Origin of the sequence: Seohaeicola sp. 4SK31, from assembly GCF_028802875.1 — a bacterium.
Classification (GTDB): Bacteria; Pseudomonadota; Alphaproteobacteria; order Rhodobacterales; family Rhodobacteraceae; genus Seohaeicola.
The window spans coordinates 167,338-221,506 of the sequence record NZ_JARAMP010000003.1; the positions used below are offsets into that span (position 1 = coordinate 167,338).

The 54,169-nt window shown below is 63.5% G+C and carries 57 protein-coding genes and 1 riboswitch (2 of these 58 running past the window's edge); of the genes, 32 read left to right on the forward strand and 25 right to left on the reverse strand.

Translation table 11 applies throughout. The features are described 5' to 3' along the window. Together clpA and gloB are read right to left on the reverse strand one after the other, a co-directional pair. Positions 1–240: the start of an ATP-dependent Clp protease ATP-binding subunit ClpA gene (gene clpA / locus PVW27_RS03955; RefSeq protein ID WP_274555280.1), read on the reverse strand. The gene continues 2,091 nt to the left of window position 1, outside the view; 240 of the gene's 2,331 nt are visible here — the first part of the coding sequence; the start codon lies at positions 238–240; the stop codon falls past the left edge of the window. A gap of 161 nt (positions 241–401) precedes the next feature. Then, a complete protein-coding gene (gene gloB, locus PVW27_RS03960) occupies positions 402–1,169 on the reverse strand; it encodes a hydroxyacylglutathione hydrolase (RefSeq protein ID WP_274555281.1) in 768 nt (255 codons plus the stop codon). A gap of 63 nt (positions 1,170–1,232) precedes the next feature. Between gloB and PVW27_RS03965 the strand changes: the two genes are divergently transcribed. The 7 genes from PVW27_RS03965 to PVW27_RS03995 all read left to right on the forward strand — a co-directional run bounded on the left by PVW27_RS03965 (position 1,233) and on the right by PVW27_RS03995 (position 7,708). After that, a complete protein-coding gene (locus tag PVW27_RS03965) occupies positions 1,233–1,985 on the forward strand; it encodes a class I SAM-dependent methyltransferase (protein ID WP_274555283.1) in 753 nt (250 codons plus the stop codon). 350 nt (positions 1,986–2,335) lie between these two features. Beyond that, entirely contained in the window at positions 2,336–2,896 is a 561-nt protein-coding gene (locus tag PVW27_RS03970; RefSeq protein WP_274555286.1) for a F0F1 ATP synthase subunit delta, read from the forward strand. Next, on the forward strand, positions 2,897–4,435 hold the full coding sequence (gene atpA, locus PVW27_RS03975) for a F0F1 ATP synthase subunit alpha (protein ID WP_274555287.1): 1,539 nt from the start codon (positions 2,897–2,899) through the stop codon (positions 4,433–4,435). 12 nt (positions 4,436–4,447) lie between these two features. Continuing rightward, positions 4,448–5,323, forward strand: a complete 876-nt coding sequence (locus PVW27_RS03980) for a F0F1 ATP synthase subunit gamma (protein WP_274555289.1) — start codon at positions 4,448–4,450, stop codon at positions 5,321–5,323. Between the two features lie 17 nt (positions 5,324–5,340). Further along, positions 5,341–6,765 carry a F0F1 ATP synthase subunit beta gene (atpD, locus tag PVW27_RS03985; protein WP_274555290.1) on the forward strand — a complete coding sequence of 475 codons (1,425 nt, stop codon included), beginning with the start codon at positions 5,341–5,343 and terminating at the stop codon, positions 6,763–6,765. 12 nt (positions 6,766–6,777) lie between these two features. After that, the gene (locus tag PVW27_RS03990) at positions 6,778–7,176 is read left to right on the forward strand and encodes a F0F1 ATP synthase subunit epsilon (RefSeq protein ID WP_274555292.1); all 399 of its coding nucleotides are present in this window, start codon (positions 6,778–6,780) and stop codon (positions 7,174–7,176) included. 181 nt (positions 7,177–7,357) lie between these two features. Beyond that, on the forward strand, positions 7,358–7,708 hold the full coding sequence (locus PVW27_RS03995; protein ID WP_274555293.1) for an H-type lectin domain-containing protein: 351 nt from the start codon (positions 7,358–7,360) through the stop codon (positions 7,706–7,708). Between the two features lie 15 nt (positions 7,709–7,723). On the opposite strand, the gene PVW27_RS04000 is transcribed toward PVW27_RS03995, so the two are convergent. Further along, a complete protein-coding gene (locus PVW27_RS04000) occupies positions 7,724–8,740 on the reverse strand; it encodes a ribose-phosphate pyrophosphokinase (protein WP_274555295.1) in 1,017 nt (338 codons plus the stop codon). Between the two features lie 119 nt (positions 8,741–8,859). Here PVW27_RS04000 and PVW27_RS04005 point away from each other — a divergent pair, with 119 nt between their 5' ends. Then, the gene (locus PVW27_RS04005) at positions 8,860–9,459 is read left to right on the forward strand and encodes a 2-hydroxychromene-2-carboxylate isomerase (RefSeq protein ID WP_274555297.1); all 600 of its coding nucleotides are present in this window, start codon (positions 8,860–8,862) and stop codon (positions 9,457–9,459) included. A gap of 1 nt (position 9,460) precedes the next feature. Beyond that, positions 9,461–10,288 carry an alpha/beta fold hydrolase gene (locus tag PVW27_RS04010; RefSeq protein ID WP_274555299.1) on the forward strand — a complete coding sequence of 276 codons (828 nt, stop codon included), beginning with the start codon at positions 9,461–9,463 and terminating at the stop codon, positions 10,286–10,288. Between the two features lie 55 nt (positions 10,289–10,343). Here PVW27_RS04010 and PVW27_RS04015 read toward each other — a convergent pair whose 3' ends face one another. The 6 genes from PVW27_RS04015 to PVW27_RS04040 form a co-directional block, all read right to left on the reverse strand. Further along, positions 10,344–11,390, reverse strand: coding sequence for a threonine aldolase family protein (locus PVW27_RS04015; RefSeq protein ID WP_274555301.1), 1,047 nt, complete (start codon positions 11,388–11,390; stop codon positions 10,344–10,346). Further along, positions 11,390–11,860 carry a YcgN family cysteine cluster protein gene (locus PVW27_RS04020; RefSeq protein WP_274555302.1) on the reverse strand — a complete coding sequence of 157 codons (471 nt, stop codon included), beginning with the start codon at positions 11,858–11,860 and terminating at the stop codon, positions 11,390–11,392. The genes PVW27_RS04015 and PVW27_RS04020 overlap by 1 nt, the downstream gene beginning before the upstream one ends. After that, on the reverse strand, positions 11,857–12,795 hold the full coding sequence (locus tag PVW27_RS04025; RefSeq protein ID WP_274555304.1) for a bifunctional riboflavin kinase/FAD synthetase: 939 nt from the start codon (positions 12,793–12,795) through the stop codon (positions 11,857–11,859). The genes PVW27_RS04020 and PVW27_RS04025 overlap by 4 nt, the downstream gene beginning before the upstream one ends. A gap of 58 nt (positions 12,796–12,853) precedes the next feature. Then, on the reverse strand, positions 12,854–13,297 hold the full coding sequence (locus PVW27_RS04030) for a MaoC family dehydratase (protein WP_274555307.1): 444 nt from the start codon (positions 13,295–13,297) through the stop codon (positions 12,854–12,856). 170 nt (positions 13,298–13,467) lie between these two features. Continuing rightward, a complete protein-coding gene (locus tag PVW27_RS04035; protein ID WP_274555308.1) occupies positions 13,468–14,340 on the reverse strand; it encodes a TIGR01459 family HAD-type hydrolase in 873 nt (290 codons plus the stop codon). Between the two features lie 120 nt (positions 14,341–14,460). After that, on the reverse strand, positions 14,461–15,381 hold the full coding sequence (locus PVW27_RS04040; protein ID WP_274555310.1) for a manganese-dependent inorganic pyrophosphatase: 921 nt from the start codon (positions 15,379–15,381) through the stop codon (positions 14,461–14,463). Between the two features lie 156 nt (positions 15,382–15,537). Here PVW27_RS04040 and PVW27_RS04045 point away from each other — a divergent pair, with 156 nt between their 5' ends. The 3 genes from PVW27_RS04045 to groL all read left to right on the forward strand — a co-directional run bounded on the left by PVW27_RS04045 (position 15,538) and on the right by groL (position 18,308). Further along, the gene (locus PVW27_RS04045; RefSeq protein WP_274555312.1) at positions 15,538–16,182 is read left to right on the forward strand and encodes a DUF2161 domain-containing phosphodiesterase; all 645 of its coding nucleotides are present in this window, start codon (positions 15,538–15,540) and stop codon (positions 16,180–16,182) included. 149 nt (positions 16,183–16,331) lie between these two features. Beyond that, positions 16,332–16,619 carry a co-chaperone GroES gene (locus PVW27_RS04050; RefSeq protein WP_274555314.1) on the forward strand — a complete coding sequence of 96 codons (288 nt, stop codon included), beginning with the start codon at positions 16,332–16,334 and terminating at the stop codon, positions 16,617–16,619. A gap of 39 nt (positions 16,620–16,658) precedes the next feature. Then, positions 16,659–18,308, forward strand: a complete 1,650-nt coding sequence (groL, locus tag PVW27_RS04055) for a chaperonin GroEL (protein ID WP_274555316.1) — start codon at positions 16,659–16,661, stop codon at positions 18,306–18,308. Between the two features lie 187 nt (positions 18,309–18,495). Here groL and PVW27_RS04060 read toward each other — a convergent pair whose 3' ends face one another. Together PVW27_RS04060 and PVW27_RS04065 are read right to left on the reverse strand one after the other, a co-directional pair. Then, positions 18,496–18,996 (reverse strand): REP-associated tyrosine transposase, encoded by a 501-nt coding sequence (locus PVW27_RS04060; RefSeq protein WP_274555318.1) that lies wholly within the window; start codon positions 18,994–18,996, stop codon positions 18,496–18,498. A 197-nt stretch (positions 18,997–19,193) separates the two neighbouring features. After that, on the reverse strand, positions 19,194–20,210 hold the full coding sequence (locus tag PVW27_RS04065; protein ID WP_274555320.1) for an alpha/beta hydrolase: 1,017 nt from the start codon (positions 20,208–20,210) through the stop codon (positions 19,194–19,196). A 152-nt stretch (positions 20,211–20,362) separates the two neighbouring features. Here PVW27_RS04065 and PVW27_RS04070 point away from each other — a divergent pair, with 152 nt between their 5' ends. Then, positions 20,363–21,217: a DMT family transporter gene (locus PVW27_RS04070; RefSeq protein ID WP_274555322.1), complete on the forward strand. Its 855-nt coding sequence runs from the start codon at positions 20,363–20,365 to the stop codon at positions 21,215–21,217. A 383-nt stretch (positions 21,218–21,600) separates the two neighbouring features. Here the strand turns inward: PVW27_RS04070 and PVW27_RS04075 are convergent, their stop codons facing one another. Beyond that, positions 21,601–22,044: an NUDIX domain-containing protein gene (locus tag PVW27_RS04075; RefSeq protein ID WP_274555324.1), complete on the reverse strand. Its 444-nt coding sequence runs from the start codon at positions 22,042–22,044 to the stop codon at positions 21,601–21,603. Between the two features lie 57 nt (positions 22,045–22,101). On the opposite strand from PVW27_RS04075, the gene PVW27_RS04080 reads away from it, so the two are divergent. Continuing rightward, positions 22,102–22,875: an alpha/beta hydrolase gene (locus tag PVW27_RS04080; protein WP_274555325.1), complete on the forward strand. Its 774-nt coding sequence runs from the start codon at positions 22,102–22,104 to the stop codon at positions 22,873–22,875. After that, positions 22,872–24,017: an alpha-D-ribose 1-methylphosphonate 5-triphosphate diphosphatase gene (locus PVW27_RS04085; protein WP_274555327.1), complete on the forward strand. Its 1,146-nt coding sequence runs from the start codon at positions 22,872–22,874 to the stop codon at positions 24,015–24,017. Before PVW27_RS04080 ends, PVW27_RS04085 begins: the two co-directional genes overlap by 4 nt. Positions 24,018–24,139: 122 nt before the next feature. Here PVW27_RS04085 and PVW27_RS04090 read toward each other — a convergent pair whose 3' ends face one another. Beyond that, positions 24,140–25,069 carry an MBL fold metallo-hydrolase gene (locus tag PVW27_RS04090; protein ID WP_274555329.1) on the reverse strand — a complete coding sequence of 310 codons (930 nt, stop codon included), beginning with the start codon at positions 25,067–25,069 and terminating at the stop codon, positions 24,140–24,142. Between the two features lie 172 nt (positions 25,070–25,241). Between PVW27_RS04090 and gltX the strand changes: the two genes are divergently transcribed. Beyond that, entirely contained in the window at positions 25,242–26,567 is a 1,326-nt protein-coding gene (gene gltX / locus PVW27_RS04095) for a glutamate--tRNA ligase (RefSeq protein ID WP_274555331.1), read from the forward strand. Positions 26,568–26,649: 82 nt separating this feature from the next. Here the strand turns inward: gltX and PVW27_RS04100 are convergent, their stop codons facing one another. Further along, positions 26,650–27,231 (reverse strand): gamma-glutamylcyclotransferase family protein, encoded by a 582-nt coding sequence (locus PVW27_RS04100; RefSeq protein ID WP_274555333.1) that lies wholly within the window; start codon positions 27,229–27,231, stop codon positions 26,650–26,652. A 94-nt stretch (positions 27,232–27,325) separates the two neighbouring features. Between PVW27_RS04100 and PVW27_RS04105 the strand changes: the two genes are divergently transcribed. The 4 genes from PVW27_RS04105 to gcvP all read left to right on the forward strand — a co-directional run bounded on the left by PVW27_RS04105 (position 27,326) and on the right by gcvP (position 32,537). After that, positions 27,326–27,772 carry an RrF2 family transcriptional regulator gene (locus PVW27_RS04105; RefSeq protein WP_274555335.1) on the forward strand — a complete coding sequence of 149 codons (447 nt, stop codon included), beginning with the start codon at positions 27,326–27,328 and terminating at the stop codon, positions 27,770–27,772. Positions 27,773–27,841: 69 nt separating this feature from the next. Beyond that, positions 27,842–27,926: riboswitch (glycine riboswitch) on the forward strand. Positions 27,927–28,080: 154 nt separating this feature from the next. Next, entirely contained in the window at positions 28,081–29,205 is a 1,125-nt protein-coding gene (gene gcvT, locus PVW27_RS04110) for a glycine cleavage system aminomethyltransferase GcvT (RefSeq protein ID WP_274555337.1), read from the forward strand. A gap of 30 nt (positions 29,206–29,235) precedes the next feature. Further along, entirely contained in the window at positions 29,236–29,595 is a 360-nt protein-coding gene (gene gcvH / locus PVW27_RS04115; RefSeq protein ID WP_274555339.1) for a glycine cleavage system protein GcvH, read from the forward strand. A 92-nt stretch (positions 29,596–29,687) separates the two neighbouring features. Next, positions 29,688–32,537, forward strand: coding sequence for an aminomethyl-transferring glycine dehydrogenase (gene gcvP, locus PVW27_RS04120; RefSeq protein WP_274555341.1), 2,850 nt, complete (start codon positions 29,688–29,690; stop codon positions 32,535–32,537). Positions 32,538–32,682: 145 nt separating this feature from the next. Here the strand turns inward: gcvP and PVW27_RS04125 are convergent, their stop codons facing one another. Both PVW27_RS04125 and PVW27_RS04130 read right to left on the reverse strand, forming a co-directional pair. Then, positions 32,683–35,211 (reverse strand): ABC transporter permease, encoded by a 2,529-nt coding sequence (locus PVW27_RS04125; RefSeq protein ID WP_274555343.1) that lies wholly within the window; start codon positions 35,209–35,211, stop codon positions 32,683–32,685. Further along, entirely contained in the window at positions 35,208–35,909 is a 702-nt protein-coding gene (locus PVW27_RS04130; protein WP_274555345.1) for an ABC transporter ATP-binding protein, read from the reverse strand. The genes PVW27_RS04125 and PVW27_RS04130 overlap by 4 nt, the downstream gene beginning before the upstream one ends. On the opposite strand from PVW27_RS04130, the gene PVW27_RS04135 reads away from it, so the two are divergent. Beyond that, entirely contained in the window at positions 35,908–36,636 is a 729-nt protein-coding gene (locus PVW27_RS04135; protein WP_432762093.1) for an arylesterase, read from the forward strand. The genes PVW27_RS04130 and PVW27_RS04135 overlap by 2 nt on opposite strands. A 57-nt stretch (positions 36,637–36,693) precedes the next feature. Here the strand turns inward: PVW27_RS04135 and PVW27_RS04140 are convergent, their stop codons facing one another. Further along, positions 36,694–36,900: a cold-shock protein gene (locus PVW27_RS04140; protein ID WP_068290543.1), complete on the reverse strand. Its 207-nt coding sequence runs from the start codon at positions 36,898–36,900 to the stop codon at positions 36,694–36,696. A 277-nt stretch (positions 36,901–37,177) separates the two neighbouring features. Here PVW27_RS04140 and trxC point away from each other — a divergent pair, with 277 nt between their 5' ends. Then, on the forward strand, positions 37,178–37,609 hold the full coding sequence (gene trxC / locus PVW27_RS04145; RefSeq protein ID WP_274555354.1) for a thioredoxin TrxC: 432 nt from the start codon (positions 37,178–37,180) through the stop codon (positions 37,607–37,609). Between the two features lie 83 nt (positions 37,610–37,692). On the opposite strand, the gene PVW27_RS04150 is transcribed toward trxC, so the two are convergent. After that, a complete protein-coding gene (locus PVW27_RS04150) occupies positions 37,693–37,899 on the reverse strand; it encodes a cold-shock protein (RefSeq protein ID WP_230800357.1) in 207 nt (68 codons plus the stop codon). Between the two features lie 284 nt (positions 37,900–38,183). Here PVW27_RS04150 and PVW27_RS04155 point away from each other — a divergent pair, with 284 nt between their 5' ends. Together PVW27_RS04155 and PVW27_RS04160 are read left to right on the forward strand one after the other, a co-directional pair. Next, the gene (locus PVW27_RS04155; RefSeq protein WP_274555363.1) at positions 38,184–38,444 is read left to right on the forward strand and encodes a hypothetical protein; all 261 of its coding nucleotides are present in this window, start codon (positions 38,184–38,186) and stop codon (positions 38,442–38,444) included. 106 nt (positions 38,445–38,550) lie between these two features. Beyond that, complete coding sequence (locus tag PVW27_RS04160) at positions 38,551–38,754, forward strand: YgaP family membrane protein (protein WP_274555364.1); 204 nt, start codon at positions 38,551–38,553, stop codon at positions 38,752–38,754. A 70-nt stretch (positions 38,755–38,824) separates the two neighbouring features. On the opposite strand, the gene PVW27_RS04165 is transcribed toward PVW27_RS04160, so the two are convergent. Beyond that, positions 38,825–39,391 carry a L,D-transpeptidase gene (locus tag PVW27_RS04165; RefSeq protein ID WP_274555365.1) on the reverse strand — a complete coding sequence of 189 codons (567 nt, stop codon included), beginning with the start codon at positions 39,389–39,391 and terminating at the stop codon, positions 38,825–38,827. Positions 39,392–39,522: 131 nt separating this feature from the next. Then, positions 39,523–41,178, reverse strand: a complete 1,656-nt coding sequence (ettA, locus tag PVW27_RS04170; protein ID WP_274555367.1) for an energy-dependent translational throttle protein EttA — start codon at positions 41,176–41,178, stop codon at positions 39,523–39,525. A gap of 158 nt (positions 41,179–41,336) precedes the next feature. On the opposite strand from ettA, the gene PVW27_RS04175 reads away from it, so the two are divergent. Then, positions 41,337–41,942 carry a nicotinate-nucleotide adenylyltransferase gene (locus PVW27_RS04175; RefSeq protein ID WP_274555369.1) on the forward strand — a complete coding sequence of 202 codons (606 nt, stop codon included), beginning with the start codon at positions 41,337–41,339 and terminating at the stop codon, positions 41,940–41,942. A gap of 66 nt (positions 41,943–42,008) precedes the next feature. Further along, a complete protein-coding gene (gene dacB / locus PVW27_RS04180) occupies positions 42,009–43,499 on the forward strand; it encodes a D-alanyl-D-alanine carboxypeptidase/D-alanyl-D-alanine endopeptidase (RefSeq protein WP_274555371.1) in 1,491 nt (496 codons plus the stop codon). A 58-nt stretch (positions 43,500–43,557) separates the two neighbouring features. On the opposite strand, the gene PVW27_RS04185 is transcribed toward dacB, so the two are convergent. Together PVW27_RS04185 and PVW27_RS04190 are read right to left on the reverse strand one after the other, a co-directional pair. Then, entirely contained in the window at positions 43,558–44,193 is a 636-nt protein-coding gene (locus tag PVW27_RS04185; RefSeq protein ID WP_274555373.1) for a hypothetical protein, read from the reverse strand. Positions 44,194–44,566: 373 nt separating this feature from the next. Further along, positions 44,567–44,992 carry a tellurite resistance TerB family protein gene (locus PVW27_RS04190; RefSeq protein WP_274555375.1) on the reverse strand — a complete coding sequence of 142 codons (426 nt, stop codon included), beginning with the start codon at positions 44,990–44,992 and terminating at the stop codon, positions 44,567–44,569. A 134-nt stretch (positions 44,993–45,126) separates the two neighbouring features. Between PVW27_RS04190 and PVW27_RS04195 the strand changes: the two genes are divergently transcribed. From PVW27_RS04195 to PVW27_RS04205, 3 genes are all read left to right on the forward strand, one after another. Beyond that, entirely contained in the window at positions 45,127–46,701 is a 1,575-nt protein-coding gene (locus PVW27_RS04195; protein WP_274555377.1) for a lysine--tRNA ligase, read from the forward strand. A gap of 61 nt (positions 46,702–46,762) precedes the next feature. Next, positions 46,763–47,176 carry a DUF4864 domain-containing protein gene (locus PVW27_RS04200; protein WP_274555379.1) on the forward strand — a complete coding sequence of 138 codons (414 nt, stop codon included), beginning with the start codon at positions 46,763–46,765 and terminating at the stop codon, positions 47,174–47,176. A 108-nt stretch (positions 47,177–47,284) separates the two neighbouring features. Continuing rightward, entirely contained in the window at positions 47,285–49,573 is a 2,289-nt protein-coding gene (locus PVW27_RS04205; RefSeq protein WP_274555381.1) for a glycosyl hydrolase family 28-related protein, read from the forward strand. A gap of 4 nt (positions 49,574–49,577) precedes the next feature. Here the strand turns inward: PVW27_RS04205 and PVW27_RS04210 are convergent, their stop codons facing one another. Both PVW27_RS04210 and PVW27_RS04215 read right to left on the reverse strand, forming a co-directional pair. Further along, a complete protein-coding gene (locus PVW27_RS04210; RefSeq protein WP_274555383.1) occupies positions 49,578–50,072 on the reverse strand; it encodes a HugZ family pyridoxamine 5'-phosphate oxidase in 495 nt (164 codons plus the stop codon). A 48-nt stretch (positions 50,073–50,120) separates the two neighbouring features. Next, positions 50,121–50,843 (reverse strand): hypothetical protein, encoded by a 723-nt coding sequence (locus PVW27_RS04215; protein WP_274555385.1) that lies wholly within the window; start codon positions 50,841–50,843, stop codon positions 50,121–50,123. A 136-nt stretch (positions 50,844–50,979) separates the two neighbouring features. Between PVW27_RS04215 and PVW27_RS04220 the strand changes: the two genes are divergently transcribed. The 3 genes from PVW27_RS04220 to PVW27_RS04230 all read left to right on the forward strand — a co-directional run bounded on the left by PVW27_RS04220 (position 50,980) and on the right by PVW27_RS04230 (position 52,567). After that, the gene (locus PVW27_RS04220) at positions 50,980–51,297 is read left to right on the forward strand and encodes an antibiotic biosynthesis monooxygenase family protein (RefSeq protein ID WP_274555386.1); all 318 of its coding nucleotides are present in this window, start codon (positions 50,980–50,982) and stop codon (positions 51,295–51,297) included. Between the two features lie 123 nt (positions 51,298–51,420). After that, the gene (locus PVW27_RS04225) at positions 51,421–51,828 is read left to right on the forward strand and encodes a universal stress protein (protein ID WP_274555388.1); all 408 of its coding nucleotides are present in this window, start codon (positions 51,421–51,423) and stop codon (positions 51,826–51,828) included. Positions 51,829–51,964: 136 nt separating this feature from the next. Next, the gene (locus tag PVW27_RS04230; protein WP_274555389.1) at positions 51,965–52,567 is read left to right on the forward strand and encodes a rhodanese-like domain-containing protein; all 603 of its coding nucleotides are present in this window, start codon (positions 51,965–51,967) and stop codon (positions 52,565–52,567) included. Between the two features lie 7 nt (positions 52,568–52,574). Here PVW27_RS04230 and uvrB read toward each other — a convergent pair whose 3' ends face one another. Continuing rightward, on the reverse strand, positions 52,575–54,169 hold the 3' portion of the coding sequence (gene uvrB, locus PVW27_RS04235) for an excinuclease ABC subunit UvrB (RefSeq protein ID WP_274555391.1). 583 nt of this gene lie beyond the right edge of the window; 1,595 of the gene's 2,178 nt are visible here — the last part of the coding sequence; the start codon falls outside the window, past its right edge; the stop codon is at positions 52,575–52,577.

Consider the following 54,169-nt stretch of genomic DNA (forward strand, 5'->3'; position numbering starts at 1 on the left):
CGCTTCCGAGCCGTCGATATCCGTCACGAGGTTGGACAGATCATCGTCGATGAATTCCACCAGCGTGTTGCGCAAGTCGTCGGTATCGACCGAACAGGCCTTCATCACGCGGTTCGCATCGGGTTCGTCGATCAACGCGAGAAGAAGGTGCTCGAGCGTTGCGAATTCATGTTTGCGCGCATTGGCCAGTGCCAGTGCCGCGTGGATTGCCTGTTCGAGCGTGGTCGAGAATGAAGGCACGGCTGTGCTCCTCTTGTATCTGGGTCTGTCGCGGGGTGTCCCGCGTCAAACGTGGCCTCATACTGTTAAAGTGTGGTCTATATCGGGCGGTCTTCAAGTTTTTTCTTTGGCCCGACGGTCACATTTTGTTCGTCGTGTTCCGGATGCGTGAGGTTTCAGCATCAGAAGCTGTCCTTGCGGCGGCGGACCTCGGTGAAAACGGCAACCGGGTCTGCCCCTGTCAGGCCGAGTTTTGCCTGTATTTCAGGGCTATCGGAACGCAGGAACGGGTTGGTGGCGCGCTCTGTCGACAAAAGGGATGGCACGGTCGGGCGACCCTGCGCGCGCGCGGTTTCGATCTTTTCTATGCGAGAGATAAGCGCGGCATTTCCCGGTTCAATGGTCAGTGCGAATTTCGCGTTCGATGCGGTGTATTCATGCCCCGAACAGACCAGCGTTTCGTCGGGCAAGGCCGCCAGTTTGGCAAGGCTCGCATACATCTGTGCAGGCGTGCCCTCGAACAGCCGCCCGCAGCCCATCGCCATCAGGCTGTCTGCGGTAAAGACGACGGATGAGGCCGGGAAATGAAAGGCGACATGGCCCAGCGTATGGCCCGACACGTCGATCACATGGCCCTTATCCGACCCGATGGTGATCGTATCGCCCTCGGCCACGGCCACGTCCAGCGGCGGCAGGCGGTGGGCATCGGCGGCGGCCCCGATCACCGTTGCGGGGTGGTCGGCCAGCAGGGCGGCCAGACCGTCCACATGATCCCAGTGGTGATGTGTCAGCAGAACATGGGTCAGGCGCCAGCCGCGCTGTGCCAGGGCGGCGGCGATGGGGGCGGCCTCGGGGACATCGACCACGGCGGTCTGGCCTGTGGCCCGGTCATGGGCCAGAAAGGCGTAATTGTCCTTGAGGCAGGGAATGGTCACGATCTCAAGGGGCATGGCGTTTCATCTTTTGCTTGGTAAGGTGGCCCTCTAGAGTGGCGGAACCGGAGGCGGACCGCAATGCATCTTGATGTGCAGGATTTGCGCAACTTCTATTACCGCAGCACGCTGGGCCGTGCCGCGCAGAAGGCCGTGCGCGATCAGGTGCTGCGCATGTGGCCCGAGGCCAAGGGGCAGACCGTCGTCGGCTTCGGTTTTGCCGTGCCCTTGCTGCGCCCCTATCTGGCGGATGCGCGCCGGGTGATCGGGCTGATGCCGGGGCCGCAGGGAGTGATGCCATGGCCTGCGGGCATGCCGAACGTGTCGGTCCTGTGCGAGGAAACGGCATGGCCCATCGACACCGGCCATGTGGACAAGCTGGTGCTGATGCACGGGCTTGAGACATCCGAACAGCCCTCGGCGCTGCTGGAGGAATGTTTCCGCGTGCTGGGGCCGGGGGGAAGTGCCCTTTTCATCGTGCCCAACCGCGCCGGGCTGTGGTCGCGGTCGGACGCCACGCCCTTCGGCTATGGTCGCCCCTATACGCTGCGCCAGTTGGAGGCGCAGTTGCGCCGCCATGCCTTTCTGCCCGAACGGCATGTCACCACGCTCTATCAGCCGCCCTCGGACAAGCGCTTCTGGCGCAAGACCGCCAATGTCTGGGAAGGCATGGGCCTGCGCCTGTCGATGGTGCTGGCCGGCGGCGTGCTGATGGTCGAGGCGACCAAACGCGTGCATGCCGCGCCGGGTCCGGGCCTGCGCGAGGCGGTGCGCCGCCCTCTCAATGTGCTGGACGGTCTGGGCAGCCCCACCCCCGAGGCCAAACCCGCATGAGACCCGGTTTCGGTCCGATCAGGCCCCGCCGCGCGGTGATAGCGTTAACGTATTCGCCCCCCATGGCGCGATGCGCCGCCCTGTTTCGGGGCAAGGATTCCGATTTGAACGCCCAAAAGCGGGAATTTTTTTCGCCTGATTCATGAGCAAACCGCCGCACCTGTGGTAAGCTTATGAAAAGTAACATAATTATGCATAGCCTCTGGAGTCTATAGCAGGTTGCTAGGTCCGGAAGGCTCTGCTACACCCACGCCGATTTTGATGCTTTGACGCGCGTCAAGGCAGGGTAACCTCTCCGGCGGCGTTTCACGCCTCGAACAGGCCGGGGGCAAACTATCGGAAGGGTGGACGTGTCCGAACCAGCTTCGATTTCCACGGGCATTGCAGCACGCTATGCCACGGCCGTGTTTGAACTGGCCAAAGAAAGCAAGAGCGTCGCCAAGATCGAAGCCGATCTGGATGCACTCGAATCCGCGCTGGCCGACAGCGCCGATTTCAACGCGCTGATCATGAGCCCGATCTATGGCCGCGACGAGCAGGCCGCGGCCATGGCGGCACTGGCCAAGAAAATGGGCCTGACGCCCACCATGACCAATGTGCTGGGGCTGATGGCCGCCAAGCGGCGGCTGTTCGTGCTGCCGCAACTGGCCGCATCGCTGCGCGCGATCATCGCCGAGGACAAGGGCGAAGTGACCGCCGAAGTAACCAGCGCCACGGCACTGACCAAGGCACAATCCGACAAGCTGGCCAAGCTGCTGGCGGGTCGTACTGGCAAGACTGTCAAGATCAAAGCGGCCGTCGATGAAAGCCTCATCGGTGGTCTAGTCGTCAAGGTTGGCTCGAAGATGATCGACACCTCGATCGCATCGCGCCTCAACTCCCTCCAGAATGCAATGAAAGAGGTCGGATAAATGGGTATCCAAGCAGCGGAAATTTCTGCGATCCTGAAGGACCAGATCAAGAACTTCGGCCAGGAGGCCGAGGTGGCCGAGGTGGGTCGCGTGCTGTCCGTCGGTGACGGTATCGCCCGCGTCTACGGTCTGGACAACGTCCAGGCCGGCGAGATGGTCGAATTCCCCGGCGGTATCCGCGGGATGGCGCTCAACCTTGAATCCGACAACGTCGGCGTCGTGATCTTCGGTTCGGACCGCGACATCAAGGAAGGCGACACCGTCAAGCGCACCAAATCCATCGTGGACGTGCCCGTGGGCGACGAACTGCTGGGCCGTGTCGTTGATGGTCTGGGCAACCCGCTGGACGGCAAGGGTCCGATCAAGACCACCAAGCGCGGCATCGCCGACGTGAAGGCCCCCGGCATCATCCCGCGCAAATCGGTGCATGAGCCGATGGCGACCGGCCTGAAATCCGTGGACGCCATGATCCCCGTTGGCCGTGGCCAGCGCGAGCTGATCATCGGTGACCGTCAGACCGGCAAGACCGCCATTGCTCTGGACACGATCCTGAACCAGAAATCCTATAACGAGGCTGCTGGCGACGACGAGAGCAAGAAGCTCTATTGCGTCTATGTCGCCATCGGGCAGAAGCGCTCGACCGTGGCGCAGCTGGTGAAGAAACTCGAAGAGTCTGGCGCCATCAAATACACGATCGTCGTGGCCGCCACCGCATCCGACCCCGCGCCGATGCAGTTTCTGGCCCCCTATTCGGCCACCGCAATGGCCGAGCATTTCCGCGACAACGGCCGCCACGCGCTGATCATCTATGATGACCTGTCCAAGCAGGCCGTGTCCTACCGTCAGATGTCGCTGCTGCTGCGCCGCCCGCCGGGCCGTGAAGCCTATCCCGGCGACGTGTTCTATCTCCACTCCCGCCTGCTGGAACGCTCCGCCAAGCTGAACGAGGATTTTGGCGCAGGGTCCCTGACCGCACTGCCGATCATCGAAACGCAGGGTGGCGACGTGTCCGCCTTCATTCCGACCAACGTGATCTCGATCACCGACGGTCAGATCTTTCTGGAAACGGAACTCTTCTATCAGGGCATCCGTCCCGCCGTGAACACCGGTCTGTCGGTGTCCCGCGTGGGCTCTTCGGCGCAGACCAACGCGATGAAATCCGTCGCAGGTCCGGTCAAGCTGGAACTGGCGCAGTATCGCGAAATGGCGGCCTTCGCCCAGTTCGGTTCCGACCTTGACGCCGCCACGCAGCAGTTGCTGAACCGTGGTGCGCGCCTGACCGAGCTGATGAAGCAGCCGCAGTATTCGCCGCTGACCAACGCCGAGATCGTCTGCGTGATCTATGCGGGCACCAAGGGCTACCTCGACAAGATCGCCGTCAAGGATGTCGGTCGCTTCGAGGCCGGTCTGCTCAAGCACCTGCGCACCAAGAATGCGGACCTGCTGGACTACATCACCAAGCAGGACCCCAAGATCAAGGGCGAGGCCGAGGACAAGATCAAAGCTGCGCTGGACGCCTTCGCCGCTGACTTCGCATAAGGGGAAGAGGCTATGCCAAACCTCAAGGACCTGAAAAACAGGATCGCGAGCGTCAAGTCGACCCGCAAGATCACCAAGGCCATGCAGATGGTGGCCGCCGCGAAACTGCGGCGGGCACAGGACGCGGCCGAGGCATCTCGCCCCTATGCCGAGCGGTTCAATGCCGTGATGGCGGGGCTGGCGGCGTCGGTCGGCGGTAGCGATACCGCACCGCGCCTTCTGGCGGGGACGGGTGACGACAAGGTGCATCTGCTGGTGGTCATGACCGCCGAGCGGGGCCTTTGCGGCGGGTTCAACTCGAACATCGCCAAGCTGGCAAAGGTCCATGCCGCCAAACTTCTGGCGCAGGGCAAGACCGTCAAGATCCTGACCGTCGGCAAAAAAGGTCGCGATCAGCTGAAACGCGAATACGCCAAGTATTTCGTGGGTCATGTCGATCTGACCGAGGTCAAGCGCGTGGGCTATGCCGATGCGCAGGGCATCGCACGCGACGTGCTGGACCGTTTCGACGCGGGCGAGTTCGACGTGGCCACGATCTTCTATTCGAAGTTCGTGAACGTGGTCAGCCAGATCCCGACCGCGCAGCAGATCATCCCTGCCAGCTTCGAGCAGGCCGAGGCGGATTCCGCCAGCCTGCTTTACGATTACGAGCCGAGCGAAGAGGCCATTCTGGCTGATCTTCTGCCGCGCGGTGTGGCAACGCAGATCTTTTCCGCGCTGCTGGAAAACGGGGCGTCCGAACAGGGCGCGCGGATGTCCGCAATGGACAACGCGACCCGCAACGCCGGCGAGATGATCGAGAAGCTGACGATCGAGTATAACCGCTCGCGTCAGGCCGTCATCACGAACGAGCTTATTGAAATCATCTCGGGCGCTGAAGCGCTCTAAGGAACCGGAGACGAAACATGGCAAACGCAAAAGGCAAAATCACCCAGGTGATCGGCGCCGTTGTGGACGTGCAGTTCGGGGATCAACTGCCCGAGATCCTCAACGCGCTCACAACTGACAACAACGGCAAGAAACTGGTTCTGGAAGTGGCCCAGCACCTTGGGGAAGGCACCGTGCGCGCCATCGCCATGGACGCCACCGAAGGTCTGGTGCGCGGTCAGGAAGTGTCCGACACCGGCGGCCCGATCATGGTGCCCGTCGGCAACGCGACCCTGGGCCGTATTCTGAACGTGACCGGCGATCCCATCGACGAAAAAGGCCCCGTGAACGCGGACGAGCATCGCTCGATCCACGCACCCGCGCCCGAATTCTCGGAACAGTCCACCGAATCCGTGGTGCTGGTCACCGGCATCAAGGTGATCGACCTGCTGGCCCCCTATGCCAAGGGCGGCAAGATCGGCCTCTTCGGCGGTGCAGGCGTGGGCAAGACCGTTCTGATCATGGAACTGATCAACAACATCGCCAAGGTGCACTCGGGTTTCTCGGTGTTCGCCGGTGTGGGTGAACGGACCCGTGAAGGCAACGACCTTTACCACGAGATGATCGAATCCGGCGTGATCGTCCCCGACAACCTGTCGGAGTCGAAAGTGGCGCTGGTCTACGGTCAGATGAACGAGCCGCCGGGTGCGCGTATGCGTGTGGCGCTGTCGGGCCTGACGCTGGCCGAACAGTTCCGCGACCAGTCCGGCACGGACGTTCTGTTCTTCGTGGACAATATCTTCCGCTTCACGCAGGCAGGTTCCGAGGTGTCCGCACTTCTGGGCCGTATCCCCTCTGCCGTGGGGTATCAGCCGACACTGGCCACCGACATGGGCGCCCTGCAGGAACGCATCACCTCGACCAAGGCTGGCTCGATCACCTCGGTGCAGGCGATCTACGTGCCTGCGGATGACTTGACCGACCCTGCGCCTGCGACCTCCTTCGCCCACCTCGACGCCACCACCGTGTTGTCGCGTGCGATTTCGGAACTCGGCATCTATCCCGCCGTGGACCCGCTCGACTCGACCTCGCGCCTGCTGGACCCCGCCGTCATCGGGGACGAGCATTACAAGGTGGCCACCGACGTGCAGAAGGTGCTTCAGCGCTACAAGTCGCTGCAGGATATCATCGCGATCCTTGGCATGGACGAACTGTCCGAAGAGGACAAGCTGACCGTGTCGCGCGCCCGCAAGATCCAGCGCTTCCTGTCGCAGCCCTTCGACGTGGCCAAGGTCTTTACCGGCTCGGACGGCATCCAGGTGCCGCTGGAAGACACCATCGCCTCGTTCAAGGCGGTTGTGGCCGGTGAATACGATCACCTGCCCGAAGGTGCCTTCTACATGGTCGGCGGGATCAAGGACGTGATCGCCAAAGCTGAACGCATGGCCGCAGACGCGGCCTAAGGGAGGGCCGAAATGGCTGAGACCATGCAATTCGACCTCGTCAGCCCCGAGCGCCGCCTGGCCTCGATGCAGGTGGCGCAGGTGCAGATTCCGGGTGCCGATGGTGACCTGACAGCGATGCCCGACCATGCACCGCTGATCACGACCCTGCGCCCCGGCGTGCTGCGCGTGAGCGGCCCGCAGGGTGACGCGGCCTATGTGGTGACCGGCGGCTTCGCCGAGATCTCGCCCGAAGGGACCTCGGTTCTGGCGGAAAAGGCCATGCCGGTTGCGGAAGCAACGGCCGCCGATTTCGACGCGCTGATCGGTCTGGCGGTCGAGGCGGTGGCGAAAGCCCCCATTGACGGCCGTGACGCCGCCGACAAGCTGGTCGCCGACCTTCAGGCGCTGCGGGTCGAAGTGGGCGTCTGACCGTCCGCGGATGATTGACGGAAAGGGCTCCGCCGGATGGCGGGGCCTTTTTCATTGGGGCTGATGGTCCGGTTTGCCCACTTTGGTGCAAACTGCGTTCGGTTTCGACCAGTGGTTTCATTTTTCTGGCCTCATCCCGCCCCAATCTGGCAGTAAGAGCGTGTCAGACAAAAGAGGTGCCATGCGGCGGTTCAGAAACAACTCCATCGGTATAGATCAGGGCGAGATGGTCCTGTTCTCGGATTTCGAACATGACGGAGAGATGTGGACGGGCAGCGGGCCGCGCCACATCCGCAGTTTCGTCCATTTCCGCGAAACGTTTCTGACCTCGCCCGTCGTCCATGTCGGCCTGAGCATGTGGGACATGTCCAACAAGGCCAATTCGCGCGCCGATGTGCAGGCGACCGAGATCAAGAATGAAGGCTTCGCCATCATCTTCCGCACATGGGGCGACAGCAAGGTCGCCCGCGTGCGCGTCAGCTGGATGGCGATCGGCGAGCTTTACGAGCCGGACGATTGGCGGATCGAGTGATCCGCCGCCCTGATCTTACAGCTTGAACGTGCCCTCATAGATCGGGTCCAGCGTTTCCGTCTCGAACAGGGACGAGACCGAGGTGCCGTTCCAGATGTTCAGGATCGCCTGCGCGAACATCGGGGCCGTCGGCACGATGCGGATATTGGGCGCGTTGCGCACCGCGTCCGAGGCTTCGATGGAATCGGTAATGACCAGCGATTTCATCACGGATTTGGTGATCCGCTCGACCGCCGGCCCGGACAACACGCCGTGGGTGATATAGGAATGGACCTCTTTCGCGCCGTTCTCGATCAGCACTTCCGCCGCTTTGCACAGCGTGCCCGCCGTGTCGCAGATGTCATCCACGATCAGGCAGGTCTTGCCCGTCACATCGCCGATCACGGTCATTTCGGCGATCTCGCCCGGCTTCTCGCGCCGTTTGTCCACGATGGCCAGCGGCGCGTTGATCCGCTTGGCCAGTTCCCGCGCCCGCGCCACACCCCCCACATCGGGAGAGACGACCATCAGATCGTCCATCCGGCCCGCGAAATGCGCCTTGATATCCAGCGCGAAGATCGGCGAGGCATAGAGGTTGTCCACCGGAATGTCGAAAAAGCCCTGAATCTGCGCCGCATGCAGGTCAAGGGTCAGCACCCGCTCGATCCCGGCTTCGACCAGCATGTTGGCCACCAGCTTGGCGGTGATCGGCGTGCGCGCCTTGGTCCGGCGATCCTGACGGGCATAGCCGAAATAGGGGATCACGGCCGTGATCCGCGCCGCCGACGACCGGCGCAGCGCGTCGGACATGATCAGCAGTTCCATCAGGTTGTCATTGGCGGGGTTCGACGTGGATTGCACGATGAACATATCCTCGCCGCGCACGTTCTCGAACACTTCGACGAAGATCTCGCCATCGTTGAACCGTTCGATCCGGGCATCGACCAGACCGACGGACACCCCGCGATGAATCGACATGCGCCGCGCGATGGCCTTGGCCAGCGGCAGGTTGGCATTGCCCGAAATCAGTTTCGGCTCTGTGATGGATGGCATGGCAGCGGTTCCCCTGCGAGGTCATCCGCGCCGGGGCAGGATGACAGATTCGTGACGTTGACACTGCCTATCATCTCGTTACCGTCGGGCAAAGCGATGCAGGCAAAGGAAACGCGCAAATGGCCCATATCGATTATTTTTTCACGGTTTTGTCGCCCTATGTCTATCTGGCCGGAACACGGCTGGAGCAGATCGCGGCCAGACACGGGGCCAGCATCACCTATAAACCCGTCGATGCCGGGGCTGTCTTTGCCCGCACGGGCGGTGTGGCGCTGCCGGACCGTCATCCCTCGCGCAAGGAATACCGCGCGCAGGAATTGCCACGTCAGGCCAAGAAACTGGGCATGCCGCTCAATTTCCAACCCGCGCATTGGCCCACGAACCCGGCCCCTGCCTCTTATGCCGTGATTGCCGCCCAAGCGGCGGGCGACGGCGATGTCGGCAAGCTGGTGCATAGCCTGACGCGCGCCTGCTGGGCCGAAGAACAGGACATCTCCCGCGACGAGGTGATCCGCGGCTGCCTGACCGGCGCGGGGTTCGATCCCTCGCTCGCCGACAAGGGCCTGCTGGCCGGGGCCGAAACCTATGCCGCCAATCTGGAAGAGGCCGTGTCGCGCGGCGTCTTCGGCGCCCCCTTCTATCTGGTCGACAGCGGGCAGCGGTTCTGGGGTCAGGACCGGTTGGAGGATCTGGACGCGCATCTGTCCGGCAAGCTCTGACATGCCGCAGGACATCTGGGGCGGGATCCCGACCCATTGGATACGCGCCGGTGCCGGTCCGCGTCAGGCCCTTCTGATCCACTGCTCGCTGGGGCATGCGGGCGGCTGGGCGCGAATGGTGGCATGGCTTGACGATGTGATTTCGGCCATCGCCTATGACCTGCCGGGGCATGGGCGCAGCGCCGATTGGGACGGCATCAGCGACATTCAGGCGGTCAGCACGGCTATGGCCGTGGACCTGCTGGAGCATGAGGGGCAGGGGCCCGCCGACATCATTGGTCATTCCTTCGGCGGCACCGTGGCGATCCGGTTGGCGGTGGAACGCCCCGATCTGGTGCGCTCGCTCGTGCTGATCGAGCCTGTTTTCTTTGCCGTGGCCGTGCAGGACCAGCCCGCATTGCAGGTGCAGGACGACGCCCATATGCGCGCCTATCGCAAGGCATTGCAGGCGGGTGACCGGATAGCGGCGGCCAAGGCCTTCACCTCCATCTGGGGCGATGGTCGCGGCTGGGACAGCATGCCTGCGGCGCAACAGAACGCTTTGGCCGCGCGCATCCATCTGATCGAAGCGGGGGCCCCGGCGATCTATGGCGATTGCGCGGGGATCTTGTCCGGAGGCAAACTGTCCGGGATCACCTGCCCGGTGCTGCTGATCCGGGGCGGCGACAGCCCTGCCGCGATTGCCGCGATCAATGACGGTCTGGCCCGGCGCATCCCGCAGGCCAAGCAGGTCGCCATCGCAGGGGCCGGTCACATGGCCCCGATCACGCACCCCACCGAGGTGGCGCAGAGCGTGCGGGCCTTTTTGCAGGATCTTCCCACCGCCTGACCCGCGCGATGCAGGCCGGGGATGGATATTTGGGGCAAAAAGAAGCGGGGGCCGGTCAGCCCGCCGCAATCTTCAGGAACTGGTCGATCTGATCATGGCCGATGGACCAGTCGCAGACCAGACGCGCCGCCAGAAGCTCGTCAGGGTCGTTGCCCTCCAACGAGCCCGACCAGATGTAATAGACCGCCCCCGCATCGTGCAGCCGCTTATGCGTGGCGCGGGGCAGGGTGGCAAAGACCATGTTGGCCTGTGGTTCATGCAGGAAACCGGCCTCCGGGATCGCCTTCAGCCCGTCGATCAGGCGCGCGGCATTGGCATTGGCGCGTTTTGCCGAACTCAGCCACAGATCATCGGTCAGGAATGCCAGCATCTGCGCCGACAGATAGCGGTGCTTGGAAAACAGATGCGCGCCCCGCTTGCGGCGCAGCTCGAATTCCCAGGCTTTCGCGGGATCAAAGAAGATCACCGCCTCGACCCCCGGCAGACCGTTCTTGGTGCCGCCGAAACTGACCGCATCGACGCCCGCTTTCCACGTCATCTCGGCGGCGGTGCAGCCAAGGGCCACCAGCGCATTGGCAAAACGCGCGCCGTCCAGATGCACGGGCAGGCCGAATTCGCGGGCCACATCGGACAGGGCCTTGATCTCGGCGCAGGTATAGACGCGGCCCCGCTCGGTCACATTGGTGATCGACACCGGCCCACGCTGCGGGCCATGCACGCCGCGCGTCTCTTCGGCCAGGATGGCTGCGCGCAGGGTTTCGGCCGTCATTTTGTCGCTGTCACCCACCAGCGTCAGCTTGGCCCCGCCCGAATAGAACTCGGGCGCGTTGCACTCATCCTCGTGGATATGCGCGACGGGCGAACAAAACACCGTCTGCCAGGGCTGCCCCAGCGTCGCCAAGGCCAGAGAGTTGGCCGCCGTGCCCGTGGAGACAAGATAGATCGCCGCCTCGGGGGCCTCGAAAATCTCGCGCAGGCGGGCGCGAACCTCGCCCATGATCGGATCATTGCCATAGGGCATGGCATAGCCCTGATTGGCATCGACCAGCGCCTGCATCACCTGGGGATGGGCGGGGCCCGCATTGTCGGAGGCAAAGAACATCAGGTCGGCTCCTCTATGATATAGTCTTCCCAGTCCTCTTCAGGGACTTCGAATTCGGGGATCGTGATGCCCTGAACGGACACGCCCGCATCATGGACCGTTTGCGGATCGCCGGAAATCAGCGGGTGCCAGTCATAAAGCGGCTTGCCCTGCCACAGCAGCTTGTAGGCGCATGTTTCGGGCATCCAATACAGGTTCTTGTCCATGTTCTTGGGGCTGAGCACGATACATTCCGGCACGAACTGATGCCGCGTCGCGTATTGCCCGCAACGGCAGCTGCTGTCATCCAGCAGGCGGCAGGCGACGCGGGTCAGCACGACCTCGCCCGTCTCCTCATCCTCCAGCTTGTTCAGGCAGCATTTGCCGCACCCGTCGCACAGCGCCTCCCACTCGGCTTGGGTCAGCCGGTCGACGGGGTATTTTTCCCAGAAGCGGGGGCGCAGCCCGTCGCGGTTGATCGGGTCGGTCATAGCGCGGCCAGAATGGCACGCGCGCGGGCGCAATCGGCATCCATCTGCGCAATCAGCGCATCAAGGCTGTCGAACTTTTCCTCGGGACGCAGGAATTCCACCAGCCCCACGGACAGCGGCACACCGTAAAGATCGCCTTTGAAATCGAACAGAAAGCTCTCAAGGTTCGGCTTGTTCACCCCGAACATAGGCCGCACGCCCATCGAGGCCGCCCCGTGATAGCTGCCTTTGTGCGGGCCTTCCAGCACATCGACCAGCACGGCATAAACTCCGAAACGCGGCGGATGCAGCCCGTCGATCGACATGTTCGCGGTCGGATAGCCCAATTCGCGGCCACGCTGATCGCCGGTGATCACGCGGCCTTCGATCCGGTGCCAATGGCCCAGCATGGCGGCCGCCGCGCGCGGCTGGCCTTCGGTCAGGGCGTTGCGGATCGCGGTCGACGACACGGCCCCGCCATTGCCTTCCAGAAGGTCCGCGATGGTCACGCCAAAGCCCATCTCGGCCCCGAACGCCACCAGATGCTGCGCCGTGCCCGCGCGGCCCTTGCCAAAGCAGAAATCGGCGCCGATGACGATATGTTTCAGGCCCAGCCCATCCGCGATCACCCGCTGCGCAAAGTCGCGCGGTGTCAGCGATGACATGGCGGCGTTGAAATTCAGCTCATAGAGCCGCTCCACCCCCAGCTTCTCCAGCCGATGGGCGCGCGCCTCGCGGCTCATCAGGCGGAAGGGCGGGGCGTCAGGGGCGAAATACTGGCGCGGATGCGGCTCGAACGTCATGACGCCCAAAGGCGCGCCGATCCGGTCCCCTGCCGCGCGGGCCATGTCGATGACCGACCGGTGCCCCAGATGGACCCCGTCGAAATTGCCGATCGCGGCGGACGCGCCACGATCTGCAAGGTCCACATATGTGTAATCCCGGATGATCCGCATGGCGCAGGGTTAGCGCCCGGCGCGGGGCGGTGCAAGCCTGTTTGACGGCGGCGAGAGGTCAGTCGAACTTGCGGCTGGGGGCCAGAACCGTGGCCTCGCCGATCAGGACCTTCTTGCCGTTGACCATGCAGCGGCAATCCAGTTGCACGCGGCGTTTCGCGTGGTCAATGCCGATCACCTCGACCTCGGCATGCACCATGTCGCCGGGGCGCACAGGGGCCAGAAACTTGAGGCTTTGTCCCATATAGACCGTGCCATGCCCCGGAAGCTGCTCGCCGATCACCGCCGAAATCAGACCTGCGGTCAGCATGCCATGCGCGATGCGCCCCTCGAAGATCGTGTCGCGGGCATAGTCATCGTCCAGATGAACCGGGTTCCGGTCGGTCGAGACTTCGGCAAACAGTTCGATGTCGCGATCCGTCACCACTTTGCGCAGATGGCGGGTCATGCCCATCTCGATATCTTCGATACAGATCGTGCCGCGAGGCATATTGTCCAACATCCGACCCTCCAGTCTGTGCACCGTGATCAAGCGGCAAGGTAATATTCGGATGCATACGCGACCGAAGTTGCAACTTTATTACTTTGCAATTGCAGAAAATCAAGTGCTAATGCAGGCCCCGAAAATCCCGGCCGGGGCTTTCGACGCAGGGCTGCAACAGGTCGGCCGGGTCAGCGCAGATGGCCAATCGCGAAGGTGGGGGCTGCTTTTTCCGTGTCCAGATAGGCGGTTAGCGCATCGGGATCGGGTTGGCCATCGGTGCGGGTTTCCGCGCGGGCCAGTCCGCCGGAGATGAAAAGGGAATCGATCTCCTCGCCCATGGCGCCAGGGATGTCGGTCTGGATACCATCCCCGATGGCCAGAATCGCCCGATCGGTGATGTTCTGGTCCAACACCTGCAAGCGGCGGCGCGCCAGATCATAGATCGGCGGATGCGGCTTGCCGAAATAAAGGCTCTCGCCCCCCATCTCGGTGTAAAGCTGTGCCACGGCCCCCGCGCACCATTCGCGCCGCTCGCCCCGGTCCACCACGATATCGGGGTTCGCGCAGAGCAGTTTCAGCCCCTTCTGCTTGGCATAAAGCAGCTGGGGGCGCAGATCGGCGGGATCGGCGGCAGGATCGAACGGCCCGGTGCAGACGATGCCCGTCGCCTGATCCAGCTTGGTCAGGGTGATCTCAACCGGGTTCTCGACCACCTTGATCGGGTCGAAGAACGGCATGTCGCGGTCTTCGCCGATGAAGAACACCCGTTCCCCCACCGCGCCGCGAAACATCGCCGCGCGCGCCGAATCGCCCGAAGTGGCGATGGTGTCCCAGGCGTCACGCGGCACGCCGAAATGGTCCAGCTGGGTTTCCACACCCTTTCGCGGCTTGGGCGAATTGGTCAGCAGCACCACGATCCCGCCGGTCTGGCGATAGGCTTGCAGCGCGGCCACGGCCTCGGGCAGGGCGCGCACACCGTCATGCACGCAGCCCCACAGATCGACGAAAAGCGCGCGGTAATCGGCGGAAATCTCGGACAGGGCGGTGATGATGCGGGTCATGGGCGGCCTTTCAGGCGAAGGGGGGAGGGGGGCTCTGCCCCCCGTCCTTGCGGACTCCCCCCGGGATATTTCGGGCAAGGAGAAGGGCGGCCGGTGAGGTGTGACCGCCCCTGCGTCGCGTCAGAGAGTCAGGACCGGGATGATCTGCTTCTTGCGGCTCATCACGCCGGGCAGGACAACGGTGTCCCCGGTGACGGTGACGCCGAAGGATTTCTCGGCGAGTGTCTTGACCAGATCGTTGGGCACCAGAAGCGTGGCTTCCTCGTTCAGGATGTCCACGACGAAGAGGATCACCTGATCGGCGCCGTCTTCCTTGGCCACGTCCACCATGGATGCCATCAGGCTGTCCTTGCGATCAAGGATCATCTTGGGCGAGGTGGTTTCCAGCACCGAGACGCGGAATTCCTTGCCCGCGACCGTATATTCCTTGCTGTCCATCCGCAGCAGTTCCGCATCCGAGAAGGCCGACACATCGGATTTCGCGGCGAACATCTGGGCGGCATAATCGGGGATCGACACACCCAGTTCCTTGGCCAGATCATGGGCGATGGCCTTGTCTTCCTGCGTGGTGGTCGGGCTGCGGAATTCCAGCGTGTCCGACAGGATGCAGGACAGCATCGCGCCCTTGATGGATTTCGGCGCGCGGGCCATGTCCTTGCCGATCATCTTGAACATGATCGTGGCGGTGCAGGCCAGCGGCTCGATGCGGATCTCGATCGGGCCTTTGGTCTCCAGCCCGCCCACCAGCTTGTGATGGTCGATGATGCCGATGATATCGGCGTCATTGATGCCCGCGGGCAGTTCGGCGGGGTTGTTGGTGTCCACGATCACGACCGGCGCGCCGGCCTCCACACCCGCGATGATCTGCGGCTTGGGCAGGTCCCAGTGCTTCAGCATGAAGGCGGCCTCGGTATTGGGCTCGCCCAGCAGCTTCGCCTCGGCCGGGGTGCCTTTCACCTCGGTCAGATACCAGGCCCAGATGAGGGGCGAGCCGGTGGAGTCGGTGTCGGGGGATTTGTGGCCGAAAACCTGAATGGTCATTGCAATGGTCCTGTAGGGATGTTGGGTTTGCGCGCCTTATAGGGCGGGGCCGCGGGATTGTCACCTGCCTATGCTGCAAGGCAGCATCGCGAGGGTTGGACAATGGGACGCGCCTGCGGGATAGTCCGGCGGTGCAGGCAGGGGAATGGGTGATTTTTGCGGGAAAGCGATCTCTACGGTCCGGTGAAAGCCTATCTCGAGGCGCAGGGCTATCTCGTGAAAGGCGAGGTGGGCGCGGTGGATGTGCTGGCCTGCCGGGGAGACGAGCCGCCCGTGGTGGTGGAGTTGAAGACCGGCTTTTCCCTGACCCTGCTGCATCAGGCGGTGGCGCGGCAGGCGGTGACGGATCTGGTCTACGTGGCCGTGCCCCATCGGACCGGCAAGGTCGCGGCGCGGGCCTTGCGCGACAATGTGGGTCTGTGCCGCCGTCTGGGTCTGGGGGTGCTGAGTGTGCGCCTGACCGACGGGCTGGTCATCGCCCATGCCGACCCCGGCCCCTATGCGCCGCGCAAGCAGCCCCGCCGCAAAACGGCGCTTTTGCGCGAATTCCATCGGTTGCAGGGCGATCCCAACCGGGGCGGTTCGGTGAAACAGGGGCTGATGACGGGCTACCGGCAGGATGCCCTGCGCTGCGCCGCCGCGCTGGCACAGGCGGGGCAGGCGCGGGGGCGCGATGTGGCGGCGGCCTGCGGTGTGACGCAGGCGACGCGGATCATGGCGGACAATCATTACGGCTGGTTCGCGCGTGTCGCGACCGGGGTCTATACCCTGACCGAGGCCGGCCGCGCGGCGCTGGACTGAAGCCGCGACAAGCTGTCGAATTTTGCCGATTCAGATGTTGACAGCCCTTGGCCTGATCCCTAGCTATGCGCCGTTAGCACTCGCAGGGAGTGAGTGCTAATACCCCGAACGGGGTTCAGTGAGAAACTTTGAGCCAAGGAGCCTCAGAGATGGCATTTACACCGCTTCATGACCGCGTGCTGGTCCGCCGCGTGGAAAGCGACGAAAAGACCAAGGGCGGTCTTATCATCCCCGACAGCGCAAAAGAAAAACCCGCCGAGGGCATCATCGTCGCCGTCGGCGCAGGTGCGAAGGACGAGGATGGCGACCGCATCGCCATGGACGTCAAGGCAGGGGACAAGGTCCTGTTTGGCAAATGGTCCGGCACCGAAGTCACCCTCGATGGTGAAGAGCTGCTGATCATGAAAGAATCCGACATCATGGGCATCATTGCCTGATCGTCATCCCTGACATTCTGATATCTAGGAGCAAGCAAAATGGCTGCTAAAGACGTCAAGTTTTCGACCGACGCCCGCAATCGCATGCTGAAAGGCGTGAACACGCTGGCAGATGCGGTCAAGGTCACGCTCGGCCCCAAAGGCCGCAACGTGGTGCTGGACAAATCCTTCGGCGCACCGCGCATCACCAAGGACGGTGTGTCGGTTGCCAAGGAAATCGAACTGGAAGACAAGTTCGAGAACATGGGCGCGCAAATGGTGAAGGAAGTCGCTTCCCGCACCAATGATGAGGCCGGCGACGGCACCACCACCGCGACCGTGCTGGCGCAAGCCATCATCAAGGAAGGCATGAAAGCGGTTGCCGCTGGCATGAACCCGATGGACCTCAAGCGCGGCATCGATCTGGCCACCACCAAAGTCGTGGAAGCCATCAAGGCGGCCGCCCGCGACGTGAGCGACAGCGCCGAAGTGGCACAGGTCGGCACGATTTCGGCCAATGGCGAAGCGGAAATCGGTCGTCAGATCGCCGACGCGATGCAGAAGGTCGGCAACGAGGGTGTCATCACCGTCGAAGAGAACAAGGGCCTCGAGACCGAGACCACCGTGGTCGAAGGCATGCAGTTCGACCGTGGCTACCTCAGCCCCTATTTCGTGACCAACCCCGACAAGATGGTCGCCGAGCTGGAAGACTGCCTCATCCTGCTGCACGAGAAGAAGCTCTCCTCGCTCCAGCCGATGGTCCCGCTGCTCGAGTCCGTGATCCAGTCGCAAAAGCCGCTGCTGATCATCGCCGAGGACGTGGAAGGCGAGGCTCTGGCCACGCTGGTCGTCAACAAGCTGCGTGGCGGCCTGAAGATCGCTGCCGTCAAGGCGCCGGGCTTTGGTGATCGTCGCAAGGCGATGCTGCAGGATCTGGCCATTCTGACCGGCGGTCAGGTGATCAGCGAAGATCTGGGCATGAAGCTGGAGTCGGTCACGATCGACATGCTGGGTTCGGCCAAGAAAGTCGCGATCAACAAGGACGAGACCACGATCGTGGACGGTCACGGCGTCAAGGCCGAGATCGAGGCACGCGTGTCCCAGATCCGTCAGCAGATCGAAGAGACCACGTCGGACTATGACCGCGAGAAGCTGCAGGAACGTGTGGCCAAGCTGGCAGGCGGCGTTGCCGTCATCCGCGTCGGCGGCATGACCGAAACCGAAGTGAAAGAGCGCAAGGACCGCGTCGATGACGCGCTGAACGCCACCCGCGCAGCCGTGCAGGAAGGTATCGTCGTCGGCGGCGGTGTTGCCCTGATCCAGGCCGGTAAGGCTCTGGACGGTCTCAAGGGGGCCAACAGCGACCAGGACGTCGGGATCTCGATCATCCGCAAGGCCATCGAAGCGCCGCTGCGCCAGATCGCCGAGAACTCGGGTGTGGACGGTTCGGTCGTCGCGGGCAAGATCCGCGAAAGCAACGACAAGACCTTTGGCTTCAACGCGCAGACCGAAGAATATGGCGACATGTTCAAGTTCGGCGTGATTGACCCGGCCAAGGTTGTCCGCACCGCTCTTCAGGACGCAGCCTCGGTGGCCGGCCTGCTGATCACCACCGAAGCCATGGTTGCGGATCGTCCGTCCAAGGAATCGGCCGGCGGCGGCATGGGCGGCGGCATGGGCGGCATGGGCGGCATGGACGGGATGATGTAATCCCGACCGTCACCTGACGTTCGACAAGGAAGGGCTCGCCGCAAGGCGGGCCCTTTTCCGTCGTTGGGACGTAGGGTGCGTGCTAGCACGCACCACTCTCCCCCCCACATCAACAAACGGTGCGTGCAAGCACACACCCTACCCCCCACATCAACAAACGGTGCGTGCAAGCACGCACCCTACGGAATTATGAAATGGCCGCCTTTTTTGGATCATATTCTCCGTTCGCAATGTCCCTGTGAATGGTTGAGTAGGGCCATTCTTCGGGCGACCGCACAAAACCATGTTTGACGGGGTTGAGCCAACAATACCGAACATGCGCCGCGAAATCCGCATTATCGCGGATATGATGTTCCCAATACCTGCGCTGCCAAATGCCCCGCTCGCCACGCAGAATATGCGATGGCCGTAAGGGGCCCGCAGGCATTTGCCGCGAAAAACGTGTTTTGATCAGCCGCCAGCGCGTCGGATAATCGGCATCGCCTGAGGGCAGGGTCAAGACGCAATGCAGATGATCAGGCAGGACCACCCAAGCGTTGATGGCAAAGGGGCGCTCGCGCCGCGTCTGCCTCACCGCGCCGCGTAGCAGATCGATGTGATCCACCAACATTCGGCTGCCACGATTGGCCAGCGCGACGGTGAAAAAGATCTGGGCTCCAAGGACAAAGGGACGGCGATAATTTGACATGCCCCCAATGTGCATGGATTTGGTTAATGGGTGGTTGATGGCGGTGGGTGCGTGCTCGCACGCCCCCACCCGCATTTGCAAACGGTGCGTGCAAGCACGCACCCTACGGGCGGCTCGATCAACCCCGCGACCAACAAAACACACCCTTCACCAGCAAGCGTAGGGTGCGTGCTCGCACGCACCCACCACACCCCCCCTCAAGGCACCCGCGTCAGGGCCAGAAACTCCTGGAACGCGGCCTCATAGCTGCCGGGGTCGGCGGCATGGGATTGCAGATGATCCGCCTCGGTCGGATGCGCGACCGTCACGGCCCCGGCATCCGATGCGGCGCGCAGCGCGATCAGTCTCTGGCTCGTGTCCAGCGGGACGACCTGATCCGCGCTGCCATGGGCCAGAAACAGCGGACCGTAAAACCCCGCATAGCGCCCGGTGACACTGGCCGCGCGCAGATCGGACGGGTGCGTCAAGCCCAGCGCGGTCAGGGTCGTGGCGGCGACCGTGCCGGGGAAGGGCAGCCCCATGTTGCGGGCCAGATGCTCAAGCACGGCCTTGAACTCCAGCGCGGGCGAATCCAGCGCGATGGCGCTGATGCGGCTGGCCTCGGGGCTGCGGGCCATGAACTGTCCCAGAATGCCGCCCCCCATGGAATCGGCCAGAATCATCACCTCGCCATACCCACGATCCCGCAGCGTCAGCACGGCGGCCTCCAGATCAGGCCATTCGGTCAGGCCAAAGCCATAGAACCCATCCTCGGTCACCGGCGCGTTCATGTCATTGCGATAGCTGATCAGCAGCGTGGGAAAGCCAGCCTCATGCAGCATCGGCAGATAGCGATATCCATCCTCCCGCGCCCCTGCGATCCCATGCACATAGATCGCGGCCATGTGCGGCTGCGGCGCGCCCGGCACAAGGGGTTCCGGGACGAACCACGCCTCGGCCGGGCCAAGCGTGGTCTGCACGGCCAATGTCTCGAAGGGCAAGCCGAATGCGGCTTGCGGATCACCGCGATAGCCAAGCGCCGTCGGTTCATCCGGCGGCGTCGCGGCCGCTTGCATCTGCGCCAGTCCGCCGACGGTCAGGACCTGGCTCGCGACACGGTGCAATCCCAATGTCGCGCTGGCCAGATAGAGCGATCCCACGACCAGCAGGCCAAGCGCAATCGGCACGCCATAGCGGCGGGCCCGTGAATGGCGTCTGACGCGAACCATCGGCATGACTGTCTGTCCTTGCTGGATAATTTCCCCACAGGATCAGCCTAAACTCGCCTTGGCCTGCGGATCAAGCACCGCAGGAGTTGCGCGGCGATGTATCGTGGTTGTGCCCTTTACGCCTTCTGTCCGGTGATCAACTGCGCTAGCGATGCGACATGCGCCTTTTTCTGCTGACCGCCCTCACCATGCTGGCCTTTGCTGCCAACTCCATCCTGAACCGGATGGCTCTGGAGGATGGCACGACGGGACCTGCCGCCTTTGCCGCAATCCGTCTGGTCGCAGGGGCGCTCTGCCTCTGGGCGCTGGTGGCGTGGCGAGGGGGCGGGATGCGGCCGCTGTGGCAACCCGGCGGTGCAGCCAGCCTTGCCCTCTATGTGCTGGGCTTTTCCTTCGCCTATGTCAGCCTGCCCGCCGGCGTGGGCGCGCTGATCCTGTTCGGCGGCGTGCAGATCACGATGTTCGCAGGCGCCCTGATCCTGCGCGAGACGGTGCCCGCGCGGCGCTGGGCGGGCGCGGCGCTGGCCTTCGGCGGGCTGGTCTGGCTGCTCTGGCCCGCAGGGGGCGCGGCCCCAGATCCGTGGGGGGCCGCGCTGATGGCCGCGGCGGCGCTGGGCTGGGGCATCTACTCGCTGCTGGGGCGCGGGGCGACCGATCCGATGGGGGCCACGGCCGGGAATTTCGTCTTTGCCGCGCCGCTGGGGCTGATCGTTCTGGCCGTCCTGCCCGATACGGCCACAGCGCAGGGCGCCGTGCTGGCGGTGCTCTCGGGCGCTGTGACCTCGGGCTGCGGCTATGCCTTGTGGTATGCGGTGCTGCCCCGTCTGGGATCGACCCGCGCGGCGGTGGCACAGCTCTGCGTGCCGGTGATCGCGGCGGCAGGCGGGCTCCTCCTGCTGGGCGAGGGGGTCAGCCTGCGATTCGCCATGGCCTCGGCACTGGTGCTGGGCGGCGTCTTGCTGGCCGCGCTCCCGCCCGCACGAAAGGCGCATGTCTTGGGCAAGGACGCCTGATCTTTCGGCAAACGCGCCGCACCGCGGCCCGCGCCCAGCCATCCGCCGACGCGACCCTTGCGCCCACCGTTCATCCCTTCGACATGGGAACGGCACAGAGGTCCATGCCGGGGAGGGCCGCCCATGACCGTCAGATGTCTTCTGCCCGAAGACCGCGTCGAGGTGATCGACCTTCTGACCACCTGTTTCGGCAGCCCGAAAGAGGCCCATCTTCTGGATTAGCTGCGCGATGCGGGGGATATCCGGCTTGAACTGGTCTGGATGGAGGGGCGGCATCTGCGGGGCGACATCGCATCCGTGCGCCACGAATCCCCGACGGGCTGGCAGGCGTCACCGCTGACCTGACCTATCCGGCCAAGCTTTTTCCGGGGTGACAGACGCCCTCAGGCCGGTTGTATCAATTCCAGCGGGTCATAGCCGAAGCCGCGCGCCCATGCGACGCGGGGCAAGCTGTCCGGCTTCAGCCTGAGATCGCGCACCTCGTCCTGCGTGAAGAAACGGCGGCGCGTCACGATGCCTTCGGGATCGGCCCAGCCTTCGGCCAACATGCCCGCCGTGATGGTGCAGCGAAAAAAGACCTCCACCTGATGAAAGCCGCGATCCGGGTCGTGAAACTCGTTCACCAGACAGGGCGGACCCACGCGGATGGTCAGGCCGGTTTCCTCATGCACCTCGCGGGCCAGATTGTCGGGCAGGGACGCGCCCGCCTCGACCCCGCCACCGGGCGCGCACCACAGTGTCGCAGCCGGGTCGCGATAGGCATTGACCAGAAGCAGACGGTTGTCGTGCAGGATCACCGCGCGGGTGGCAAGTCTGGGCTGTAGCATGTGACCTCTGGTCTTATGGGGCTTTTGCGGGGGAACAAACGAGACTATCTGTCTGGCATGAAATACATGACTTCGAAATATGTCACGCTGCCGGTTCTGGCCATTCTCAGTGCCGCCTGCGGGGTGACAGGCGATCCGGCCCGCTCCGCCGAGGGCGAATGCGTGGTGCTGCTGCACGGGCTGGCGCGGACAGAAGTGTCTTTTCTGCTCATGGAGCAGGTGCTGCGGGCGGATGGCTATATGGTCATCAATCCCGGCTACCCCTCGACCGAAGAGACGATCGGCAACCTCGCCTCGACCGTGTTGCCGCGCGCGGTGGCACAATGCGGTGACCGGACCACCCATTTCGTGACCCATTCGATGGGCGGCATCCTGACCCGGTTCTGGCTGGTGGGGAACCGGCCCGCCAATCTGGGACGCGTGGTGATGCTCGCCCCGCCCAATGAAGGGTCCGAACTGGTGGACGAACTTGTCGATATCGAGGCGTTCGGCTGGCTGAACGGCCCTGCGGGCAAGCAACTGCGTACCGGCGAAAAGGGCATGCCCTCGCATCTGCCGCCGGTGGACTTCGAACTGGGCGTCATCGCTGGCGACCGTTCGCTCAACCCTGTGTTCTCGTCGATGATCGAGGGACCGGATGACGGCAAGGTCTCGGTCGAGGAAACCAAGGTCGAAGGGATGGCCGATCACATGGTGCTGCATGTGACCCATACCTTCTTGATGAACAATCCGCAGGTGATCGCGCAGGTGCGGCAATTCCTCAAGACCGGGGCCTTTGATCGTTCGATCACATGGGGTCAGGCGGTCATGGACTTGCCGGTGCTGGAATGAGCGGGACGCTGGCCCTGACCCTGACCGGGGCCGAGGTCCTGCGCCCCGGTGGGCTGGACAATGGACCCTTGTCACTGGCCGGGGGACGGATCGTCGAGGATCGACAGGCGCGCCACGTCGATCTGACAGGCTTGCGTGTGCTGCCGGGAATCGTCGATGTGCATGGTGACGGGTTCGAGCGGCATCTGGCCCCCCGGCGCGGGGCCATGCGGGATCTGGGGCAGGGTGTCGCCGCGACCGAGGCGGAACTGGCCGCCAACGGGATCACTACGGCGGTGCTTGCGCAATTCTGGAGCTGGGAAGGCGGGATGCGCGGGCCGGAATTCGCCCTGCGGTTCCTTGAGGCGCTGGCCGGGCATCGCGGACTGGGCACCGATATGCGGGCGCAACTGCGGATGGAAACCTGTCTCGTGCAGGATTATCCCGCCATCGCGGATGCGGTTGCGCGTTTCGGGATCGGCTATGTCGTGTTCAACGATCATCTGCCCCATGCCGCGCTGGCGGCAGGCAAGCGTCCGCCGCGTCTGACCGGGCAGGCGCTGAAAAGCGGGCGCAGCCCCGAAGATCATCTGGCGCTGCTGCAACGGTTGCATGGTCAGTCCGACCGTGTGCCCGCGGCGTTGGAGGGTCTGGCCGCGCGGTTGGCAGCGGCAGGCGTGATCCTTGGCAGCCATGATGATGCGACAGCCTCCGGGCGTGCGCTCTGGCGCGGGCGCGGGGTCGCCGTGTCGGAATTTCCCGAAACGCTTGAGGCCGCCGCCGAGGCGCGGTCCGGGGGCGACAGGATCGTTCTGGGCGCGCCCAATGTCGTGCGCGGCGGATCGCATTCCGGCAATGTCGCCGCGGCTGATCTGGTCGCCAAGGGTCTGTGCGACGCGCTGGCGTCCGATTATCACTACCCCGCGCCAAGGCAGGCGGCGCTGATGCTGGCCGAGACGATGGGACTGACGGCGGCATGGGATCTGGTCACGGCCGGACCGGCGCATCTGTTGGGGCTGACGGATCGCGGCAGGTTGCTGCCGGGACTGCGCGCCGATCTGGTGGTGATGGACGACAGCGGCCATGTGGGCGCGACCATCGCGGGGGGGCGGATCACGCATATGAGCGGCTCTGTCGCGGCGCGCTTCGTCGCCTCGGTCTGACACGCTCTCTCGGCCACGATCAGGGCGGCGCAGAGGGGAGATCCGCACAATAAATACGCGCCACCCCCGAGGGAGGATGGCGCGCCGTTCCGGACAGCCGGTAACGTCTTGGGTAGTCTGGATCAGCTGTCCATCACGAACTGGTAACTGGCGGGAACATAGTGGAAGCCCTCGCCACGGGTTTCGACAAACCCCAATGCCGGGAAGGGCATGTGGTAACCGATGAAGGGGATGCGGTCTGCGGCCAACATGCCAAGGATCGACCGGCGCGTCGCGGCGGCGGCTTCCTTGTCCATGTCGAAGCGCACTTCCCAATCGGGATGCGCCAGCGACCAGACATAATGGTTCGCGAAATCGGCACCCAGCACCAGCTGCTGCCCTTCGCTTTCGATCATATAGGTCATATGGCCCGGCGTATGGCCAAAGGCCGCCATGCCGGTGATGCCCGACGCCACGGTGCCGCCATCGCCGATCATCTCGAACTTGTCGGCCATGGGGCGGACATTGTTGGCAAAGCCTTCGTTGTCGGTGCCGTTCCAGTGATCGAACTCGGCCGAACCGGTCACATAGCGCGCATTGGGGAAGGTCGCCGCGCCATCCGTCATCATGCCGCCGATGTGATCGCCATGCATATGGGTCAGGACCACAACGTCGATCTGGTCGGGGGTATAGCCTGCGGCAGCCAGCGCGGCCGTGATGCCCTCACCGTTCAACCCGGTGTCGAACAGCACCAGCTCGGAGCCGGTGTTCACGACCGTCGGCGTGAAGAAGAACTGCGACTTGTCCGTCGGGATCATCGCCGCTTCCGAAGCGGCGGCGAATTCCTCGGGCGTGGCGTTCAGGCCGAAGATCGTGTTGGGGTCGGGCACGGTCCGGGTTCCGGCCAACAGCGAGGTGACGTCATAGCCGCCCAGCTTGATGCGGTTATAGGGCGCGCGGGCCGGGCCCAGCAGCGGGGCGCTGGCGCTGGCCGGTGTGGCAGCCATGCCCGCCAACGGCAGGGCGGCGGCACTGGTCAGCACGGAGCGGCGGGACATCTTGAACGGGGTCATCGGGGCCTCCTCTTGTGGTTTTGTCTTGACCGGAACATAGCACGACAATCTGCCATGGGTTGTGCGCTCGCGATCAAGTGATGTGCCTGAATGCAGGGGGCGGCCCGCGCGCCGCGATTTCTGGACAAATCCTCGCACCTGTGACACAGCAACGGCCAACAGGAGATCCCCCATGACCACCACCCGCTTCGCCCCTTCGCCCACCGGCTATATCCATGTGGGCAACCTGCGCACCGCGCTGATGAACTACCTGATCGCCCGCAAATCGGGCGGCACCTTCATCCTGCGGATCGACGACACCGATCAGGAACGCTCGAAAGAGGAATATGTCGATCAGCTCAAGCGCGACCTGGAATGGCTGGGGCTGGAATGGGACCGGATCGAACGGCAATCCCTCCGCCTTGACCGCTATGCCGCGGCGGCGGACAAGCTGCGCGCCATGGGCCGCTTCTACGAAGTGTTCGAGACTCCCACCGAACTGGACCTCAAGCGCAAGAAACAACTGAACATGGGCCGCCCCCCGGTCTATGACCGCGCGCATCTGGACCTGACCGAAGATCAGAAAGCCGCCTTCCGCGCCGAAGGGCGCGAGGGCTACTGGCGTTTCAAGCTGGATCAGGAACGCATCGAATGGACGGACGGCATCCTGGGGGATATCTCCATCGACGCGGCCTCAGTCTCCGATCCCGTGCTGATCCGTGCGGACGGACAGGTGCTCTATACGCTGGCCTCGGTCGTCGATGACACGGAAATGGGCGTCACCCATATCGTGCGCGGCTCGGACCATGTCACCAACACCGCCACCCAGATCCAGATCATTCAGGCGCTGGGCGGCACCGTGCCCAGCTTCGCGCATCACTCGCTGCTGACCGGCCCGCAGGGCGAGGCGCTGTCGAAACGCTTGGGCGCGCTGTCGATCAAGGACCTGCGCGCCCAAGGGATCGAACCGATGGCGCTTCTGTCGCTGATGGCGCGGCTGGGATCGTCGGACCCGGTCGAACTGCGCAGCAGCATGGACGAGCTGATCGAAGGCTTCGACATCACCCGCTTCGGCGCCGCTCCCACGAAATTCGACGAACAGGATCTGTTCCCGCTGACGGCGCATCACCTGCAAGCCCAGCCGCTTGAGGCCGTGGCGGATGACGTCGCAGCCCTCGGCGTGCCCGCGGCCCTCGCCCCCCGCTTCTGGGCCGTGGCGCGCGACAACATCACCACCCGCGCCGATCTGGCCGCGTGGTGGGCGCTCTGCCGCGACGGGGCAGACCCCGTGATCGCCGATGAAGACCGCGATTTCGTGGCCCAGGCCCTGACCCTGCTGCCCGAAGGTCCCTTCGACGACCAGACATGGAGTCAGTGGACCACGGCGGTGAAAGAAGCGACAGGCCGCAAGGGCAAGGGCCTCTTCATGCCGCTGCGTCTGGCGCTGACCGGACAGGCGCATGGCCCCGACATGGCCGCGCTGATGCCGCTGTTGCAGGTGATCCGCGCCAAGGGGTAACGCTTGGCGGACGGGGCAGGGGGGCTGTTTGCCCCCCGTCCCTGCGGGACTCCCCCCAAGGATATTTCTCGCAAGAAGAAGCCTAAAGCCCCTCGGGCCGTGTGGTGATGATCCGCGCGCCGATCCGGGCAAGGTGATCGTCGGTCAGGGCGCGCTCTGCGGGGGTCAACCTCTGGTGACGCGGATAGATCGGATCGGCGCGATCATCAAGGATCGGGGCCTCCCACCCGGATGTGGTGGCAAAGAAATCCGCAACGCCCGCCGCCCCATATTCGCGGGCATAGCCCTGCACCACCACGTCCAGATAGCTGAGAAGGACCGGAAAGGCATCGCTGGGGGCGGCATGGCGGTTCTCGGGGATGGCGTAGACCGACACGGCGGGGCGCGGGGACAGCGGATGTTCCACACTGTCGCAGACCGGATGCCTGAGATAGGCCGCCTCACGCCTGTCAAGCGCGGCCCAGTCGGCCCCCGGAACGGCGGCGATCAACCCCGCGATACGACTGGCCGGATCGCGCTCTGCCGTCAGAAAGGCCACGGGGCGCAACGCCGTGTGCCGCCATGCGCGCCGCCAGCCTGGCAAGGTGGCGTGATGGGCGGTGCCGTAGTCATGGGTGGCACGGTTCACAAGCGAGCCGTAGCCGAAAAAAAACACATCCTGCATGTCGCTATTTTTCCCGCTGTTGATCCATATCAATCCCCCTTGCCGCAAAGGCAGGCATTGTCAGAACGATCCAAGGGAGCAGAGATCTGACGCCATGCGTATCACCAAACGAACCAACCTTGCCATTCGCGTGCTGATGTATTGCGCCGCCAACGAGGAACGTCTGGTCACGAAATCCGAGATCGCCCGCTGTTGCAACACCTCTGAAAACCATCTGGCACAGGTGATCAACCAGTTGGGACAGCTTGGCTATCTGCACACCCAGCGCGGGCGCAATGGCGGCTTGATGCTGGGGCGGCCGATGGCCGATATTCGGATCGGCGATGTCTTCCGCGCGCTGGAAAGTCAGGTGCCGATCGCCGAGTGTTTCGCCGATGTGGACAACACCTGCCCGCTGGTCGAGGCGTGCCGCCTGAAGATCGCGGTCGCGGATGCCGCCGAGGCGTTCTATGCCCATCTGGACGAGATCACGCTGGATGCGCTTGTCTGCGGCAATGAAAGACTGCTGGAAATCATGCATCCTGTGGTCTGCCGCATCTGAACCGCGCCATTTGGTGCCGCGCGCGAAAACGACCACTTGTCGTGATGAAGCGACTCGTTTAAGGCTGACAACGTCAGATCGGGAGAACCGGGAAACCGGTGCCGAAGGAGCAACCGCCCCGGAAACTCTCAGGCCCAAGGACCGGTATGACATGACGGACTCTGGAGAGTGGTGCCCTGCGCACCCGCCGACGGGATAACGATCTCAGGCAACAGGACAGAGGGGGCATCGTGACCTGCGGATTGCGCGGGGGAAGGATGCCGGATGATTATGTTCCATGGTCAGCGCGGCGTATCGGAGGGGATACGATGAGCGAGCTGTTGCACCTGCCACTCGAGGCGCTGCATGTCGAACTGGGCGCCAAGATGGTGCCCTTTGCAGGCTACTCCATGCCGGTCCAGTATGGGCTGGGCGTGATGAAGGAACATCTGCACACGCGCGCCGCGGCGGGGCTGTTCGATGTCAGCCACATGGGTCAGGTGATCCTGCGCGGCGCGGATTATCAGGCGGTGGCGCAGGCGTTCGAGGCTTTGGTGCCCGTCGATGTGGCAGGTCTGGGCCTGAACCGGCAGCGCTATGGCTATTTCACCAATCAGGCAGGCGGGATCGAGGATGATCTGATGCTGGCCAATCGCGGCGATCATCTCTTCGTGGTCATCAACGCTGCCTGCAAGGACGCCGACATCGCCCTGATGCGCGCCGGTCTGCCTGCGGGCGTCACGCTTGAGGTGATCGAGGACCGCGCGCTGCTGGCCCTGCAAGGTCCCTTGGCCGAGGATGTTCTGGCGGGTCTGAACCCTTCGGTGCGCGCCATGCGCTTCATGGATGTGGCCGATCTGGACCTTGCGGGGGCCACCTGCTGGGTGTCCCGCTCGGGCTATACCGGCGAGGACGGGTATGAGATTTCGGTGCCCGCGGATGCCGCCGAGGATCTGGCGCGGGCGCTCTTGTCCGATGAACGGGTCGAGGCGATCGGTCTGGGTGCGCGGGATTCCCTGCGGCTGGAGGCGGGCCTGTGCCTTTACGGCCATGACATCGACGCCCACACCTCCCCCATCGAGGCGGGTCTGGGCTGGGCCATCCAGAAAGTCCGCCGCACAGGCGGCGCGCGCGCAGGCGGCTTCCCCGGCGCCGCGCGCATCCTGTCGGAACTGGACGGCAAAGCCCCCCGCGCCCGCGTCGGCCTGTTGCCCGAAGGCCGCGCCCCCATGCGCGAGGGGGTCGAGCTTTTCACCACCGCCGAGGGTGGCCACCCCATCGGCCGCGTCACCTCGGGCGGCTTCGGCCCCACCGTCGGCGCCCCTGTTGCCATGGGCCTCGTCGCGCGCGATCATGCGACCGTGGGCACCCAGCTCTACGGCGAGGTGCGGGGCAAGCGGCTGCCGGTCACGGTGGTGACCCTGCCCTTCACGCCCGCGAATTTCAAACGTTGACATCAGCGCCAACCAAAAGGGACCAGAGCGATGAAATTTACCGAAGATCATGAATGGCTGCGCATCGAAGGCGATCTGGTCGTGGTCGGCATCACCGAACATGCCAGCACGCAACTGGGCGATGTGGTGTTCGTCGAACTGCCCGAAGTGGGCACGATGGTCGCCGCCGGCGATGAAATCGTGGTGATCGAAAGCGTCAAGGCCGCCTCGGACATCGCCGCCCCCTTGGACGGCGAGATCGTCGAGATCAACGAGGCCATCGTGGACGAACCCAGCAAGGTCAATGCCGATCCGCTGGGCGAGGCGTGGTTCTTCAAGATGAAGGTCGATGACCTGTCCCTGCTGGATCAGTTCATGGACGAAGACGAATACAAGGATCTGGTGGACTGACCCACAGGATCAGCCGGGCGGCCCTGCCATGCGCGGGGCTGCCTGCACCAGCGCGACTGACCTGTAAAAGTGACACATAAGGGACCCGGGCGATGAGCTACAAGCCGACCGATTATCAGCCGTATGATTTTGCCAACCGCCGCCATATCGGCCCCTCTCCGGCCGAGATGACCGAGATGCTCAAGGTCGTGGACGCCGCCGATCTGAGCGCGCTGATCGACGACACCGTGCCCGCCGCGATCCGGCAGAAGGCCCCGCTCGTCTTCGAAGACCCCCGGTCCGAACGCGAACTCCTCTATCACATGCGTCAGGTCGGCAAGCGCAACACCGTGCTCACCAGCCTCATCGGGCAGGGCTTCCACGGCACGGTCACGCCTCCCGCGATCCAGCGCAACATCCTTGAAAACCCCGCGTGGTATACCGCCTACACTCCCTATCAGCCCGAAATCAGCCAAGGCCGGCTTGAGGCGCTGCTGAACTACCAGACCATGATCAGCGATCTGACAGGGCTGGAAATCGCCAATGCCTCGCTTCTGGACGAGGCGACAGCGGCAGCCGAGGCCATGACCATGGCGCAGCGCGTCGCCAAATCCAAAGCCACCGCCTTTTTCGTCGATGAGAACTGCCACCCGCAGAATATCGGCGTGATCCAGACCCGCGCCGCCCCCTTGGGGATCGAGGTGATCGTGGGCGCGCCCGACACCCTCGACGCATCCCGCGTCTTCGGCGCGATCTTCCAGTATCCCGGCACCTACGGCACGCTCACCGATTTCACCGCGCAGATGGACGCGCTGCATGATGCGAAAGCCATCGGCATCGTCATCGCCGATCCCATGGCGCTCTGCCTGCTCAAGGAACCGGGCGCGATGGGGGCCGACATCGCCGTGGGCAGCACCCAACGCTTCGGCGTGCCCTTGGGCTATGGCGGCCCGCACGCCGCCTATATGGCCTGCCGCGATGCGTTCAAACGCGCCATGCCGGGGCGTCTGGTCGGTGTCTCCATCGACGCGAACGGCAACCGCGCCTACCGCCTCTCGCTGCAAACCCGCGAACAGCATATCCGCCGGGAAAAGGCCACCTCCAACGTCTGCACCGCACAGGCGCTGCTCGCCGTCATGGCCTCCTTCTATGCCGTGTTCCACGGGCCCGAGGGCCTCAAGGCCATCGCGCAGCGCATCCACCGCAAGACCGTGCGTCTGGCGCGCGGGCTGCAAGAGGCGGGCTTCACCGTCGAACAGACCCATTTCTTCGACACGATCACTGTCGATGTCGGACCGCTGCAAGCCGCCGTCATGAAATCGGCGGTGGATGAAGGCATCAATTTGCGGGCCGTGGGCAAGACCCGCATCGGCATCACGCTGGACGAAGTCACACGCCCCGCCACGATCGAGGCGGTGTGGCGCGCCTTCGGCATCACCCGCAAGGACGAAGGCATCGCCCCTGGCTATGCCCTGCCCGACGCGCTGGTGCGGCAGACCCCCTACCTGACCCATGGCGTCTTCCACATGAACCGCGCCGAGACGGAAATGATGCGCTACATGCGCCGCTTGGCCGACCGCGATCTGGCGCTGGACCGCGCGATGATCCCGCTGGGCAGCTGCACCATGAAGCTGAACTCTGCGGCGGAAATGATGCCGCTCAGCTGGCCCGAATTCTCGGATATGCACCCATTCGTGCCGCTGGATCAGGCCGCAGGCTATGCCCATATCGTCAAGGATCTCAGCGAAAAGCTGTGTCAGGTCACAGGCTATGACGGCATGTCCATGCAGCCAAATTCCGGCGCGCAGGGCGAATATGCCGGGCTTCTGACCATTGCCGCCTATCAGCGCGCCAATGGCCAAGGCCATCGCAACATCTGCCTCATTCCGATGAACGCCCATGGCACCAACCCCGCCTCGGCGCAGATGGTGGGCTGGACGGTGGTGCCTGTGGAATCCTCGGCCAATGGCGACATCGATCTGGATGATTTCCGCGCCAAGGCGGAAAAGCACTCTGCCAATCTGGCGGGCTGCATGATCACCTATCCCTCGACCCATGGCGTGTTCGAGGAAACGGTGATCGAGGTCTGCAAGATCACTCATGATCACGGCGGTCAGGTCTATATCGACGGGGCCAATATGAATGCCATGGTGGGCCTGTCGCGCCCCGGCGATCTGGGCGGCGATGTCAGCCACCTGAACCTGCACAAGACCTTTGCCATCCCGCATGGCGGCGGCGGCCCCGGCATGGGACCCATCGGCGTCAAGGCGCATCTGGTGCCCTATCTGCCGGGTCACCTGATGACCGGCGGGACCGAAGGGCCGGTGTCTGGCTCTCCCTACGGCTCCGCCTCGATCCTCACGATCAGCTGGGCCTATTGCCTGATGATGGGCGGCGAAGGTCTGACACAGGCCACCCGCGTCGCGATCCTGAACGCAAACTATATCGCCAAGCGGTTGGAAGGGGCCTATCCCATCCTCTACAAAGGTCCGACAGGGCGCGTCGCGCATGAATGCATCATCGACGTGCGCCCCTTTGCCGATAGCGCCGGTGTGACGGTCGAGGATATCGCCAAGCGCCTGATCGACTGCGGTTTCCACGCGCCGACGATGAGCTGGCCTGTGGCGGGCACGCTGATGGTGGAACCCACCGAGTCCGAGACCAAGGCCGAGCTGGACCGTTTCTGCGATGCGATGCTGGCGATCCGTGCCGAAATCGCCGATATCGAGGCAGGCCGCAGCGACCCGCTCAACAACCCGCTGAAACACGCGCCTCACACGGTCGAGGATCTGGTGGGCGACTGGGACCGCCCCTACACCCGCGAACAGGGCTGCTTCCCGCCGGGTGCCTTCCGCGTGGACAAATATTGGCCCCCTGTGAACCGGGTGGACAACGCATGGGGCGACCGCAATCTGGTCTGCACCTGCCCGCCGATGAGCGATTACGCTGAAGCGGCGGAATAACCGGGGGATTGCGTTAAAAAGTGGTAAACGCGGGCTCGTAACCCGTTGATATCACGGGGCTTGAAAAATGTCCCACGGTGGGACACACCACGCAGCGCCGCCGGGGGAAGCCTTGGCGGCGGTTTCGTTTTCTGCGGGGCAGGGCTTATTCCCGCGCCCGCAGAACCTGCGCGGGGCGCGCCGCCAGCGGTCGCCATGCAAAGGCCAGCCCCGACAGCAGCGTGGCCAGCACACCGCCCAGAACGATGGCGATGGCCGAGGGCCAGATGACGGTATAGCCGGTCTGCATGATGAAATGCGTGACCGCCCAGCCGCCGCCGATCCCGGCGGCGATGGCCACAACGCCCGCCGCTGCCCCCAGAAGGGCCGCGCGCAGGGCAAAGCTGCGCAGGATGCGGCCCCGGCTGGCCCCCAGCGTTTTCAACACTGCCGCCTCATAGGTCCGCGCCCGCTCTCCCGCCGCGGCCGCGCCGATCAGCACCAGAAAGCCCGTGAGCAAGGTTGCCGCCGCGCCATAGGAGGTCGCCGCCGCCAGCCCCGCCAGCACGTCCGAGACCTGATCAATCGCATCGCGCACCCGGATCGCGGTGATATTGGGCGCGGCCCCCGCCACATCGCGCAGGATCTGGGCCTCGGCCTGTTCCTCGGCATAGACGGTTGAGATGAAGGTGTGCGGCGCGCCCGCCAAGGCGCGTTCGTTCATGGTCAGCACGAAACCCATCGCGCCGGTCGAGAAGTCCACTTCGCGCAGGCTGGTGATCGTCCCGGTGATGTCGCGCCCCAGCACGTTCATCGTGATCGTGTCGCCAAGGCCGATCCCCATCTCGCGGGCCTCTTCCTCGGCAAAGCTGATCTGGGGCGGACCGTCGTAATCATCGGGCCACCATTCGCCTGCCATGATCCGCGTGCCGTCGGGCATGGCGCCTGCATAGGTCACGGCGCGGTCACCGGTGACGACCCAGTGATCGCCCGCCACTTCGCGCGCGGGGCGGTCATTGATCTGCGTGATCACCCCGCGCAGCATCGGGGCCGCGTCGATGCGCGAGACAGCGGGGTCATTCTCGAGCCGCTCCATGAAAGCGGGCATCTGGTCGCGCTGGATATCGACGAAGAAATAGGAGGGGGCCACCTCGGGCAGATCGTTGGCGATGGCCCCGCGCAGGTTGCCGTCGATCTGGCCCACGGCGGCCAGCACAGACAGGCCCAAACCCAGCGACAGGATCACCGAGGTCGCCTCGTCCCGCTGCCCGCCTATGGCGGCCAAGGCCCATCGCAGCACGGGACGTCCCCGCGCCCTGCCGCGCATCCGCTTGGTCAGCGCGCGCACGCCCCAAGCCGTCAGCACCAGCAGGACCAAAGCGCCAAGGATGCCGCCCGCAGTCCAGAGCGTCAGCCATGCCGCGCCGGAGAAGACCATGGCGGTGCCGATCAGTGCGGCCAGCAGAGCCAAGATCACCGCAAGCATCGGTGCGCGGGGCAGGGTGCGGGTGGTAGAGAGCGCATCGCGGAAGAGGGTGGCGGCGCGCACCTCCTCGGTCCGCGAGAGGGGCCAGAGGGTGAAGATCAACGCAGTCAGCGCGCCATAGATCGCGGCTTCCAGAAGCGGGGCGGGGTGTATGGTGAACACCGCAGGCACCGGCAGGCGCGATTCCAGAAACGGCCCGACAGCCAAAGGGATTGCTGCGCCAAGGATCAGGCCCAGCGTGATCCCTAAAAGGCTGAGGGCACCGATTTGCAGAAAATATGTCTGGAAAATCGTGGCCCGGTCCGCGCCAAGCGTGCGCAGCGTGGCAATCACGCTGGTCTTGCCCGCCAGATAAGCGCGCACGGCGGCGGATACACCGACCCCGCCGACAGCCAGCCCGGAGAGGCCGACAAGAATCAGAAACGCCCCCAGACGTTCCACGAAACGCGCCACGCTGGGTGCGCCATTGCGGCTGTCGCGCCAGCGGGCACCCGCGCCCTCGAACCGTTGACTGACCTGCGCTTGCAGCGCGTCCAGATCGCTGTCCTCGGGCAGGAGCATCCGGTATTCGGTGGAATAGAGCGTGCCGGGTGTCAGCAAGCCCGCATTCGCCAGTGCGTCGGTCGCCACGATCGTGCGCGGGCCAAGACCGAAACCATCCGCCCCGGCATCCGGTTCGCGCGTGATCGCGGCCATGAGGCGGAAGTCCTGCGTGCCAAGGCGGAAGGTGTCGCCGATCTGCATCCCCATCCGGTCGATCAGCAGGGGATGGACGACGGCACCGGGCAGACCATCCGCCCCGGCCAAGGCTTGCGCCAGTGGCATCGCAGGTTCCAGCAGAACCTGCCCGATCAGGGGATAGGCGGCGTCGACGGATTTCACCTGCGTCAGGCCACGTTCGGCCGTCTCGCCCTGACCCTTGACGACCATGGAGCGGAAATCCGTGACCTCGGACACTTCGGTGGCGATGCTGTCGATCCAGGCCCGTTCCTCGGGCGTTGCGAAGCGGTAGGTCAGGTCGATTTCGGCATCGCCGCCAAGGATGGCTGCCCCTTCGCGGGCCAGACCCGCCTCGATGCTGGAGCGGACGGAGCCGACGGCGGCGATGGCGGCCACACCGAGCGCGAGACAGGCGAGGAAGATGCGGAACCCTTTGAGCCCGCCGCGCAATTCCCGCGCAGCGAAACGGGCAGCGACGCGCAGTGTCATTCCGCAGCCTCGGCCTTGTGCGTGGCTTCGGTGTCGATCCGCCCGTCGCGCAGGCGAATCACGCGGTCGCAGCGCGCGGCCAATTCGTCGGAATGGGTTACCAGCACCAGCGTCGCGCCATGTTTGTCGCGCAAGCCGAAGAGCAGTTCGATGATGGCTGCCCCATTGGTGCCGTCCAGATTGCCGGTCGGTTCATCCGCCAGCAGGATGTCGGGGCGCGGGGCAGAGGCGCGGGCCAATGCGACGCGCTGCTGTTCACCGCCCGACATCTGCGAGGGGTAGTGATCGGCGCGGCTGGCCAGACCGACGGCCTCCAACTCGGCGCGGGCACGGGCGAAGGCGTCCTTGTGGCCCGCCAGTTCCAGCGGCGTTGCCACGTTTTCCAGCGCCGTCATCGTGGGGATGAGGTGGAAGGATTGGAACACGACCCCCATATGATCCCTGCGGAAGCGGGCCAGCTGATCCTCGGACATGGTGGTCAGGTCCTGGCCCAAGGCTGTGATCCGGCCACCCGTGGCGCGCTCCAGCCCGCCCATCAGCATAAGGAGAGACGATTTGCCAGAACCAGACGGTCCCACCAGCCCCAACGTCTCGCCCCGGCGGACATCCAGCGTGATGCCGTGCAGGATGTCCACGCGGCCTGCATTGCCATCAAGGGACAAAGCTGTATCTGTGAGGGAAAGAACCGGAGAGGTCATGGGAATGCGCCTGCTTTCTATTCGTTTTTTGTCATATGGTGCCTTGGCTGCTGGGGGCAAGGTGTGGGCGGCGCTTGTCCTGTGTCTGGGGCTTGCTTTTGCGACGGTCGCCGGCGCCCAGCAGACGCGGGAGTTGCCTTTGTCCATCGTGGCTTTTGGCGACAGCCTGACGCAGGGCTATGGGTTGATCGACGAAGAAGGCTTCGTGCCGCAACTGCGGGCCTGGCTGGAGGCGCAGGGCGAGTCGCTGCGCGTGGTCAATGCGGGCGTGTCGGGCGATACCACCGCGGGCGGTCTGGCACGGATCGAATGGACGCTGACGCCGGATATTCACGGCATGATCCTTGCGCTGGGGGGCAATGATGTGTTGCGCGGGCTGGATCCTGCGGTGACGCGGGCGAATATCGAGGGGATTCTGAAGGCGGCGGCGGCGGCGGATATCCCGGTCCTGCTGGTGGGGATGCAGGCCCCGGGCAATTACGGTCCTGAGTATCAGGCGGAATTCGAGGCGATCTGGCCCGAATTGGCCGAGGCTTATGGCGCGCTTTACTTCGACAGCTTCTTCAAGGGGCTGGGCGAGGGCGATCTGGCGTCAGCGCAGGGCTATTTTCAGCCGGATGGCATCCATCCCAATGCCGAAGGTGTCGCATTGATCGTCGATGCGATGGGTCCTGCGGTTCTGGAGTTGATCGCCGCCGCCGAGGCGCGGCGCGCCGAAAAGGGCTGAGCCAATGCAAAACGGGCCCCGCGACAGGGCCCGTTTTTCATCAATCCCGTCCGGCGATCAGGCCAGCGAGATGTTCACGGCAGATTCACGACCGTCGCGGCCCGGTTCGATGTCGAACTTGACCTTCTGGTTGTCGGCCAGCCCGGTCAGGCCCGACCGCTCGACCGCGGAAATGTGAACGAAAACGTCCTTGCTGCCGCCATCGGGGGCAATGAAGCCGTAGCCTTTTGTGGTGTTGAACCATTTCACGGTGCCAGTGGCCATACCGCATCTCCTTTACAGATCTGCTGCCCGCACTGTGCGGCAGCCCGGCTAGTCAGTGCATAATCGAGGTACTGACCTGTGAAGGAGCAGGCTATTCGATAGTGGTAACGTCGCGATAAGAAGTATGTGAGTGGTCCAGAGTCGTTTCAAGAGGGAATCTGGCGGTGAAATGGCCTATTTTTTGCTGTTTTCAGGCGGTTTTCTGCCGAAAGGGGGCTTTTTCAGACAGTTTGCCATTCATATATAATTGTCTGAATATTTCAGAGGAGGAGCCGTGATGGCATCCAGAAAACTGACCTGTCTGCATTGCGGTCAGGTGAACCGCGTGCCCGAGGACCGTCTGGGTCCTGCGGCCAAATGCGGGACATGCGGCGCGAAACTTGTTTCGGGAAAGGCGGTCGAGGTGGATCTGGCGATCTTGCAGAAGGCGGCCCGGACCGACGAGATGCCGCTGATCGTGGATTTCTGGGCACCGTGGTGCGGACCCTGCCGCATGATGGCCCCGGAGTTCGCCAAGGCGGCGGAGGTGCTGGCAGGTCAGGCGCGACTGGTGAAACTGAACACCGAGGCGCATCCTCAGGCCGGCGCGGCTTACAACATTCGGGGTATTCCCACGATGGCGGCTTTTCTGGGCGGGCGGGAGCGGCAGCGGCAATCCGGTGCGATGCCTGCGGCTGCAATCGTGGATTGGATCAAAGGGGCCGCCTGACCCGCAAGCCTCTGCTGCACAATGAAAACGGGCGCGCAGTTGCCTGCGCGCCCGTGTCCGTTCATGCCCCGAGGGGCAGAGGCTTATGCCAGTGAAAGGTTGGTCGCGGATTCGCGGCCATCACGACCCGACTCGATGTCGAAGGTCACTTTCTGGTTGTCGGCGAGGCCGGTCAGACCCGAACGCTCGACTGCCGAGATGTGCACGAACACATCTTTGCTGCCGCCATCGGGTGCAATGAAGCCGAAGCCTTTAGTGGTGTTGAACCATTTCACGGTGCCTGTGGCCATATCCGTGGTCTCCTGTCTTGGTCGCCATCCGCGAAGTGCGATGGCCTGGCGTTGGTCGGTCTGGATCGAAGGACTGAGCGCCGTAAGACGGAAGACAGTGGTCGAAAAAGAATAACGTAGCACGCAGGTGTATGACAGGTTGACCCCCGGCAAGCAAGCATATTCGCGACCGTTGCGAAATCCTGCCCCTTGGCCAGAATTTCCATGACGTTTTTGCGATCTGCACTCGACAATCCAAGACCGCGTCACATCTTGCCCCGCACGGAGTTTCAAGGAGAAATGGAATGGACGGAGGGATCTTCATGGCACGCGAACAGGAAGCGCAGCGGCAGGCGGCAGTACGGGAAGCCGCGATGGCCTCGATCCGGCGCAAGGAACTGTCGCAGATGGCCGGTGGTCATGCGGTCATGGCTGGCCTGATGGGATTTGGCGAAGCGGCTGAAGGGCGCGGCCTTTTCCCGAAGATCGTCCATGGCGCGAAACTGTTCTGCATCGCATTTGCCTTTCTGGTGCCCAACTATCTTGTCTGGTCGATCCTGCTCTAAGGCGCGCTGATTTTCGTATTCCAATACTTGAATGTTATTTCTGTTTTCGCTAGATTGAGGGCAACGCAGATACATGTCGTGTCTGCCCCTCAGAAGGATGACAGGAATGACACTCGACCGTAGCGTGATGATGTTCGCAGGATTCATGGTGCTGCTCAGCGTGGTGCTGACGGCGCTGGTTTCGCCGCTGTTCATGTGGTTCACCGTTTTCATCGGGGTGAACCTGATCCAATCCTCGATCACCGGATTCTGCCCCGCAGCCAGCGTGTTCCGCAGGCTGGGTGTGAAAAGCGGCTGCGCCTTCAAGTAAGGTCGCGTCAGGACATGAAAAAAGGGGGTGCCAATGGCGCCCCCTTTTGTGTTTCTGCAATCTGCACGGATCAGAGGACGGTGACGACCGTGCCCACCGGCACACGCTCGTACAGGTCGATCACATGGTCGTTGATCATGCGGATACATCCGTTCGAGACGGAGCGCCCGATGCTCTGCGGTTCCGTCGTGCCGTGGATGCGGAAGAAGGTGTCGCGCCCGTTCTGGAACAGATAGAGCGCCCGCGCGCCCAGCGGGTTGCCCGGACCGCCTGGCTGAACATAATCGTTGTCCACGAACTTGGCATAGGCGCGGGGATCACGTTCGATCATCTCGTTCGTGGGGCGCCATGTGGGCCATTGTTTCTTGACGTCGATGGTCGCGGTGCCGGTGAATTCCAGCCCGGCCTTGCCCACGCCCACGCCATAGCGGCGGGCGCGGCCGCTGTCGGTCACGAAATACAGAAAATGCGCGCGTGGCAGCACCAGAAGCTGACCGACACCGTATTTGGAGTCGATGTTCACTTCCTGCGGCGCGAAACGCGGGTTCAGGGTAAAGGTCTTGGCCTGCGCGAACACCGTCTGCGGCAGGGCGGCGGCGGCGAGTGTGGAGGCAATGAGATTGCGACGAGAGATCATGGCGGGGGCAAATCCTTGATGGCTATACGAAAGATGTGCCATCGCAGGGGGATTCGTTCAAGAGATGGCAAGCCCTGACCGGGCGTTTGCGGGCGGGCCGTGCCTTTCAGGCATGCCCGCCCGCATCCGGATCACCGGGTGAACTTCTTGAATTTGATCCGCTTGGGTTCCAGCGCGTCGGCACCAAGGCGGCGTTTCTTGTCTTCCTCGTACTGCTCGAAGTTGCCCTCGAACCATTCGACATGGGCGTTGCCCTCGAAGGCGAGGATATGCGTGCAGATCCGGTCAAGGAAGAAGCGATCGTGCGAGATGACCACGGCGCAGCCAGCGAAATCCACCAATGCATCTTCCAGCGCGCGCAGGGTTTCCACGTCCAGATCGTTGGTCGGTTCGTCAAGCAGCAGCACGTTCCCGCCCGAGCGCAGAAGCCGCGCCATATGCACGCGGTTGCGTTCGCCGCCTGACAGCAGCGAGACTTTCTTCTGCTGGTCGCCACCCTTGAAGTTGAAGGCAGAGCAATAGGCCCGCGCGTTCACCTCGGCGTCGCCCAGTTTGATGATGTCCTGCCCGTCTGCGATGGCTTCCCAGACGTTCTCATTCGGGTTCAGGTCGTCGCGGTTCTGATCGACATAGGACAGTTTGACCGTGTCGCCATATTCCACCGTGCCTTCATCGGCCTGTTCCTGCCCGGTCAGGATGCGGAACAGTGTGGTTTTACCCGCACCGTTGGGACCGATCACGCCGACAATGCCGCCCGGCGGCAGCGAGAAGCTGAGGTCTTCGACCAGAAGCTTGTCGCCCATGTGTTTCTTCAGGCCGTTCACCTCGATCACCTTGTTGCCAAGGCGGGGGCCGTTCGGGATGACGATCTGGGCATTGGCGAGCTTTTCGCGTTCGGACTGGCTGGCCATTTCGTTATAGGCGTTGATGCGGGCCTTGGATTTGGCCTGCCGCGCCTTGGCGCCCTGCCGCATCCATTCCAGTTCGCGTTCCAGCGTCTTCTGCTTGGACTTGTCTTCGCGCGCTTCCTGCGACAGGCGCTTGGCCTTCTGTTCCAGCCAGCTGGAATAGTTCCCTTCATAGGGGATGCCACGGCCACGGTCGAGTTCGAGGATCCAGCCGGTGATGTCGTCCAGGAAGTAACGGTCATGGGTGACGATCAGGATCGTGCCCGGATAGGCGATCAGGTGGTTCTGCAACCAGGCGATGGTTTCCGCGTCAAGGTGGTTGGTCGGTTCGTCCAAGAGCAGCATGTCGGGGGCTTGCAGGAGCAGTTTGCACAGGGCGACACGGCGCTTTTCACCGCCCGACAGCAGGGTCACATCGGCGTCGTCCGGCGGGCAGCGCAGCGCTTCCAGCGAGATGTCGATCTGGCTGTCCAGATCCCACAGGTTCTCGGCGTCGATCTTGTCCTGCAAGGCGGCCATCTCGTCAGCCGTTTCGTCGGAATAGTTCATCGCGAGTTCGTTGTAGCGGTCGAGGATCGCTTTCTTGGCTGCCACGCCCAGCATCACGTTGCCGCGCACGTCAAGTGACGGGTCCAGTTCCGGTTCCTGCGGCAGATAGCCGACGGTGGCCCCTTCGGCATGCCAGGCCTCGCCCTGAAAATCCTTGTCCATCCCGGCCATGATCTTGAGCAGTGTCGACTTGCCCGAGCCATTGACGCCGACGACACCGATCTTGACCCCCGGCAGGAAGTTCAGGTGAATGTTCTCGAAGCATTTCTTGCCGCCGGGATAGGTCTTGGAGACGCCCTGCATATGATAGACGTATTGATAGGCTGCCATTCGGATTGCTCCTTGAGGGGAATGCGTGGATTTGGCCCTGTAGATAACGATCATGGGGCGCGGGGGCAATGCGCTGCGGGGCCTTGCGGCACCTGATTGACAAAGCGGGCGTGGCATTGACAACTGCGCCGCCAGAGAAGCTCCGGGCAGGAGAGGTGATGCGTCACGATATACCCCATGCACGGCCCGGTCAGGTGATCGGGCTTTTGGGCGGGTCCTTCGATCCGGCCCATGCGGGACATGTGCATATCACCAAGGTCGCGCTGCGCCGGTTCGGACTGGACCGCGTCTGGTGGCTGGTCAGCCCCGGCAACCCTCTCAAGGCGCGCGGGCCTGCTCCGATGGCGGACCGGATCGCGCTGGCACGTGCGATGATCCATGATCCGCGCATCATCGTCACGGATTTCGAAGCGCAGGCCGGCACGCGCTATACCGCCCAGACCATCACCGCCTTGCAAACCGCCTATCCCGGGGTGCGTTTCGTCTGGCTGATGGGGGCGGACAATCTGGTGCAGTTCGATCGCTGGCAGGACTGGCAACAGATCATGGCGCGCGTGCCGGTCGGGGTTCTGGCCCGACCGGGGCAGAACCTGCCTGCGCGGGCCTCGCGTGCGGCGCGGATCTTTCGCGCGGCACGGATCAAAGGGTCTGCCAGCAGGACCCTTGCCATGGCCGAGGCGCCTGCATGGTGTTTTGTGAACGCGCCGCTGATGGATATCTCGTCATCCGCGATCCGGGCGCGGGGCGGCTGGGGTGCGGCGTAGGCTCGTCACGCGGATGTGGGCTTGCCCGTCACGGGGCAGGGCGGCTAAGTTTCAGGAATGAGTGACATGATTTCAAGACGTGGATTTCTGGTCGGTTCGGCCGCTGCCGTGACGCTTCTGGCTGTTCCGGCCTGTGCCAACGCCCCTTCGCGGTCGTTGCGCCCCGCGCTGCGCCCGGCCGGGGGGCGCGTCGCATCGGTTCCTGCCATTGATGCGCTTGTGTCCAAGGCCAATCTGGGCGGAGAGGTTGTCTTTGCCTGTGCCGATGCCGAAACAGGTGAATTGCTGGAAGTGCGACAGCCGCAGCGCGGCTTGCCGCCGGCGAGCGTCGTCAAGGCGCTGACGGCGATCTATGCGCTGGACACGCTGGGTCCGGCGCATCGGTTCGAGACGCGGCTCATTGCCACCGGGCCGGTGCAGAACGGCATCCTGAGCGGGGATCTGGTGCTGGCGGGGGGTGGGGATCCTTTGCTGGATACCAACGCGCTGGCCGAACTGGCGGCCGGGCTCAAGGCGGCGGGTGTGCGCGAAGTGCGTGGACGCTTCCTCGTCTGGGGCGGCGCGCTGCCCTATACCCGCGTGATCGACGAGGGCCAGCCGGATCATGTCGGATATAACCCTGCCGTGTCCGGCCTGTCGCTGAATCACAATCGGGTGCATTTCGAATGGGTCCGCAACGGACAAGGATATGGCGTCACCATGGACGCGCGGTCAGACCGTTATCGCCCGGATGTGCGGGTGGCGCGGATGCAGGTCGTGGCGCGCGACCTGCCGGTCTATACCTATGCGGACGCGCAGGGCGTCGATCAATGGACGGTGGCGCAATCGGCACTGGGCAAGGGCGGTGCCCGCTGGTTGCCCGTCCGGCGGCCCGACGTCTATGCCGGCGAGGTGTTCCGCACCTTTGCCGGGTCCCAGGGTATCCGCCTGCCAGCCGAGGATGTGGCACGCAGCCTGCCGGGCGGAAGCGTGATCGTGCGCCATCAAAGCGTGCCCCTGCCCGAGATCCTGCGCGACATGCTGCGCTATTCCACCAATCTGACGGCCGAGATGGTGGGCCTTGCCGCAACGCAGGCGCGCGGTGGGCGGCCGACATCTCTGGCGGCCTCGGCCGGTGCGATGAACAGCTGGGCCAGTTCTGCGCTGGGCTTGTCGGCCCCGGCGCTGGTGGATCATTCGGGGCTTGGTGACAGGTCACGATTGGCCGCGGCGGATATGGTGGCGGCGCTTGTGCGGGCGCGGCGTCAAGGGATGCTGCCGGGCCTGCTGCGCGAGTTTCCGATGCGCGATGACAAAGGGCGCACCGCAGCCGGGCATCCGGTCAAGGTCAACGCCAAGACGGGGACGTTGAATTTCGTCAGCGGACTGGCCGGCTACATGACGCGCGACAAGGGCAAGCCGTTGGCTTTTGCCATTTTTTCCGCAGATGCGCAGCGTCGCGACAGTATTCCGCGTGCGGAACGTGAAAGGCCGAATGGCGCGCAAGGCTGGAACCGGCGCGCCAAGGCTTTGCAGCAGGACCTGCTGGAGCGTTGGGGGACGCTTTACAGCGTCTGACAGCATGGCGTCCGATACCGCGGCAAGCGCGGTATCGGACTGTCCCTGAATATGGTCTTCAGAAGTTGTAGGATACGCCCAACGTCACGAAGGGCAGAAACTTGACGTCGCTCAGGTCGCGATTGGCCTGTGCAAGGTCCGCGTTGAACTGCGCGCGTTCTGCCGCGTCGGCTATCAAATCCTGACCTGTCGTGCTGATTTCAAGACTGGTGATCCGCGCGCCAATCTCGGCAACGATGCCCCAGTTTTCCCCCAAAGGAAGTGTATATCCGACAGCGAGAACGGGGGCGATCTCGTTCTTCTGCTTCAACTCGGCCGAGAAGCTTCCGCTATAGGTATTCCCCTCGATCGTCAGGTTTGAGGCGCTGCCTTCCAGCTTGTAGCCGCCGAAGGATACACCGCCGGACAGACGGAAGCCGGCATTACCGATGGCATAATCGGCCATCAGTGCGATGGAATTCGAGGTGAACTTGCCTGCGACATCGTTGCCGTCCACATCGAACGTATCCGAGACAGATCCCAGATACAGCGGCACGCGCGCCTGCCACTTGGGGGCGACGTCGAATTTCGGCGCGATATACACGCCAAGGGTAGACAGCCCGGCCTCGACCGAGAGGTCCTCAAGGCTTTGCGCCGCGACAGAGGTCGCGATGCCTGACATCATCAGTGTGGCAAGAAAGAGGGGGTGTTTCACGACTTATAACTCCGTCACTATTTAACACATGAACACAAGTGAAGGCAGGCATCGCTGCCCCTCACGACAGACGAGGTAGTCTTGCCGGAGACGATTCTTCAACCGTGGATTGGTCAAGGCGGCGCTTCAGCCTGAGTTGTGACCCAAGGGCAACAAGATATCAGGCAAGGCGCTCTGCGCATCGGCCATGATGGCCTGCTTTCTGCCCTATCCCGCTGCGCCGATGATCGACACTGCACAAAGAATCAAAAGTCCGGTTACAAGAAGTACGGGGCGCGACATGGCGGCCTCCCTTGGAAAATGGCATTGGATCAATGATTCCAGTCTGCCAGTTTCAGGGCGGCGTTCAAGCGCGCAGGTGACCGCCGGGTGATCAGGCGCGCATGTGTCGCGCGCGTGCACCACGTTCGATTGCCGCCGCATGGAGCCGGTCGATGTTCAACTCGTACCGGATCTCTTCCAGCAGGCGCAATTCCGTTTCAAGGATCCTGCCGTCGGCAGCGGCCACATCGCAGGCCAGCGCATAGGCTGTCTCGAACAGATGCTCGGGCAGGTTGTCGCGCACCAGTCCGAACAGTGCGTCCAGCCCGTCCTCTTCCGAGAAAAGATCGAACACTGTCTGCGCCATCCGGCGCATCCGGTCGGTGTCATATTCCGCGAAGATCGGTAGATGGTTCACCGTCGCCTGTATCCGGACCAGTTCCGAGGTGCGGATATCCTCGTCCGACAGCGAGACTGCGATCATGACGGCCACGAGGCAATCCTGTGGGCTGAGCGGGTGTGGCACTGCGTCCGTCATTTCATTCGTCCTGAAAGGTCATGTTGCAGTGCAGAATATTGACTGTCAGGGGGCGGAGCAATAGGAAGCCTCATTTGACGCCGCGCGATCTGCGCGGTTCCCCGCCACATGTCCCGCCACGGATGGAGACTGACATGACCGATTTGCGCGACGCCGCCCTTGCCTCGAAAGCCTGGCCGTTTGAGGAAGCGCGCAAACTGGTCAAACGTTATGAAAAAGCCCCGCCCGCCAAGGGGCATGTTCTGTTCGAGACGGGTTATGGCCCGTCCGGCTTGCCGCATATCGGCACCTTCGGCGAGGTGGCGCGCACCACGATGATCCGTCGCGCGTTCGAGCTGATTTCGGACATCCCGACGCGGCTGATCTGTTTTTCCGATGACGTGGACGGAATGCGCAAGGTGCCCGACAACGTCCCCAACCCCGAGATGCTGCGCGAGCATCTGCAACGCCCGCTGACATCCGTGCCCGATCCTTTCGGACAGTATGAAAGTTTTGGTCATCACAACAACGCCATGTTGCGGCGGTTTCTGGACACGTTCGGGTTTGAATACGAGTTCATCAGCGCGACCGAATTCTACAAGACCGGGCAGTTCGACACGGTGCTGCTGCGCGCGGCGGAACGCTATGACGCGCTGATGGAGGTTATGCTGAAATCCCTGCGTGAAGAACGCCAGCAGACCTATTCCATCTTCCTGCCGATCCATCCCGAAACCGGGCGCGTGCTCTATGTGCCGATGAAAGAGGTGAACGCCAAGGACGGCACCATCACCTTTGACGATGAAACGGGCCGCGAATGGACGCTGCCGGTCACGGGCGGCAATGTGAAACTGCAATGGAAACCTGATTTCGGCGCGCGCTGGGCTGCTCTGGATGTGGATTTCGAGATGTATGGCAAGGACCACAGCACCAATACGCCGATCTATGACCGCATCTGCGAGATCCTTGGCGGGCGCAAGCCCGAGCATTTCACCTATGAGCTGTTTCTGGATGAGAACGGTGAAAAGATCAGCAAATCCAAGGGGAACGGTCTGACCATCGACGAATGGCTGACCTATGCCAGCACGGAATCGCTGTCCTATTTCATGTATCAGAAGCCCAAGACCGCCAAGCGGATGCATTTCGACGTCATCCCGCGCGCGGTGGATGAATATCACCAGCAGCTGCGCGCCTATCCCGATCAGGATGCGTCCGGCAAGGTGAACAACCCTGTCTGGCATATTCACGGCGGCAACCCGCCGGAAAGCCGGATGGTGGTGCCCTTCTCGATGCTGCTCAACCTTGCGTCGGTATCGGCGGCCGAGGAGAAATCGAAGCTTTGGGGATTCATCCAGCGTTACGCGCCCGAGGCTGCCCCCGAGACGCATCCCGATCTGGATCAGGCTGCGGGTTTCGCCGTGCGCTATTACAATGACTTCGTGAAGCCGCATAAGGTCTACCGCGCACCCAGCGATCTGGAGCGTGAGGCGTTGGTTGACCTGCGCGATCAACTCAAGACATGGGATGGCGGACTGGATGCCGAGGCGTTGCAGGGGCTGGTCTTTGCCGTGGGGCGCGACCGGTTCGATCCGTTGCGCGACTGGTTCACGGCGCTTTACGAGGTGCTTCTGGGGGCGAGCCAAGGCCCGCGTTTCGGCGGGTTCATCGCGCTTTATGGCGTGGATGAAACCGTGGCCCTGATCGACCGCGCGCTGGCAGGCGATCTGACCTGAGACATTGACGTCGCGTCACACCGGACTAGCTGATACTCTGCTATGCGGCGGAGGATCAGACATGCAGGCATGGGGACGTATGATGGCGGTGCTGGTTCTGGCGACGATGCTGGCCGGCAATCCGGTCATCGCGCAGGACCGGGGGATCGAAGACACGATCACCCGGCAACTGGACGCCTTCAAGGCCGATGACTTCGGCGCAGCGTTTGAATTCGCCAGCCCGACGATCAAGAACATCTTCCGCACGCCCGAAAACTTTGGTGCGATGGTCAGGCAAGGCTATCCGATGGTCTGGCGCCCCGGCGCGGTGACTTATCTGGAGCAGCGCGAGATTGCGGGTGAGATCTGGCAGAAGGTGCAGATCGTGGACGGCGCGGGGCGCGTGCATATTCTTGACTATCAGATGATCCAGATGCCCGAGGGTTGGCAGATCAACGGCGTCCAGCTTCTCAAGCAGCCCGACGTCGCCGCGTGACCCGCACGGCCGGGCACCGTCACGGTGCTGTCGCTTCCTGTTAACCGCTCATTGATAGACCCCTGACCACCCGGGCGCGATGCCGGGCCGTGGTGGAAAGGGAAGCCCATGAACAAAGCGATTACCGATGGCGTGGTCTTGATGCCGCCACCCTTCGAGGCGGGTCTGGATGTCTGGTCCAGTCAGAACGGAACGCCGGGATCGGATACATATCTGGCGGCCGTGAACGCAGGCTTCGTGCCTGCGGATCAGGATTTCAGTGGCTGTCTGGAGATGCAGAAGACCCAGACGGTGCAACGCCTGCGCTATATGGGGGAAACACCGCTGCTTCCCGGTTGCTATCTGCGGATCACGGCGCGCATCAAGGCCATCAGCGGCGCGCTGCCGCAGGTCCGGATCGCCGGATGGGCGGGGGGTGCCGGTGGGGTCAACGTGGCCACGGTTCCGCAGACGGGGCCGGTCGTGCAACTGACCGCCTATGGTCGCGTGACCGAGGTCAGCGCCATCGTCGGGGCGGGGGCGCGCAATGGCGTGGACATGGTCTGGGGCGGACAGGCGCTTTACGGCCATTTCGGACTGGACCTGACCGGGCCGAATGGCGGGATCGTGCGGATCGACGATCTGGTGATCGAGGATATCACCAGCGTTTTCCATCGCGACATGATGAACTGGGTCGATGTCCGCGATCACGGTGCCGTGGGCGACGGCGTGGCCGATGACTATGCCGCCTTCGTCGCAGCGGATCAGGCGGCGGCGGGGCGGCGGGTGCTGGTGTCGAAGGGCAGCTACCGGATCGGGCAAAGTCTGACGATCAACAACCGCATCCAGTTCGAGGGCACGCTGGCCATGCCCGCTGACGCGATCCTGTCGCTGACCCGCGATTTCGACCTGCCCGCCTATATCGACGCTTTCGGGGACGAGGTTTTGGCGTTTCGCAAGGCGTTTCAGGCGCTTCTGAACAATGTGGATCACGAGTCGCTGGATCTGGGTGGGCGGCGGATTCAGGTGCGCGGCCCCATCGACATGGCCGCCGCCGTGCCCAATCGAACCCAATTCGCGCAGCGGCGCCATATCCGCAACGGGCAGTTCTTCGTCGAGGAGAACGCCGCATGGACCACGGATATCTTCACCTCGCAGGCCACCTATGCGCTGAATGATCCTTTGCGCCTGACGAATGTGGCCAATGTGGCCAATATCCCCGTCGGCGCGTTGATCGAGGGCAATGGCGTGGGCCGCGAGGTCTATGTCCGCGCCAAGAATGTGGGCGCGGGCGAGATGACGCTGTCCATGCCCCTTTTCGATGCGGCGGGCACGCAGACCTATACCTTCAGGCGGTTCAAATATGTGCTGGATTTCAGCGGCTTCTCGCAACTGTCACGCTTTTCCATGTCGGATATCGAGTTTCTCTGTGGGGGCCGGGCCAGCGGCGTGATGCTGGCGCCGACAGGTCTGACCTTTCATGTGCGGGACTGCTTTTTCACCGGACCACGCGACAGGGGCATCACCTCGATCGGGATCGGATGTCAGGGGATGCTGATCGACCGCTGCCAGTTCCTGTCGAATGAAACACCGATACGCGCGCAGGACCGTGTGTCGATCGCGCTGAATGCCAATGCCAATGACGTCAAGCTGCGCGACAACCGGATCACACAGTTCCGGCACTTCGCCATTCTGGGCGGCACGGCCAGCATCATCTCGGGCAATCACTGGTTTCAGGGCGATGACGAGCCGGGGGGCGTCAGGACCGGGGGGCTGATCCTGACTTCCAGCCACAACCGGGCGACGATCACGGGCAATTACATCGACAATTGCTTCATCGAATGGACGAATGAACATGATCACGAACCTGCCTTCAGCAGTGAATTCTCATTCAGCGCGCTGAGCATCACGGGCAATGTCTTTCAGGCCATCGACGTGGCGCCGTGGTTCCGCTTCTTTGTGATCAAGCCGCATGGCGCGGGGCATTTCATCAGCGGGCTGACGATGACGGGCAATGTGTTTCGTGCGATCCGGGGGGATATCGACCGGGTCGAGCATGTGGACACGTCCTTTGCTGATCTGGACTTTGGCCGGATGCGCAACATCCTTGTGGCGGGGAACCTGTACAACTCGGTCGTGCAGGGAATTCAGAACCCGGTGGCGATCCAGCACACGCAGAACACCGCGGCCGAGACTTGGGTCGTCAATGGTGCCGGACCCTTGCCTTTCGGTGGTCGCGCCCGGCAGGTCGAGGCGGTGGTGGCGCGCGGTCCAATCCGTAACGCCAGCAACGTGATCCGCTACGAGATGCCCCATGCCGTCGCCGAGCAGGGGGCCGCGCGCGACCGTGTGCATCTGGGCTGGCCGCAGGCTGTGACGGGCACGGTCGCGGTGACGATGCGGATCGACAACGCCTGACGGATCACAGGCCCAGATCAGCGGGTGTCATGACGAAGGCGCGGCCGAACCCGCCGTTCAGATAGGCCGCGTGCACGTCGAACAGCACAAAGGAAAAATCTGCAAATCCGATGTAGAGCCTGGACTTGGGATGGTCGCGCAGCCAATGCGCGGCCATTTCTGTATATCCCGCCGCGCCATGACGCAGGAACCGCGCCTTTGCCTGAAGAGTGAGGCGCGGATGGGTCAGAGGATCGCCCCGTGATCCCGGTTCGCCCACCAGAAGTGATGCCGCAGGATTCGCCTTCAGCGCGCGTGTGTGATGCGAGAGGTCCGACACCAAGGTGGCCGGTCCGCCCTGCGGCGTTGTGCCAAAGGCCACGCGGGTCACCATCGGGGCATCGTTCTCCGGGTCGACCACGCCAAGCGCTGCGAAACGCGCCTTGTTCATCAGGTCACGGGCAAGGCTCCGGGCCTCGTCATCGGTGGGGCGGATCGGGCTGGGGGCATCTGTATTCATGCACGCGAAACTAGGATGCGGCCCGGACCGGCGCAAGCCGGGCCGCGGTCAGAATGTCGACCACAGACCCAGCTTGAGCGCCCTTGACCCCGATCCGTCCAGCGCATGGACATATCCCATCTCCAGATGCAGCCCGTCGCGCAGTCGGTAGGTGACCGAAGGCACGAGCCGCAGGAAACTGGCCCCCGGCTGGATTCCTTCGGTCTGTAGAAGGAAAAGCTTTTGCCGGATATCGACCACGCCGGTTTGCAATTGCAGCATCATGGTCCAGTCTGCCGGGCGGCCATCCGGGTTCAGCAGGGTCAGGCCCAGCGTGACATCGGTCTTTTCGTCCAGTTCCCGACTGACCAGATCCACCTCAACGCGGCTGTCGATCGCCATCCAGCCTGTCCAGCGGGGGCGCACCACGCTGCGCCCCCATGACAGGCCGGGTCGCAGGACCGGTTGTCCCGCGATCTCGCCATAGCCCAGTTCCACCGATACCGGGCCGCCCAGGATCCGCATGACGGGGGTGCGGATGAACATCACGGCCTTGCCCTCGCCCGAGACGCTGCGCCCCAGATCGAGCCCTGCCGTCAGGCGCGGTGTCAGGCCATATTCGAGAAAGAGCGCCGAGTAGCTGTCGGCGCCATCCAGCCCTTGCCACTGGCTGAGGCTGGCAAAGCCGGTTCCGGCCTCGCGCGGCCACGCGCCCGCCGTCACTGCCGGGGGCAGAAACCCGGTCACAAGACCGGACAGAAACCCCAGCAAAAGCGCCAGTCGGCGGATCATCCCATGTGCCCTCCACCCCGCCATTGTGGGCCGTCGTGGTAAATGCGCGGTTAACGATGCCTGCATCGGCGGGCGAAAACTGATATGATGGGGGACCGGCGCGCCACGTGCGCGCCGCGCAACAGGGAGGATCACCATGCCGACCATCCGGACCCCGGCCCTCGGTCAGACCGTCATCACCACCTTCGACATGACACCCGGCACCTGTCAGGACCTGCTGGACGCGCTGAACGCGGCCTATGCCGAATTCATCTCGAAGCAGCCCGGTTTCATCGCGGCTGGGCTGCATGTGAACGATGCCCAGACCCGGATCGCCAATTATTCGCAATGGCGCAGCCGCGAGGATTTTCAGGCCATGCTGCGCACCCCCGAGATGCGCGAGCGCAACCGTCAGTTGGCGGCGCTGTGCAAGACCTTCGAGCCGGTCCTTTACGACGTGGTTGCAACCTTTTGACGTCTGGCGCGTTGAGGAATGAGACCGTGGTTTGGCCATCAGCCCGGCCAATCTGACATGGATCAAGGACCGTCAAGGTTGTGCGGTGTCTGATGCATGGACCGCTTACAGGAGGACAAAGCGATGTATGACAATATTCTTGTGCCGATTTCTTTCGACGAGGATCGTGACGCGGAAGGGTCGCTTGCCGTGGCCCGTGCCCTGTCCAATGCCGGCGGAAAGATCACCCTGCTGCATGTGATGGAACAGATCCCCGGCTATGCCATCTCGTATATGCCGACCGATTACATCACCGAAAGCCGCGCGGCCATCCAGACCGAGTTGACTGCCATGGCCGAGGGCGTGCCGGGCGGGCAGGCCGTTCTGATCGAGGGCCATTCGGGGCGCACGATCCTTGAATGGGCGGACAAGCACGGGGTCGATTGCATCGTCATCGCCTCGCACCGTCCGGGGATGCAGGATCTGCTGCTGGGCTCGACCGCGACAACGGTCGTGCGGCACGCCACCTGCGCGGTGCATGTCCTGCGCTAGAGACGTTCCGCGCCCGGAGGCGGCGCGACAGGATATTTGAAGCAAGAAGAAGCAGGGGCCGGTTTGCATGACCCGGCCCCTTGCGCCAGTCTGGGGCGGACGTCCGGTCCCCGGACGATACGAAGGAGGAGAGATCATGTTCAGGACCATTCTGCCGCTCTGCGCGGCCATGGCTGCCTTTGGCTTTGGCCCCGTGCTGGCCGAAGAGGCGGGGCCGGTGAATATCCGGCCCGATATCGCGACTGTCACAGTGCAGACCGAGAAAGGCCCGGTCGAGATCGGGCGCATTCAGGACAATGACCATGAGGTGACGGGGGAATGGGCGCGCACCTCACGCGCCTGCCCGCCCTTCTGCATCCAGCCGATGAGCCCTGCCGAAGGGGTGACAACCATTGGAGAGCTGGAGTTGCTGGAGATGCTGGCCGATCCCGAAGTGATGGTGATCGACAGCCGCACGCCGGACTGGTTCGCGGGTGGCAGTATCCCCGGTGCCGTGAACATCCCCTATGACCGGATGGTGGATCGTCTGGGTGAATTGGGCTGCGAGCCGGATTTCGACGGCTGGGATTGCGAGGGTGCGCGCCGTGTCGCGCTGTTCTGCAACGGGCTGTGGTGCGGGCAATCGCCGTCTGCCATCCGCGCGATCATCGCGGCGGGCTATCCGGCAGAGCGGATCAGCTATTATCGCGGTGGCATGCAAAGCTGGCGCGTTCTGGGTCTGAGCGTCACGGGCGACTGACCCGCCCTTAACGCCGCCGTGGCCGAGCCTTGCCGCCCCGCATGCCGCCGCGGCCGGCGGTTGAGCGACCGGCACTTGCGGATGAAGCCTCGACCGCCGCTTCGATGGCGGATTGGCGGGCGAGCGGATCGTCGGCAATGGCCAGATCAACGGCCTCCAGACGCTTGACCTCGTCCCGCAGGCGGGCGGCTTCCTCGAATTCGAGGTTCTCGGCGGCCTTGCGCATGTCTGCGCGCAGGCCGTCCAGCACGGCCTTGAGATTGGCCCCGGCCAGCGGCTTGTCGATCTTGGCGGTGACGCGGTTCATGTCCACATCGCCCTTGTAGAGACCCGCCAATATATCCTCGACGTTCTTCTTGACCGTCGTGGGGGTGATCCCGTGTTCGATATTGTAGGCGATCTGCTTTTCACGGCGGCGGTTGGTTTCGGCCAGCGCGCGTTCCATGCTGCCGGTGATGCGGTCGGCATACATGATGACCCGGCCTTCGGCGTTGCGCGCGGCGCGGCCGATGGTCTGGATCAGCGAGGTTTCCGAGCGCAGGAAGCCTTCCTTGTCGGCGTCCAGAATGGCCACCAGCCCACATTCGGGGATGTCCAACCCCTCGCGCAGCAGGTTGATCCCGATCAGCACGTCGAAGGCGCCAAGGCGCAGGTCGCGCAGAATCTCGATCCGTTCGATCGTGTCGATGTCGGAGTGCATGTAGCGCACACGGATGCCCTGTTCATGCATGTATTCGGTCAGGTCTTCGGCCATGCGCTTGGTCAGCGTGGTGCAGAGCGTGCGATAGCCTGCGGCCGAGACTTTGCGCACCTCATCCAGCAGGTCATCGACCTGCATGCCGACGGGGCGGATTTCTACCATCGGGTCCAGAAGGCCGGTGGGGCGGATCACCTGTTCGGTGAAAACGCCGCCTGTCTGTTCGATCTCCCACTTCGCGGGGGTGGCGCTGACGAAAACCGATTGCGGGCGCATCGCGTCCCATTCCTCGAATTTCAGCGGACGGTTGTCCATGCAGGAGGGCAGGCGGAACCCGTGTTCGGCCAGCGTGAATTTGCGCCGGTAGTCGCCTTTGTACATCCCGCCGATCTGGGGGACCGAGACGTGGGATTCATCAGCGAAAACAATCGCATTGTCGGGGATGAATTCGAACAGGGTGGGGGGCGGCTCGCCGGGGGCGCGGCCGGTCAGATAGCGGGAATAGTTCTCGATCCCGTTGCAGACGCCGGTCGCCTCCAACATCTCAAGGTCAAAATTAGTGCGCTGTTCCAGCCGCTGCGCCTCGAGCAGTTTGCCCTCGTTTACCAACTGGTCCAGCCGCTGGCGCAGCTCTTTCTTGATGCCGATGATGGCCTGCTGCATGGTCGGCTTGGGCGTCACATAGTGCGAATTTGCATAGACGCGGATCTGATCGAAACTGCCGGTTTTCTGCCCCGTCAATGGGTCGAATTCGGTGATGCTTTCCAGATCTTCGCCGAAAAAGGACAGCCGCCACGCGCGGTCCTCAAGGTGGGCGGGGAAGATCTCCAGACTGTCGCCGCGCACGCGGAAGGACCCGCGCTGGAAGGCCTGATCGTTGCGCTTGTACTGCTGGGCGACAAGAT

What these genes read in the sequence shown, in the direction of transcription:
- gloB (WP_274555281.1), bottom strand. Translation starts at nt 1,169, where the DNA reads ATGCCCCTTGAGATCGTGACCATTCCCTGCCTCAAGGACAATTACGCC.
- PVW27_RS03965 (WP_274555283.1), top strand. Translation starts at nt 1,233, where the DNA reads ATGCATCTTGATGTGCAGGATTTGCGCAACTTCTATTACCGCAGCACG.
- atpA (WP_274555287.1), top strand. Translation starts at nt 2,897, where the DNA reads ATGGGTATCCAAGCAGCGGAAATTTCTGCGATCCTGAAGGACCAGATC.
- PVW27_RS03980 (WP_274555289.1), top strand. Translation starts at nt 4,448, where the DNA reads ATGCCAAACCTCAAGGACCTGAAAAACAGGATCGCGAGCGTCAAGTCG.
- atpD (WP_274555290.1), top strand. Translation starts at nt 5,341, where the DNA reads ATGGCAAACGCAAAAGGCAAAATCACCCAGGTGATCGGCGCCGTTGTG.
- PVW27_RS03990 (WP_274555292.1), top strand. Translation starts at nt 6,778, where the DNA reads ATGGCTGAGACCATGCAATTCGACCTCGTCAGCCCCGAGCGCCGCCTG.
- PVW27_RS03995 (WP_274555293.1), top strand. Translation starts at nt 7,358, where the DNA reads ATGCGGCGGTTCAGAAACAACTCCATCGGTATAGATCAGGGCGAGATG.
- PVW27_RS04000 (WP_274555295.1), bottom strand. Translation starts at nt 8,740, where the DNA reads ATGCCATCCATCACAGAGCCGAAACTGATTTCGGGCAATGCCAACCTG.
- PVW27_RS04005 (WP_274555297.1), top strand. Translation starts at nt 8,860, where the DNA reads ATGGCCCATATCGATTATTTTTTCACGGTTTTGTCGCCCTATGTCTAT.
- PVW27_RS04010 (WP_274555299.1), top strand. Translation starts at nt 9,461, where the DNA reads ATGCCGCAGGACATCTGGGGCGGGATCCCGACCCATTGGATACGCGCC.
- PVW27_RS04015 (WP_274555301.1), bottom strand. Translation starts at nt 11,390, where the DNA reads ATGTTCTTTGCCTCCGACAATGCGGGCCCCGCCCATCCCCAGGTGATG.
- PVW27_RS04020 (WP_274555302.1), bottom strand. Translation starts at nt 11,860, where the DNA reads ATGACCGACCCGATCAACCGCGACGGGCTGCGCCCCCGCTTCTGGGAA.
- PVW27_RS04025 (WP_274555304.1), bottom strand. Translation starts at nt 12,795, where the DNA reads ATGCGGATCATCCGGGATTACACATATGTGGACCTTGCAGATCGTGGC.
- PVW27_RS04030 (WP_274555307.1), bottom strand. Translation starts at nt 13,297, where the DNA reads ATGTTGGACAATATGCCTCGCGGCACGATCTGTATCGAAGATATCGAG.
- PVW27_RS04035 (WP_274555308.1), bottom strand. Translation starts at nt 14,340, where the DNA reads ATGACCCGCATCATCACCGCCCTGTCCGAGATTTCCGCCGATTACCGC.
- PVW27_RS04040 (WP_274555310.1), bottom strand. Translation starts at nt 15,381, where the DNA reads ATGACCATTCAGGTTTTCGGCCACAAATCCCCCGACACCGACTCCACC.
- PVW27_RS04050 (WP_274555314.1), top strand. Translation starts at nt 16,332, where the DNA reads ATGGCATTTACACCGCTTCATGACCGCGTGCTGGTCCGCCGCGTGGAA.
- groL (WP_274555316.1), top strand. Translation starts at nt 16,659, where the DNA reads ATGGCTGCTAAAGACGTCAAGTTTTCGACCGACGCCCGCAATCGCATG.
- PVW27_RS04060 (WP_274555318.1), bottom strand. Translation starts at nt 18,996, where the DNA reads ATGTCAAATTATCGCCGTCCCTTTGTCCTTGGAGCCCAGATCTTTTTC.
- PVW27_RS04065 (WP_274555320.1), bottom strand. Translation starts at nt 20,210, where the DNA reads ATGCCGATGGTTCGCGTCAGACGCCATTCACGGGCCCGCCGCTATGGC.
- PVW27_RS04070 (WP_274555322.1), top strand. Translation starts at nt 20,363, where the DNA reads ATGCGCCTTTTTCTGCTGACCGCCCTCACCATGCTGGCCTTTGCTGCC.
- PVW27_RS04075 (WP_274555324.1), bottom strand. Translation starts at nt 22,044, where the DNA reads ATGCTACAGCCCAGACTTGCCACCCGCGCGGTGATCCTGCACGACAAC.
- PVW27_RS04080 (WP_274555325.1), top strand. Translation starts at nt 22,102, where the DNA reads ATGAAATACATGACTTCGAAATATGTCACGCTGCCGGTTCTGGCCATT.
- PVW27_RS04085 (WP_274555327.1), top strand. Translation starts at nt 22,872, where the DNA reads ATGAGCGGGACGCTGGCCCTGACCCTGACCGGGGCCGAGGTCCTGCGC.
- PVW27_RS04090 (WP_274555329.1), bottom strand. Translation starts at nt 25,069, where the DNA reads ATGACCCCGTTCAAGATGTCCCGCCGCTCCGTGCTGACCAGTGCCGCC.
- gltX (WP_274555331.1), top strand. Translation starts at nt 25,242, where the DNA reads ATGACCACCACCCGCTTCGCCCCTTCGCCCACCGGCTATATCCATGTG.
- PVW27_RS04100 (WP_274555333.1), bottom strand. Translation starts at nt 27,231, where the DNA reads ATGCAGGATGTGTTTTTTTTCGGCTACGGCTCGCTTGTGAACCGTGCC.
- PVW27_RS04105 (WP_274555335.1), top strand. Translation starts at nt 27,326, where the DNA reads ATGCGTATCACCAAACGAACCAACCTTGCCATTCGCGTGCTGATGTAT.
- gcvT (WP_274555337.1), top strand. Translation starts at nt 28,081, where the DNA reads ATGAGCGAGCTGTTGCACCTGCCACTCGAGGCGCTGCATGTCGAACTG.
- gcvH (WP_274555339.1), top strand. Translation starts at nt 29,236, where the DNA reads ATGAAATTTACCGAAGATCATGAATGGCTGCGCATCGAAGGCGATCTG.
- gcvP (WP_274555341.1), top strand. Translation starts at nt 29,688, where the DNA reads ATGAGCTACAAGCCGACCGATTATCAGCCGTATGATTTTGCCAACCGC.
- PVW27_RS04125 (WP_274555343.1), bottom strand. Translation starts at nt 35,211, where the DNA reads ATGACACTGCGCGTCGCTGCCCGTTTCGCTGCGCGGGAATTGCGCGGC.
- PVW27_RS04135 (WP_432762093.1), top strand. Translation starts at nt 35,908, where the DNA reads ATGGGAATGCGCCTGCTTTCTATTCGTTTTTTGTCATATGGTGCCTTG.
- PVW27_RS04130 (WP_274555345.1), bottom strand. Translation starts at nt 35,909, where the DNA reads ATGACCTCTCCGGTTCTTTCCCTCACAGATACAGCTTTGTCCCTTGAT.
- PVW27_RS04140 (WP_068290543.1), bottom strand. Translation starts at nt 36,900, where the DNA reads ATGGCCACTGGCACCGTGAAATGGTTCAACACCACAAAAGGCTACGGC.
- trxC (WP_274555354.1), top strand. Translation starts at nt 37,178, where the DNA reads ATGGCATCCAGAAAACTGACCTGTCTGCATTGCGGTCAGGTGAACCGC.
- PVW27_RS04150 (WP_230800357.1), bottom strand. Translation starts at nt 37,899, where the DNA reads ATGGCCACAGGCACCGTGAAATGGTTCAACACCACTAAAGGCTTCGGC.
- PVW27_RS04155 (WP_274555363.1), top strand. Translation starts at nt 38,184, where the DNA reads ATGGACGGAGGGATCTTCATGGCACGCGAACAGGAAGCGCAGCGGCAG.
- PVW27_RS04160 (WP_274555364.1), top strand. Translation starts at nt 38,551, where the DNA reads ATGACACTCGACCGTAGCGTGATGATGTTCGCAGGATTCATGGTGCTG.
- PVW27_RS04165 (WP_274555365.1), bottom strand. Translation starts at nt 39,391, where the DNA reads ATGATCTCTCGTCGCAATCTCATTGCCTCCACACTCGCCGCCGCCGCC.
- ettA (WP_274555367.1), bottom strand. Translation starts at nt 41,178, where the DNA reads ATGGCAGCCTATCAATACGTCTATCATATGCAGGGCGTCTCCAAGACC.
- PVW27_RS04175 (WP_274555369.1), top strand. Translation starts at nt 41,337, where the DNA reads ATGCGTCACGATATACCCCATGCACGGCCCGGTCAGGTGATCGGGCTT.
- dacB (WP_274555371.1), top strand. Translation starts at nt 42,009, where the DNA reads ATGATTTCAAGACGTGGATTTCTGGTCGGTTCGGCCGCTGCCGTGACG.
- PVW27_RS04190 (WP_274555375.1), bottom strand. Translation starts at nt 44,992, where the DNA reads ATGACGGACGCAGTGCCACACCCGCTCAGCCCACAGGATTGCCTCGTG.
- PVW27_RS04195 (WP_274555377.1), top strand. Translation starts at nt 45,127, where the DNA reads ATGACCGATTTGCGCGACGCCGCCCTTGCCTCGAAAGCCTGGCCGTTT.
- PVW27_RS04200 (WP_274555379.1), top strand. Translation starts at nt 46,763, where the DNA reads ATGCAGGCATGGGGACGTATGATGGCGGTGCTGGTTCTGGCGACGATG.
- PVW27_RS04205 (WP_274555381.1), top strand. Translation starts at nt 47,285, where the DNA reads ATGAACAAAGCGATTACCGATGGCGTGGTCTTGATGCCGCCACCCTTC.
- PVW27_RS04210 (WP_274555383.1), bottom strand. Translation starts at nt 50,072, where the DNA reads ATGAATACAGATGCCCCCAGCCCGATCCGCCCCACCGATGACGAGGCC.
- PVW27_RS04215 (WP_274555385.1), bottom strand. Translation starts at nt 50,843, where the DNA reads ATGATCCGCCGACTGGCGCTTTTGCTGGGGTTTCTGTCCGGTCTTGTG.
- PVW27_RS04220 (WP_274555386.1), top strand. Translation starts at nt 50,980, where the DNA reads ATGCCGACCATCCGGACCCCGGCCCTCGGTCAGACCGTCATCACCACC.
- PVW27_RS04225 (WP_274555388.1), top strand. Translation starts at nt 51,421, where the DNA reads ATGTATGACAATATTCTTGTGCCGATTTCTTTCGACGAGGATCGTGAC.
- PVW27_RS04230 (WP_274555389.1), top strand. Translation starts at nt 51,965, where the DNA reads ATGTTCAGGACCATTCTGCCGCTCTGCGCGGCCATGGCTGCCTTTGGC.